The organism is Thermosulfuriphilus sp. (genome assembly GCF_054026695.1).
Genome location: NZ_JBPMLP010000023.1, coordinates 1 through 56,909, shown reverse-complemented (window position 1 = coordinate 56,909; position 56,909 = coordinate 1). Strand labels below are relative to the sequence as shown.

At 53.4% G+C, this 56,909-nt stretch carries 52 protein-coding genes, 1 tRNA gene and 1 other RNA gene; 17 read left to right on the top strand and 37 right to left on the bottom strand.

Annotated elements, in window-relative coordinates; genetic code table 11:
* Position 1: 1 nt before the first annotated feature.
* The 23 genes from rnpB to aroF form a co-directional block, all read right to left on the bottom strand.
* An RNA gene (gene rnpB / locus ACXJJX_RS03710) (RNase P RNA component class A) lies at positions 2–361 on the bottom strand.
* Positions 359–787: a ribonuclease HI family protein gene (locus ACXJJX_RS03705; RefSeq protein ID WP_456432236.1), complete on the bottom strand. Its 429-nt coding sequence runs from the start codon at positions 785–787 to the stop codon at positions 359–361. Before ACXJJX_RS03705 ends, rnpB begins: the two co-directional genes overlap by 3 nt.
* Positions 777–1,505, bottom strand: a complete 729-nt coding sequence (locus ACXJJX_RS03700) for a zinc ribbon domain-containing protein (RefSeq protein WP_456432234.1) — start codon at positions 1,503–1,505, stop codon at positions 777–779. The genes ACXJJX_RS03705 and ACXJJX_RS03700 overlap by 11 nt, the downstream gene beginning before the upstream one ends.
* A gap of 9 nt (positions 1,506–1,514) precedes the next feature.
* Complete coding sequence (locus tag ACXJJX_RS03695; protein WP_456432232.1) at positions 1,515–2,642, bottom strand: Nif3-like dinuclear metal center hexameric protein; 1,128 nt, start codon at positions 2,640–2,642, stop codon at positions 1,515–1,517.
* Positions 2,643–2,710: 68 nt separating this feature from the next.
* A tRNA-Met gene (locus ACXJJX_RS03690) sits at positions 2,711–2,787 on the bottom strand.
* 50 nt (positions 2,788–2,837) lie between these two features.
* Positions 2,838–4,547 (bottom strand): RNA polymerase sigma factor RpoD, encoded by a 1,710-nt coding sequence (gene rpoD / locus ACXJJX_RS03685; protein WP_456432230.1) that lies wholly within the window; start codon positions 4,545–4,547, stop codon positions 2,838–2,840.
* A 12-nt stretch (positions 4,548–4,559) separates the two neighbouring features.
* Positions 4,560–6,290, bottom strand: a complete 1,731-nt coding sequence (gene dnaG, locus ACXJJX_RS03680; protein WP_456432228.1) for a DNA primase — start codon at positions 6,288–6,290, stop codon at positions 4,560–4,562.
* Positions 6,290–8,665 carry an endonuclease MutS2 gene (locus ACXJJX_RS03675; protein WP_456432226.1) on the bottom strand — a complete coding sequence of 792 codons (2,376 nt, stop codon included), beginning with the start codon at positions 8,663–8,665 and terminating at the stop codon, positions 6,290–6,292. The genes dnaG and ACXJJX_RS03675 overlap by 1 nt, the downstream gene beginning before the upstream one ends.
* 91 nt (positions 8,666–8,756) lie before the next feature.
* Positions 8,757–8,957 carry a 30S ribosomal protein S21 gene (gene rpsU / locus ACXJJX_RS03670; protein ID WP_166032209.1) on the bottom strand — a complete coding sequence of 67 codons (201 nt, stop codon included), beginning with the start codon at positions 8,955–8,957 and terminating at the stop codon, positions 8,757–8,759.
* Between the two features lie 91 nt (positions 8,958–9,048).
* Positions 9,049–9,483 carry an acyl-CoA thioesterase gene (locus tag ACXJJX_RS03665; protein WP_456432223.1) on the bottom strand — a complete coding sequence of 145 codons (435 nt, stop codon included), beginning with the start codon at positions 9,481–9,483 and terminating at the stop codon, positions 9,049–9,051.
* A complete protein-coding gene (locus ACXJJX_RS03660; RefSeq protein ID WP_456432221.1) occupies positions 9,473–10,708 on the bottom strand; it encodes a cofactor-independent phosphoglycerate mutase in 1,236 nt (411 codons plus the stop codon). Before ACXJJX_RS03660 ends, ACXJJX_RS03665 begins: the two co-directional genes overlap by 11 nt.
* A gap of 114 nt (positions 10,709–10,822) precedes the next feature.
* Positions 10,823–12,118: a homoserine dehydrogenase gene (locus ACXJJX_RS03655; RefSeq protein WP_456432219.1), complete on the bottom strand. Its 1,296-nt coding sequence runs from the start codon at positions 12,116–12,118 to the stop codon at positions 10,823–10,825.
* A gap of 20 nt (positions 12,119–12,138) precedes the next feature.
* Positions 12,139–14,586 carry an ATP-dependent DNA helicase RecG gene (recG, locus tag ACXJJX_RS03650; RefSeq protein WP_456432217.1) on the bottom strand — a complete coding sequence of 816 codons (2,448 nt, stop codon included), beginning with the start codon at positions 14,584–14,586 and terminating at the stop codon, positions 12,139–12,141.
* Between the two features lie 94 nt (positions 14,587–14,680).
* Positions 14,681–15,982, bottom strand: coding sequence for an alginate export family protein (locus tag ACXJJX_RS03645; protein ID WP_456432215.1), 1,302 nt, complete (start codon positions 15,980–15,982; stop codon positions 14,681–14,683).
* Positions 15,983–16,422: 440 nt separating this feature from the next.
* Entirely contained in the window at positions 16,423–16,743 is a 321-nt protein-coding gene (locus ACXJJX_RS03640) for a TusE/DsrC/DsvC family sulfur relay protein (RefSeq protein WP_456432213.1), read from the bottom strand.
* Between the two features lie 80 nt (positions 16,744–16,823).
* The gene (locus ACXJJX_RS03635) at positions 16,824–17,786 is read right to left on the bottom strand and encodes a radical SAM protein (RefSeq protein WP_456432211.1); all 963 of its coding nucleotides are present in this window, start codon (positions 17,784–17,786) and stop codon (positions 16,824–16,826) included.
* Positions 17,779–19,524, bottom strand: coding sequence for a YcaO-like family protein (locus ACXJJX_RS03630; RefSeq protein WP_456432209.1), 1,746 nt, complete (start codon positions 19,522–19,524; stop codon positions 17,779–17,781). Before ACXJJX_RS03630 ends, ACXJJX_RS03635 begins: the two co-directional genes overlap by 8 nt.
* 139 nt (positions 19,525–19,663) lie before the next feature.
* Positions 19,664–20,497 (bottom strand): 16S rRNA (adenine(1518)-N(6)/adenine(1519)-N(6))-dimethyltransferase RsmA, encoded by an 834-nt coding sequence (gene rsmA, locus ACXJJX_RS03625; RefSeq protein ID WP_456432207.1) that lies wholly within the window; start codon positions 20,495–20,497, stop codon positions 19,664–19,666.
* Positions 20,494–21,006: a DUF2062 domain-containing protein gene (locus ACXJJX_RS03620; RefSeq protein ID WP_456432205.1), complete on the bottom strand. Its 513-nt coding sequence runs from the start codon at positions 21,004–21,006 to the stop codon at positions 20,494–20,496. Before ACXJJX_RS03620 ends, rsmA begins: the two co-directional genes overlap by 4 nt.
* Positions 21,007–21,025: 19 nt before the next feature.
* On the bottom strand, positions 21,026–22,042 hold the full coding sequence (tsaD, locus tag ACXJJX_RS03615; RefSeq protein ID WP_456432203.1) for a tRNA (adenosine(37)-N6)-threonylcarbamoyltransferase complex transferase subunit TsaD: 1,017 nt from the start codon (positions 22,040–22,042) through the stop codon (positions 21,026–21,028).
* Positions 22,043–22,045: 3 nt separating this feature from the next.
* Complete coding sequence (locus ACXJJX_RS03610; RefSeq protein ID WP_456432201.1) at positions 22,046–23,251, bottom strand: argininosuccinate synthase; 1,206 nt, start codon at positions 23,249–23,251, stop codon at positions 22,046–22,048.
* Between the two features lie 24 nt (positions 23,252–23,275).
* Entirely contained in the window at positions 23,276–24,199 is a 924-nt protein-coding gene (gene argF / locus ACXJJX_RS03605; protein WP_456432199.1) for an ornithine carbamoyltransferase, read from the bottom strand.
* 23 nt (positions 24,200–24,222) lie between these two features.
* Positions 24,223–25,224: a 3-deoxy-7-phosphoheptulonate synthase gene (aroF, locus tag ACXJJX_RS03600; RefSeq protein ID WP_456432197.1), complete on the bottom strand. Its 1,002-nt coding sequence runs from the start codon at positions 25,222–25,224 to the stop codon at positions 24,223–24,225.
* A 197-nt stretch (positions 25,225–25,421) separates the two neighbouring features.
* Here aroF and ACXJJX_RS03595 point away from each other — a divergent pair, with 197 nt between their 5' ends.
* Together ACXJJX_RS03595 and ACXJJX_RS03590 are read left to right on the top strand one after the other, a co-directional pair.
* Entirely contained in the window at positions 25,422–26,507 is a 1,086-nt protein-coding gene (locus ACXJJX_RS03595) for an ABC transporter substrate-binding protein (protein WP_456432195.1), read from the top strand.
* Positions 26,504–29,083 carry a hybrid sensor histidine kinase/response regulator gene (locus ACXJJX_RS03590; protein WP_456432193.1) on the top strand — a complete coding sequence of 860 codons (2,580 nt, stop codon included), beginning with the start codon at positions 26,504–26,506 and terminating at the stop codon, positions 29,081–29,083. Before ACXJJX_RS03595 ends, ACXJJX_RS03590 begins: the two co-directional genes overlap by 4 nt.
* Here the strand turns inward: ACXJJX_RS03590 and ACXJJX_RS03585 are convergent.
* The 6 genes from ACXJJX_RS03585 to bioA are packed head-to-tail and all read right to left on the bottom strand — an operon-like array spanning position 29,080 to position 34,308.
* Positions 29,080–29,673 (bottom strand): HAD-IA family hydrolase, encoded by a 594-nt coding sequence (locus ACXJJX_RS03585; protein WP_456432191.1) that lies wholly within the window; start codon positions 29,671–29,673, stop codon positions 29,080–29,082. The two genes, ACXJJX_RS03590 and ACXJJX_RS03585, sit on opposite strands and share 4 nt — an antisense overlap.
* A gap of 41 nt (positions 29,674–29,714) precedes the next feature.
* On the bottom strand, positions 29,715–30,389 hold the full coding sequence (bioD, locus tag ACXJJX_RS03580; RefSeq protein WP_456432189.1) for a dethiobiotin synthase: 675 nt from the start codon (positions 30,387–30,389) through the stop codon (positions 29,715–29,717).
* A complete protein-coding gene (locus ACXJJX_RS03575; protein ID WP_456432187.1) occupies positions 30,386–31,135 on the bottom strand; it encodes a methyltransferase domain-containing protein in 750 nt (249 codons plus the stop codon). Before ACXJJX_RS03575 ends, bioD begins: the two co-directional genes overlap by 4 nt.
* A gap of 5 nt (positions 31,136–31,140) precedes the next feature.
* Positions 31,141–31,788 carry an alpha/beta fold hydrolase gene (locus ACXJJX_RS03570; RefSeq protein ID WP_456432185.1) on the bottom strand — a complete coding sequence of 216 codons (648 nt, stop codon included), beginning with the start codon at positions 31,786–31,788 and terminating at the stop codon, positions 31,141–31,143.
* Entirely contained in the window at positions 31,785–32,930 is a 1,146-nt protein-coding gene (locus tag ACXJJX_RS03565) for an aminotransferase class I/II-fold pyridoxal phosphate-dependent enzyme (protein WP_456432183.1), read from the bottom strand. Before ACXJJX_RS03565 ends, ACXJJX_RS03570 begins: the two co-directional genes overlap by 4 nt.
* A complete protein-coding gene (gene bioA, locus ACXJJX_RS03560) occupies positions 32,911–34,308 on the bottom strand; it encodes an adenosylmethionine--8-amino-7-oxononanoate transaminase (RefSeq protein ID WP_456432181.1) in 1,398 nt (465 codons plus the stop codon). The genes ACXJJX_RS03565 and bioA overlap by 20 nt, the downstream gene beginning before the upstream one ends.
* A 135-nt stretch (positions 34,309–34,443) precedes the next feature.
* On the opposite strand from bioA, the gene bioB reads away from it, so the two are divergent.
* Positions 34,444–35,376, top strand: coding sequence for a biotin synthase BioB (bioB, locus tag ACXJJX_RS03555; protein WP_456432179.1), 933 nt, complete (start codon positions 34,444–34,446; stop codon positions 35,374–35,376).
* Here the strand turns inward: bioB and rsmB are convergent.
* Together rsmB and fmt are read right to left on the bottom strand one after the other, a co-directional pair.
* Entirely contained in the window at positions 35,362–36,702 is a 1,341-nt protein-coding gene (rsmB, locus tag ACXJJX_RS03550; protein WP_456432177.1) for a 16S rRNA (cytosine(967)-C(5))-methyltransferase RsmB, read from the bottom strand. The genes bioB and rsmB overlap by 15 nt on opposite strands.
* Complete coding sequence (gene fmt, locus ACXJJX_RS03545; RefSeq protein WP_456432175.1) at positions 36,702–37,640, bottom strand: methionyl-tRNA formyltransferase; 939 nt, start codon at positions 37,638–37,640, stop codon at positions 36,702–36,704. The genes rsmB and fmt overlap by 1 nt, the downstream gene beginning before the upstream one ends.
* Before the next feature lie 88 nt (positions 37,641–37,728).
* On the opposite strand from fmt, the gene ACXJJX_RS03540 reads away from it, so the two are divergent.
* Positions 37,729–39,375, top strand: a complete 1,647-nt coding sequence (locus ACXJJX_RS03540) for a radical SAM protein (RefSeq protein ID WP_456432173.1) — start codon at positions 37,729–37,731, stop codon at positions 39,373–39,375.
* On the opposite strand, the gene ACXJJX_RS03535 is transcribed toward ACXJJX_RS03540, so the two are convergent.
* Genes ACXJJX_RS03535 through pomA form a run of 3 tightly spaced genes read right to left on the bottom strand, consistent with a single transcriptional unit; the run spans position 39,372 to position 41,496 of the window.
* Positions 39,372–39,944: a PilZ domain-containing protein gene (locus ACXJJX_RS03535; RefSeq protein ID WP_456432171.1), complete on the bottom strand. Its 573-nt coding sequence runs from the start codon at positions 39,942–39,944 to the stop codon at positions 39,372–39,374. The genes ACXJJX_RS03540 and ACXJJX_RS03535 overlap by 4 nt on opposite strands.
* A gap of 9 nt (positions 39,945–39,953) precedes the next feature.
* Positions 39,954–40,730 carry a flagellar motor protein MotB gene (locus tag ACXJJX_RS03530; protein WP_456432169.1) on the bottom strand — a complete coding sequence of 259 codons (777 nt, stop codon included), beginning with the start codon at positions 40,728–40,730 and terminating at the stop codon, positions 39,954–39,956.
* Positions 40,731–40,740: 10 nt separating this feature from the next.
* Positions 40,741–41,496 carry a flagellar motor protein PomA gene (pomA, locus tag ACXJJX_RS03525; protein ID WP_456432167.1) on the bottom strand — a complete coding sequence of 252 codons (756 nt, stop codon included), beginning with the start codon at positions 41,494–41,496 and terminating at the stop codon, positions 40,741–40,743.
* A gap of 201 nt (positions 41,497–41,697) precedes the next feature.
* Between pomA and rpsF the strand changes: the two genes are divergently transcribed.
* The 4 genes from rpsF to dnaB are packed head-to-tail and all read left to right on the top strand — an operon-like array spanning position 41,698 to position 44,127.
* Positions 41,698–42,024: a 30S ribosomal protein S6 gene (gene rpsF / locus ACXJJX_RS03520; protein ID WP_456432165.1), complete on the top strand. Its 327-nt coding sequence runs from the start codon at positions 41,698–41,700 to the stop codon at positions 42,022–42,024.
* Positions 42,025–42,040: 16 nt separating this feature from the next.
* Positions 42,041–42,286, top strand: a complete 246-nt coding sequence (gene rpsR / locus ACXJJX_RS03515; protein ID WP_456432163.1) for a 30S ribosomal protein S18 — start codon at positions 42,041–42,043, stop codon at positions 42,284–42,286.
* A gap of 9 nt (positions 42,287–42,295) precedes the next feature.
* Complete coding sequence (gene rplI / locus ACXJJX_RS03510; protein ID WP_456432161.1) at positions 42,296–42,742, top strand: 50S ribosomal protein L9; 447 nt, start codon at positions 42,296–42,298, stop codon at positions 42,740–42,742.
* Positions 42,743–42,744: 2 nt separating this feature from the next.
* Entirely contained in the window at positions 42,745–44,127 is a 1,383-nt protein-coding gene (gene dnaB / locus ACXJJX_RS03505) for a replicative DNA helicase (RefSeq protein ID WP_456432159.1), read from the top strand.
* Here dnaB and rlmN read toward each other — a convergent pair.
* Positions 44,124–45,185, bottom strand: a complete 1,062-nt coding sequence (gene rlmN / locus ACXJJX_RS03500; RefSeq protein WP_456432157.1) for a dual-specificity RNA methyltransferase RlmN — start codon at positions 45,183–45,185, stop codon at positions 44,124–44,126. The two genes, dnaB and rlmN, sit on opposite strands and share 4 nt — an antisense overlap.
* 4 nt (positions 45,186–45,189) lie before the next feature.
* Positions 45,190–47,466 (bottom strand): tetratricopeptide repeat protein, encoded by a 2,277-nt coding sequence (locus ACXJJX_RS03495; RefSeq protein ID WP_456432155.1) that lies wholly within the window; start codon positions 47,464–47,466, stop codon positions 45,190–45,192.
* Positions 47,467–47,589: 123 nt separating this feature from the next.
* Between ACXJJX_RS03495 and ACXJJX_RS03490 the strand changes: the two genes are divergently transcribed.
* The 9 genes from ACXJJX_RS03490 to ACXJJX_RS03450 all read left to right on the top strand — a co-directional run bounded on the left by ACXJJX_RS03490 (position 47,590) and on the right by ACXJJX_RS03450 (position 56,636).
* Positions 47,590–48,462, top strand: a complete 873-nt coding sequence (locus ACXJJX_RS03490) for a KaiC domain-containing protein (RefSeq protein ID WP_456432153.1) — start codon at positions 47,590–47,592, stop codon at positions 48,460–48,462.
* A 59-nt stretch (positions 48,463–48,521) separates the two neighbouring features.
* Positions 48,522–49,319 (top strand): LbetaH domain-containing protein, encoded by a 798-nt coding sequence (locus ACXJJX_RS03485; protein WP_456432151.1) that lies wholly within the window; start codon positions 48,522–48,524, stop codon positions 49,317–49,319.
* Between the two features lie 77 nt (positions 49,320–49,396).
* A complete protein-coding gene (locus ACXJJX_RS03480) occupies positions 49,397–50,266 on the top strand; it encodes a peptidylprolyl isomerase (protein WP_456432149.1) in 870 nt (289 codons plus the stop codon).
* Positions 50,267–50,284: 18 nt separating this feature from the next.
* Positions 50,285–50,689, top strand: a complete 405-nt coding sequence (locus ACXJJX_RS03475) for an EamA family transporter (RefSeq protein ID WP_456432147.1) — start codon at positions 50,285–50,287, stop codon at positions 50,687–50,689.
* 2 nt (positions 50,690–50,691) lie between these two features.
* Positions 50,692–51,447, top strand: coding sequence for a ribonuclease H-like domain-containing protein (locus ACXJJX_RS03470; protein ID WP_456432145.1), 756 nt, complete (start codon positions 50,692–50,694; stop codon positions 51,445–51,447).
* 75 nt (positions 51,448–51,522) lie between these two features.
* The gene (locus tag ACXJJX_RS03465; protein ID WP_456432143.1) at positions 51,523–52,551 is read left to right on the top strand and encodes a sigma-70 family RNA polymerase sigma factor; all 1,029 of its coding nucleotides are present in this window, start codon (positions 51,523–51,525) and stop codon (positions 52,549–52,551) included.
* On the top strand, positions 52,551–54,029 hold the full coding sequence (locus ACXJJX_RS03460) for a DegQ family serine endoprotease (RefSeq protein ID WP_456432141.1): 1,479 nt from the start codon (positions 52,551–52,553) through the stop codon (positions 54,027–54,029). Before ACXJJX_RS03465 ends, ACXJJX_RS03460 begins: the two co-directional genes overlap by 1 nt.
* A gap of 94 nt (positions 54,030–54,123) precedes the next feature.
* Complete coding sequence (ftsH, locus tag ACXJJX_RS03455; protein ID WP_456432116.1) at positions 54,124–55,971, top strand: ATP-dependent zinc metalloprotease FtsH; 1,848 nt, start codon at positions 54,124–54,126, stop codon at positions 55,969–55,971.
* Positions 55,968–56,636, top strand: coding sequence for a DUF1614 domain-containing protein (locus ACXJJX_RS03450; protein WP_456432069.1), 669 nt, complete (start codon positions 55,968–55,970; stop codon positions 56,634–56,636). Before ftsH ends, ACXJJX_RS03450 begins: the two co-directional genes overlap by 4 nt.
* Here ACXJJX_RS03450 and ACXJJX_RS03445 read toward each other — a convergent pair.
* Positions 56,633–56,909: HD-GYP domain-containing protein (locus tag ACXJJX_RS03445; RefSeq protein ID WP_456432068.1), on the bottom strand; the 277-nt coding region annotated here is incomplete at its 5' end. The genes ACXJJX_RS03450 and ACXJJX_RS03445 overlap by 4 nt on opposite strands.

Sequence of the window (56,909 nt, the reverse complement as noted above, 5' to 3'; positions counted from 1 at the left end):
GGGGGTAAGGTGGGCCATAAGCCGAGTTCTGTCCTCCTTTTGTTTAAGGAGTTGCGGTCATTCATCTGGGCGACCGGTTACCCGGCCGCTCTAGCGACCGACCCGGAAGCATCGGGCGGGCCACCCTCAAGCGCTTCCCTACTTGGTCTTGCTCCGGGTGGGGTTTGCCGTGCCTGTCGTGTTACCACGACAGCGGTGGGCTCTTACCCCACCTTTTCACCCTTGCCAGCCGGAGCCGGCGGTCTATTTTCTGTGGCACTTTCCAGGGGTTACCCCCTCCGGGCGTTACCCGGCACCCTGCCCTGTGGAGCTCGGACTTTCCTCTGGGGCCTTAAGCCCCAGCGACCGCAGACCCACCTTACCCCGAAGAATTCTTTTCTTTTATGGCCAAATTAGCCAGCCGATCAGCCACGGCATTTAATTCTCGGGACACATGCATTATATCTACAGCCTTAAAATGACGCAAATAGGAGAGGACCCTCTGATAAAGGGGCTTGAGATTCGGAGCCTTGACCCGATAGTCTCCTTTTAGCTGTCGAACCAAGAGTTCGGAGTCAAGCTTGATGGTCACCTTGGGGGCCGAAATCCTGGCTGCCTCCTCCAAGGCCAGAATGAGAGCCAGATATTCGGCTTCATTGTTGGTCTTGTGCCCCAGATAGGCTTTGATCTCCCGAAGGACTGCTCCGGTTGCCGCATCAAGGATTATCGCTCCTGCCCCCGCCTCCCCTGGATTGCCCTTTGCAGCCCCGTCGCTGAAGATAATCAGCTCTTGGGGCTTAGGCCTCACCGCAGATGTCCTTATAGGTGTCTTTATGATAGATGATTCGCTGACAGAGCGGACACTCCATCAGCCGGTTATCCCTCATAAGCTCATTATAGAGTTGGGGAGGGATGTTCATGTGACAGCCCTCGCAGACGGCATCGTTGACCGCACAAACAGCCAGCCCTCCCCGGCGGGAGCGAATAAAATCGTAGCGCTTCAAAATGGGCTGGGGGACGTCTTTGGCAATTTCCTCCCGCCGCTTCCAGATCTCTGCCCTGCGAACCTCAAGCTCCTGGATCATGGTGTCAAAACGGGCCTGTTCCTCATCAAGCCTCTTTTGGGCAACTTGGAGGTCTTCTTCCTTTTTAGCCACTTCCTTCTCCAGACGCTCACTTTCCTCCATGAGCTTAAGGATTTCTTCTTCTCGAAGTTTATTGGCCTTTTTGATTTCTTCTATCTCTTTAAGCAGGGCCTGATACTCTCGTTGGGTCTTTACCTGCATCAGCCGGGACTGACTCTTCTTAAGGTGCAACAGCTCCTGTTCTAGTTCCTCATCTAGGGCCTTTTTGCGCCGCTGGGTCTCTTCGAGAAGGGCCTTGAGATCTTCCAGCTCCTTGGTCTTTTCTTCAACTTCCTGACGGGCTTCCTCCAGTTGTTCGGGGTTTTGGGCCTTCTGGCGATCAATCTGGAGTATCTCCAGGTCGACCATCTGTAAACGGATCAGGTTTTTGAGTTCTTCCAACAAGCCTGACTAGCCTCCTTCGTTTTTATAGTATTGAAAAGGGCTCTCCTCCCCTAGCTTCTCCACCTCCACGGCCTCTCCTGAAGAGGAAAAGCGCTGGCGGAGATAAGCCACCATAGGGGAGATGATCACCCTTTCGGTCTCAAAATGACCGGCATCAATCAAGGATAGCCCAATCTCCTGGGCGATGAGAGCCTCGGAGTGTTTTATCTCTCCGCTGACCAAGCAATCAGCCCCTTTTTGAGCCGCCAGCCTGATGAGAGAGGATCCAGCCCCCCCACAGACTGCTATTCTTCTCACAGGTTCCTTGGCCTTTAGGGCCTTGAGCCCCGGAGCCGAGAGGGCCTTGATTACCCGGAGACAAAAATCCTCAAAGGAAATGGGCTTTTCCAGCTCCCCCAGACATCCGTAACCCAGCAGAGGGCTCTTGCCCTTCAGCGGATAGACGTCGTAGGCGATCTCTTCATAGGGATGGACTTTTCTAAACCTTTTGAGGACTCTGGTTATCTCTGACTCAGGGAGCAAAACTTCCAGACGCCATTCGGCTATCCGACTAAGGACCCCAGGTTCTCCCCGAAAAGGACGGGCCTTAAGGGGGCTGGTAAAAGTGGCCTCACCCAGGGCCCCAAAGGAGCAGTGATAGTAGTGACCAATGCGGCCAGAGATTTCGGTCCAGAGGCTCTTCCTTACGGCCTCCTCATAGCCTTTGGGGACAAAGACCACCAATTTACAAAGATCGGCCTTGCTGCCCGGAGCCAGGACCTCTAAATCCTTGAGCCCCAACTTTCTGCCCAGGGCAAAGCTGACCCCTTCAGGGATTTGATCCAGATTGGTATGCAGACTAATTATGGCCAACCCCGCTCGAGCCGCCTCCAGTATCCGACGGGCTTCGGGATCCGTAGCCTCAAGTTTTTTTAGGGGAGAGAAGATTAAGGGATGGTGGGTAATCAGAAGGTCTGATCCAGTCTGGATAGCTGACTTGATATTGGCTAAGGAGGGGTCAAGGGCCACGGTGATCTTTTTTACCGGTTTGTTAGGGTCACCCAGCTGGAGTCCGACGTTGTCCCAATCCTCTGCTAAGGGGAAGGGGGCCAGATCCTTAACCAGCTCTACAATATCTCCAACCGTAAGTGCCATTGTCCCTCAGAAAAGCTGGACACAACAAAAAAGGTGCAGCCACACGGTTGCACCTTTAAAAACGCCTCTGGTGGGCCCAGGAGGATTCGAACCTCCGACCTTCCGGTTATGAGCCGGTGGCTCTAACCAACTGCGCTATGGGCCCAGGCAAAAAATTATAATTAAGACGATAGTTTTTTTCTGTCAAGTAAAGGGTTATTCAACAAAGCTGCGCAACTGACGACTCCGGCTCGGGTGCCGCAGTTTGCGCAGGGCCTTGGCTTCGATCTGTCGAATTCTTTCCCTGGTGACCTTAAAATCCCGGCCGACCTCTTCGAGGGTGTGTTCGCAACGCTCTCCAATACCAAAGCGCATCCTCAGGACTTTTTCCTCCCGCGGGGTAAGGGTGGCCAAGACCTTACGAGTCTGTTCAATAAGATTGAGACTGATGGCTACTTGATCTGGCGAAGGAACCCTTTTGTCCTCGATGAAGTCCCCAAGATGGCTGTCTTCATCGTCTCCAATGGGAGTCTCCAGGGAGATGGGCTCTTTGGCTATTTTTAAGACTTTGCGGACCTTTTCTACTGGTAGCTCCATAAGTTCGGCCAGTTCCTCTGGGCTGGCTTCCCGACCAGTCTCCTGAAGGAACTGCCGGGAGATCCGAACAAGTTTATTGATGGTTTCAATCATGTGGACGGGAATACGGATGGTCCGGGCCTGGTCGGCGATGGCCCTGGTGATAGCTTGTCTGATCCACCAGGTGGCGTAGGTGCTAAACTTATAACCCCGCCGATAATCAAACTTCTCCACTGCCCTCATCAGGCCGATATTGCCTTCCTGGATAAGATCCAGAAACTGAAGCCCCCGGCTGGTGTATTTCTTTGCAATAGAGACTACTAGGCGGAGATTGGCCTTAATCAGCTGATCTTTACCCCATTTGGCCTTGTTCAGGCCAGCTCGGATTCGAGCCGCCAGCTGAAGGAGGGCCTCCGGAGACAGGGCCGTTCGCTCTTGGATGGCCTGAAGATCCTTACGGGCCAATAAAAACCTGGCCCTCAGGTTCAAGAACTCATCGGCTGTCAGCCGGAGTTTACCGGCAACTTCTTCTATTTTGCGGAAATCGCCATTGGTGTGGGTGAAGACCTCTTCTAGACGTTTGAGTGATTGACCAGTCTTCTGCTTACACTGAGCAATATGATCCAGGGCCTTTCGGACTCTTCCCTCTAGGTCTAGCACCGGCTTGGTGAGCCGATCTATACATCGTTTGTCTAGGCGTACCTCCTGGAGTTCCTTAAGGATGGCTTCTCTGGCCCGCCGTAGTCGATAACGCAGACGCCGGCGTTCGTTTCGATCTTTGGCCTTAAGTAGTCCTTCCCAGGCCTGACGACAGGTTGGCTCATGCCGGGCCACGGCATCAAGGACCATTAAGACCTTCTCCTCCTTAGCCGCCCCCTGTTCGTTACTGTCGTCTTCGTCTTCAGTGTCTCGAACGACCTCCCGGAGTTTTAAACGACGCTGGCGAAGCTCATCTCGGATACGGACCAGCTCAGCCATGGTCAGAGGAGATTCCAGGGCCGCAGCCAGGGCTTCCTGCTCGCCTTCTTCGATCATCTTGGCGATCCGGATTTCATCTTCTCGGGAAAGGAGCGAGATGACCCCCATCTCGCGGAGATAGATCCTCACTGGATCAGAGAGCCCAGCTGTTCCGTCGAGAAGAAGCTCATCTGGCTCCTCTTCCACCTTTTCCAGGCCAGAGATCGGCTCTACCGGAAGATCAAAGCCTTCAAACAGGTCGGCTACCTCCTCCAGGTTGCTACTGCCACTGGCGATTTCATTGGGGATCTTTACTTTGATCTTAGAGGCATTTTCCGGAGAAAGGAGTCCTTCGATCTCTTCAAGATTTAGGCCTTTGGTGAGATCTGCCATAGTTCCTCCTTTTTATCCGGCCTGCTGAAGACAGAGGCCTTGATATTGTTTAAGGAGCTGGACGGCCAGCTCCTGATGACCTTCCTTTTGGGCCCGTCGAATCTCTTCTAGAAGTTCCCTCTGGCGCTGTTTATTCCTGAGGCGACGAAGACAATCCTTAAGCTCTTGGGCCATCTTCCGAGGGTCAACTTGATCATCTAGCTCTTCGGCCAGGATTAAATCAGCCCAGAGCCGGGAGAGATTTTCGTCCTCAAAGAGTACGTCTTCAGAAGAAAGAGACCCCTGGGCTGAGAGGGCCTTTAAAGCCTTATAGAGCTCCAGATAATCTCCTTTGAGAAACTCCTCCGGGGCTAGGTCCAGAAAATCATGGATATATCGAGGATGGTGGACCAAAAAAGCCATCAAACTCCGGCTGAAAGGATCGCCTTCTAAAGGCCTCTGTGAGGGTTCTGATTTAAGTGGACCTCCATTTTCAAGACTACGATAGATAAGGGCCGGCCTTAAAGAGAGACGCTCTGCCAGCTCTTCAATATAGGAGGCCTGTTTTATGGGATCGATAAGGGCCTGGAGAACAGGGCGAAGTTCCTCAACTACAGCAGCCCGGGCTTCAGCCCGCCCTCGATCTCGGTGGGCTTTAAGGGCCATATCTACCAAAAAGGGGAAAATTTCTTGGGCCTGGCTAGCTAGCTCCAGAAAGCCTTCCTGCCCCTGTCTGAGGACAAAAGAATCTGGGTCCTCGCCTTCCGGAAGGACGACTACCCTGGGGAAAAGGTTCTCGTTGAGGAAAATAGGAGCGGCCCGCAAAACGGCTTTTAGGCCAGCCGAATCACCATCGAAGACCAAATACCAGTCTTTGGCGTATCCTTTAAGGAGCCGGACGTGATCTCGGGTAAGGGCCGTACCCAGAGTGGCTACCACATTAGCCACTCCGGCCTTGGAGAGAGAGAGAAGATCAAAATAGCCCTCGACGATAAAGCCGAGACCCTCTTCGCGGATTCGAAGCCTGGCTTCATAAAGACCGTAGAGCAATCGGCCCTTGTGATAGACTAGAGTCTCGGGTGTGTTGAGGTATTTTGGATCGCCTTGGCCCAGGATTCGACCGCCAAAGCCGACCACTCGGCCAGAGAGGTCACGAATAGGAAAGATGATCCGTTGTCGGAAACGGTCGTACCAGCGGCCGGAACGCTGAGCCACAAGGCCAGCTTGACCAGCAAGCTCTAGATCTACCCCAGCGGCCCTGAGGACCTGAACCAAAGCATCCCAGCCTTGAGGGGCAAAACCCAGACGAAAGCGCTCTATGGTCTCCTCATCAAGGCCTCGGTCGGCCAGATAGGTCCTGCCTGGAGCTCCTTCAGGGGAGTTCTTAAGAATTTGGTGATAGTAGGCAGCGGTGCGCTCGTTGAGGGAGAGAATTTTATCCCGTAAGGCCGCCTTTTTGGGGGATTCTTTATCTGGCAGGCGAATACCATAACGCCTGGCAAGTTCTTGGGCCGCCTCCGCAAAACTCAGGTTCAAGAATTTCATCAGAAAAGTGAAGACGTCGCCACCGACTCCGCAACCAAAGCAATGAAAGGCCTGCCTTTCCTCACTTACCGTAAAGGAAGGGGTCTTTTCAGCATGAAAGGGGCAGAGGCCAACGTAGTTACGGCCTCGCTTCCTCAAAGAGACGTGCTCGGAGATTACATCCACGATGTTAGCCGTGGCCTTAATCTCCCGGATGGCCTCAGAGAAACCACTGTTCATTAGTTGCCTCCCAGGGCCAACTCCACCACAGTTACCCCGGCACCGCCTTCATGGCGCTCTCCCGAACGGAATCCAGCTACTTGGCGGTGTCTTTTGAGATGTTCTTTGATAGCCTTGGCCAGGCGACCAGTGCCTATCCCGTGGACGATAGTCAACTGAGGCCTACCGGAGACAAAGGCCCTGTCCAGGACCTGATCAATGAGGGGAAGGGCCTCGTCGACAGTAAGGCCGATGACATTGAGTCGAGAAGGTACCTCACTTGGTTCCTGAGATCTTACCCGCCAACCCTCGCCTTCTAGGGGGAGTGGACCAGGCCCCATGTCTTCCTGAGGAGGGGCCAGATCCCCTATAGGCACCTCGGTCTTAAAAAGACCCACCTGGACTAAGGCCTTGTCCCCCTCAATCTTAAGACAGATCCCTCCCCGACCAAGGCTGGTTATATAGACCGGATCACCCTGTCCGGGGGAGAAGCTGGTCTCTTTTTTGAGGCCGAGGACGGCCATCTGCCCCCGGGCCTCTTGTTGCCACTCTCTGGCCAGGGTTTGGTAGGAAGCTCTAATCTTCTCAGGGGAGACCCGCCGCCGTTCAAGAGTCCTCAGCCAGGCCTTGAATTCTTGACTGGTCTTCTCCAGAAAGTGCCTAAGACGTCTTTCAAAGGCCTCTTGGAGATGACGTCTTTCTTCTTCGAGCTGGTGTTTTTGGGCCTGAAGACGGAGCCGGTCCCTCTCAAGGCCTACTTTCAACTCCTCTAGCTCCTTTTGCTTTTGGGCCAGAGCCGTCCTTTCTTGCTCAAGAGCAGAGAGCAGGGAGTCGATCTCTTCTCCGTTGTTTGAGAGATAGTTGGCAGCTTGCTCAAGTATCTCCAGAGGCAGGCCAAGAGCCACGGCCAGATCAAAGGCCCGGGAACGTCCAGAGAGACCGTAAATAAGCCTATAGGTTGGACACCCGGTCTGTTCATTGAAGCCCACCGAGACCGGAAGGACTGCCGGATTTTGGAGCCCGTAGGCCTTAAGAGCCTCATAGTGGCTAGTGGCAATGGTCCAGGCTCCCTGATGGCGGAACTGGTCAAGAACAGCCATCCCCAAGGCTGCACCCTCGGCAGGATCAGTTCCCCGGCCAATCTCATCAATAAGGATCAAGATCCCCTTTCGAGCTAAGGAGAGGAATTCCTTGAGACGGAGGAGATGGGCCGAAAAAGTGCTTTGATCCTCAGAGAGGTCCTGTTCATCGCCGATGTCAACCAGAAGGTTGGAGAAAAAAGGCAATTCACTGTCCTGGGCGGCGGGGATGGGAATACCGGCCTGGGCCATGAGAACAAGGAGGCCCACGGTCTTTAGGGCCACAGTTTTGCCTCCCATGTTAGGGCCGGTGATGAGGACGGTAGCCTGATCTTGGGGGAAAAGGAAGTCGTTACGCACCGCCCTCTGACCATCCCTAATGAGGAGTAAGGGATGGACGGCCCCCTTCAGGCAGATATCCCCTTGCTCGTAGAGTTTGGGGACAGAGCCCTTAATCTTCTGGCCCCACCTAGCCTTAGCAAAGATGAGATCAAATTCTCCCAAAATCGAGAGATCGGTCCTGATATCTGGGAGATGGGGCCGGATCCTTTCTCCAGCCTGGGTGAGAAGCCTTTCGATCTCCCGTTCTTCTTCATGCCCCAGCCGGTGAAGCTCATTGGTCAGCTCAACGACCTCTAACGGTTCGATGTAGACCGTGGCTCCACTCTGAGATACATCCTGTAGGATTCCCCGCAAGGCTCCTCGGGCCTCGGCCCGAATGGGGAGAACATAGCGACCATTGCGGACGGTGATGAGCTCTTCCTGCAACAGACCACGTTGGGCGGCCTTTTTCAAACAGGCCCTCATGGCTTCGCGAATCCGTATCTCCAGGCCGGTCTTCTCCTGGCGAATCCGTTTGAGAAGCTGACTGGCGCTATCCCTTAGATTGTCGCCTTTTTCGTTGAGGAGGGCATCAAGGTAAGAGGAGAGATCCTTAAGAGGGGCCAAAGCGCGGCTGAGGTGGTAGAGGCCTGGGGCCTTGCGTTTCAGGGGGCCAAACTGCTTTCTTACTCCTAGAGCCCGCCGCAAGGCCAGACGTAGAAAGTGAAGTTCTCGCGGGTGGGGAATCCCGCCCGGACGAGAAATCTTAGCCAAAAAGTCATCAAGAGGGACAAGACCCTCGACCTCAGGGCTGATCCCCTCCTCAAGAAGCTTTATGGCCTCTTGGGTATAGATTAAAGCCTGTCTGGCAGCCGGAAATGTAGTCTCCGGTTGAAGGCTAAAAGCAACCTTTTGGCCTAAGGGAGAAGAGGTGAGGGCTGCGATCAACCTGCAGACCTCACCGAACTCCAACTTGGCCAAGGTCTCTTGCTTCATGAACGCGGCCTTCCGAAAGGGTCTCCCCTTCTGGCCAGCTCCTTTTGGGATTGGGCCGAACCTTCGGCCTTTAAGATTTTAGAAATAAAAATTAGCCACGCTGATAACGCTTCATGCGTTTGAGCATCCGCTTTCGAGCCGCCAAGATCTTCTTCTTTCTCTTAATGCTGGGCTTCTCGTAGAACTCCCGCTTCTTGACCTCTGAGAGAATCCCGGCCTTTTCACACTGCTTCTTGAAGCGCTTCAGGGCCTGCTCGAAGGGTTCATCTTCCCTAACAATAACACCCGGCACTCAAAACCCTCCCTCCATTAGAGATTCTAAAACGGCCTCATATTAACATCCCTCAGGGAGCTGTCAACAATGCCTGCGAATGAATCCTCATTCAGAAATGATTTCTATCAAGGAGTTGCTGCAAGGCTTTAATCAGAAAATGGGGGAGCCTTCTGAGGCGTCCTTTCTGATCTACCGGAGCGTGGACGGTGTAGCCAAAACACAGGAGCTGAGAGTCTCTTTCGATATGATAATGAAAGCGAATGCTTGCAGCTGAGATCCGTTCTAGGGCCGTTTTGATCAGGACCTCATCGTCATAGCGGGCCGGGGCCCGATAGCGGCAGAAGGTCTCGACTACCGGAAGTATGAGTCCCTCTTCTTCTTCAATCTTCCGATAGGTGAGGCCAGCGGCTCGGAGATATTCAGTGCGACCAATCTCAAAAAGGCGAAGATAGTTACCGTAGTAAACCACGCCCCCACAATCGGTGTCTGCATAGATAATGCGATAGCTGGTCTGCCAGACAGGCGGCCTGAGATCAAGCTTCACTGCTCTGGGGGACCTCCTGGGTGGTTTTCTCAATGAACTGGGCCATTAAGGCCTCTCCTGTCTGATAGAAAACTCCGGCTTCTTTGGCCGATTTTTCACCGAAACCGTGGATTCTCTTGATCCCTGGCTCTCGGCTGTCGTAGATGGCAAAAGGCACCGGGACTGAGGCGTGGGTCCGGAGGGAGATGGGGGTGAAGTGATCGGTGGCCACCATAATCTTGTAGGCTTCAAAATCGGCCATACCCTCAAGAATGGTTTTTACCACCTCTCGATCGAAGGATTCGATGGCCCTGATCTTCTCTTCCAAGAGGCCCTCGTGACTGGCTTCATCCGGAGCCTCTACATGAAGGAAGACAAAATCAAAATCACCACCTAAGGCCTTGAGGGCCGCCTCGGCCTTGCCTCGATAGTTGGTATCAAGGTAGCCAGTGGCTCCAGGAACCTCAATAATTTCAAGCCCGGCACAGATACCCAGCCCCTTGATGAGGTCAACAGCGGCTACCACCGCTCCCTTAAGCCCGTAGCGTTCCAAAAACGGCTCAAGCCTGGGGGCTCTTCCTTGCCCCCAAGGCCAAAGAGAATTGGCAATGGGTTTGCCTTCTTGTCGACGGCGGTGGTTTATCGGATGCCTTTCCAAAAAGGCCATGGCCTTCAAGAGGAAATCCCTTAAGACCGGCTCTTCTTCATAGACCTGCCAGGCCTCGCTAACATCTCGACCGATGAAGTCATGGGGAGGGTAGGTCTTGATACCCTCTGGGCCTCCTCGCCAGACAAGAAGGTGCCGGTAACCAATGCCCGGATAGAGTTTAATCTTTTCGCTGGGAAGGGCCTCGGCCAAGTCCTGGATAAGGGCTCGACCCTCCTCACTGGAGATGTGTCCAGCGCTGTAGTCCAGCATAAAAAGGCGGTCTCCCTGACGCTCCAGGGTGACCAGATTACAACGGAAGGCAACGTCTTCTGGATTCAGTTTTACTCTCAAGCTGGCGGCTTCAATGGGACCCCGACCAGTATAGTGCTCCGTGGGGACATAACCCAGAAGGGAGAGATTGGCCACATCGCTTCCAGGTTCCATACCCTTGGGAATGGTCCTCACCAGCCCCAGCTCTCCGTGCTGGGCAATATAATCCATGGCCGGGGTATGAGCAGCCTCAAGGGGGGTGCGGTTGCGAAGCTCGGCAAGAGGATAATCCCCCATGCCGTCACCCACAAGGAGCAGATATTTCATGGCCTTCCTCCTGCATCCATTTCTCCGGTAGTGGTTACCTGAAAGACAAGAAAACGTACCAAATTTAACATAAACTATCGACCCCCATGATCAAGACAACAATATCCACGGCCCTCAGCTCCCTAAGATCCTGATTAATCTGGTCGCCTCTGTGACTACATCCAGTCGGTCTATCTCTGTTAGGGCTAGGCGGACGTCAGCCTCTTTGGCCTCGTGGGTGATCATGACAATAGGGACTGAGCCCCCTTGGTCCCGACCCTTCTGGATGACAGAGGCAATGGAGATCTGGTGTTTACCTAGGATGCCGGCAATCTTGGATAAGACCCCCGGCCTATCTACCACCGAGAATCGGAAGTAATACCGACTGAGGACCGATTCCATGGGTAGGATGGGGAGAGAAGGGCCACTGAAGGAGGGGGGGCCGAGTCTGGTCTTCTTTTTCCGGCGGAGGCTTCTGGCTAGATCAATGATATCCGCGCAGACGGCACTGCCGGTAGGGTGGGCCCCGGCCCCAAGCCCGTAGAGGAGAATATCTTCTACGGCGTCTCCGGTGATATAAAAGGCGTTGTGGGCCTCTCGGACGCTGGCCAGCATGTGTCCCTCCGGAACCAGGGTCGGATGGACCCTAACCTCGATGCCTTCTTTTATCTGACGCGAAATGGCCAGAAGTTTTACCAGAAAACCGAGCTCTCTGGCAAAACGGATATCAAGCGGTTCGATGGTTTGGATCCCCTCTATGTAGATATCTTCGAGGCGGACCCTGGTGTCGTAGGCCAGGGTGGCCAAGATGGCCAGTTTATGGGCTGAATCGATCCCTTCAACATCAAGGCTGGGATCGGCCTCGGCAAAACCAGCTTCCTGGGCCTCGGAGAGGGCTTGGGCAAAGGAGAGATTGGCCTCAGTCATACGGGTGAGGATGTAATTGCAAGTACCGTTTACGATGCCCAAAATGGAGAGTATGCGGTTTCCTGCCAGGGCCTCACGCAGGGTCTTGATAATGGGTATTCCCCCGCCTACACTGGCTTCAAAGCCGATTTCTACTCCGGCCTTCAGTGCCGTCTGGTAAATTTCTTCACCGTGTTCGGCCAAAAGGGCCTTGTTGGCCGTAACCACACATTTGCCTGCCTTGAGGGCGGCTAGTACGTATTGCCGGGCCGGCTCAAGGCCACCGATCAACTCGACGATAATCTGGATCTCGGGATCCTCAAGGAGTTCCCCGACCGAGTCGGTCAATATCTCTGGAGAAATCTCCAGCGGACGGGGGCGGTTGATGTTCCTTACGGCGATCTTTTTGATCTCTATCGAGGCTCCCAGTCGCTTCCTAATGAGGCTCCTGTTGCGCCGGAGGATCTCTACCGTGCCGTTTCCTACCGTTCCCAGGCCAATGATACCGATCTTTATTGTCTCCATGATCTCCTTCCGTGTCCGATTCAGGCCACCTCGGCCAGGGCCAATCTCTCGGCCCATCTCTCATGAAGGATCTTTTTTAACATCTGATGCTCGGGAAGGGAAAGCTCTGGATCCTTCTCAATGATGCCAAAGGCCTCCTCTCGGGCCTCAAGGAGGATTTTGTAATCCCGGACAAGGTCAGCCCTTTCAAACTCAGGGAATCCACTCTGTCTGGTGCCCAGAAACTCCCCTGGGCCGCGGATCTTTAAGTCTTCTTCGGCGATCCGGAAACCGTCGGTGGTCTGACACATCACCTGGAGCCTGCGGGCTGCCTCTGACCCTCGGGCTACTTTATAGGCGATAAGAAGACAATAAGAAGGGCGGTCGCTTCGTCCAACTCGTCCCCGGAGCTGGTGAAGCTGGGAAAGACCGAAGCGTTCGGCGTGTTCAATGACCATTACCGTGGCCGTAGGCACATCAATCCCCACTTCGATAACCGTAGTGGCTACCAGGACTTGTATATCTCCAGCCTTAAAGGCGGCCATTACGGCTTCCTTCTCAGCAGGACGCATCTTTCCATGAAGGAGCCCTACCTGATACTGGGGAAAAACCTCCTCCTGGAGGTAACGGGCACTCTCAGTGGCGGCCAAAAGGTCTATCTTTTCGGATTCCTCTACTAAGGGGTAAACCACATAGGCTTGGTGGCCCTTTTTTAGTTCTTCGGCTACCAGACGATAGGCTGAGAGCCGCTCTCGCCCTCGAAAAAGCTTGGTGGTCACGGGGCGTCTGCCAGCAGGCATCTCGTCAATAATAGATACGTCGAGATCCCCATAGATGGTCAGGGATAAGGTCCGAGGGATAGGAGTGGCTGTCATGACCAAGGTGTCAGGCTGTAGCCCCCGGGCCTTCTCCCTAAGGGCGGCCCGCTGCAGAACGCCAAATCGGTGCTGTTCATCAATTATAACCAGACCGAGCTTCTTAAACCTGACCTCCTTTTGGATTAAGGCATGGGTCCCTACAGCCACCTGAACGTATCCCTTTGCCAGCCCGTCGTAGACGGCCTCCTTTTCTTTGGGGGAGCGGCCGCTGGTCAAAAGTTCAATGTTTATCCCGGCCAGACCAGCCATCTGGCGAAAGTTAAGATAGTGCTGTTCGGCCAGAATCTCGGTGGGGGCCATGATGGCCACTTGATAACCATTGTCAACGGCCAAGAGGGCTGCCAAAAAGGCGACTACTGTCTTCCCGCAGCCGACGTCTCCCTGAATAAGACGATTCATGGGAACAGGGCGGGCCATGTCCCGGCAGATTTCTGAAAAGACTCGCCACTGAGCCCCAGTCAGGCGGAAGGGAAGGCCGGCCAGGAAACGCTTCACTAAAGGACTCTCTGTTTTAAAGGCAATGCCTGGTTCAAGGCCGTAGCTCCTCTTACGCAGGGCTAGTCCCAGTTCCAAGAAGAAGAATTCATCAAAGGCCAAGGCCCGGTGGTAAGGACTGCGCCCGGCATTAAGGGACTCCAGGTCGTCTTCTTCCCTGGGAAAATGGAGACCGGCTATGGCGGAAGAAAGGCTGAGCAGACGACGGCGGCGGCGGATGGGCAAGGGAATGAAATTTTGGATTAAAGGGGCATATTTTTCTACCGCCTCCTTGACAATACGGCGGACTACCTTGGCTGAAACCCCTTCGATTTGGGGATAAATCGGGACCAGGCGACGAACGTGGAGATCAACATCTGTCGCCTCCGGGAATTCTACTTCCGGATGGATCATCTCTTTGCGTCCAGAAAACGTCCTTATCTCCCCGGAGAAGATAACCTTTCGGCCCGGGGGAAAAGAGCGACGGAGGTCTGGCTCCCGAAAATGGAACCATTTGGCCGAGAGCATCCCGGTCCCATCAGAGACAACTACCTCATAGACCCGGCGCCGACGGAACTGAACTGGGCCTGAAAGGATCACTTCCGCCTGGACGGTAGCCCTCTCTCCCACCTTGAGGGCTCCAATGGGCCTGAAAGACCGACGGTCTTCATAGGACTTTGGAAAAAAGAAAAGAAGATCAGCTATGGTTTCAATCCCTCGAGAAGCAAATTTGGCTGCTAGCCTAGGGCCGACACCCTTTAGAGAAGTAAGGGGTTTATTTAGCTCGCCCTGCATCCGGAGCCATTCTTCTTTGCTAGGGGAAAGAGGCTCTTCCTCAAGGAAGGCTGGTCCGGCCTTAAGGTCCGAGATGATTGAGAGGGCCTCGTCCAGGCGTTCCTGTTTTTCGGCCAGCGTTAGGTCTTCAAAGTTGGAGAAGAGTTCTTCTAAGCGCTTAAGGTGGGCGGTGGCCCAGGGGGGGATAAGCCCTTCTGGAAGGCCCTTTAAAAGATGCCGGATGGCCTCTTCTAGGCCCTTTATTCGGGAAAGCCTGGCAAAATTGTCTTTGGCTGCATAGTGGAGAGGCTTCTCAAGCTTTTTAAGGAAGGGACCAAGGCCCATAGAGGCAAAGTTTAGCAAGCCCCTCAAGGTTTGGCTACGGCCTTATAAAAAACAAGAAAGAAAAAAAGGGGGGCCTTAGGCCCCCTTTTTAATAGCCCTTTTAAGAAGGCCTTTAGAATTCGAACTCTACTCCGGCGCTTACCCGATACATATCATCGGCATCGGCCGGATTGGTCCCGTAGACATCAAGGGCATCGTCGGCAAAGAGATAGCCTGCAGTCAGGTTGAACTTAAGGCCTTTGTAGAGTTCATAGTCGGCGTAGAAATCGACTTCCCAGCCGATAGTGTCTTCGCCATTGCTGGCATCCTCGGCATACTGCATATAATTGATAGCCGCACAGAGGGCCAGCTTGGGAGTGGCCTGATAGTCGGCCCGAAGCCGATACATCTTGAATCCCAGGTCGTTAATATAGGGATTGCTGGTCAGGAAGCTGCCATCATCAAAGGTGGCATCCTCAAAGAGGACAACACTTCCCTGAGTATGGACCTCGATGGCCTGATAGTTCTCGATATCGCCATCATTGGGATTGTCATCCCCAGAGGCATACCAGAATTCAAAAGCAACCTTCATCTGGTCAGTCACCTTGTAGCCCAGGCTACCCTCAAAAAACCAAGCGTCGATATCCTTATTGTTGGCGTCGTTATCACCGGTCTGGTAGATGAGGTTGAGGCCAACATCGAGCCCGGCAACATCAAAACCACCATCGATACCCAGAGACCAGACATTCTTATCAGTGGTGGCATCCATGTTATAGACGGCAAAAAGGCCGACATTTAGGTTGGCAAGGGGGGTACCCTTAGGGGCAAAATCGACCCGGGCAAACCAGTAGTCACTATCGTTGTTGTTACCACTAGCAGAAGCGGTGTTTCCGCTCATATTTGCCTCGGTATTGTCGTCGTCCCTCATCCAGCCGAGCTGATAAGCAAAGGCCGTGCCTCCGAGATCAAAAGAGCCATAATTGCGGATACCGGCGGCCGTCTCATTCCACAGCCAGGGGTTTACCTCTACCCACTGGAGACCAACAGCCAAACGATTGCTGGAGGCAAACCAGGGGAGCTGGAAGTCAACATACATCATCCGGTTTTCGATCTCCGTGGCGTTGGTGGCAAAGGAAAGGGTGCTTCCGCCGTAGGTGGCGGTGCCGACCTCCATGGCCCAGACCCCTTTGATGTTGCCATCATCAGAGCTGGCCACTGTCCACAGACGGAACTGAAGCTCACCCCAGGTGTCATCGAGGTCCTTGTTGTTAAGCTGATCAGCTGCGGTCACTCCAGTGATAAGACCGGTGCTGTTGGTGGTCTGGATCTTGTTGCCGAACTGGCCGTGAACCTCAAGATTTACGGCCTGAGCACTAAAGGCCCCGAAAACGATCAGGGCCAAGGCCAAAACAAAAATCTTAAAACCCTTCCTCATGGCTGACTCTCCTCCTTTTGCCATAAAAATTTAGGCGCAAATTCTTAACTTAAAGTTTTTGAACAAAAGCTTTTCCTACTTCTCTGAATCCTTTGCTTCCCTCACCTCCTTTCTTTCGAAATTACCCCTCCTCATTATCTTGCGCCGTAAATTGTTCTAATCAGACAGATATCCCTATCGCACAATTTGACTTTAAAGTAAAGTTTTAATTTCCAGACCGGCGAGAAGATAATCCCTCTTTTCCTTTTATTCAAGAGCCTTCAGGGGATTACTGACTGAAGCATCAATCAGGATTCTTATTCCAAAAGAGGATTTGTGGCCATATAGGCACAAAAAGAACCGACACGGAGGTTTGGGGGAACAATTCAAGAAAAAACTTACAAAAATAAAAGGAGCAGGGGATTCCCTGCTCCTTTTGTGGGCAAAATGAGAGTGAAAGTTTAAACACAACCAGTAGGCTTGGGAAGTCCGGCCATCTTACAGGCTCCCTTACCTGGGCCAGAGGGGAAGAGCTCATAGATCTTCTTCAACGGATAACCGGTAACCTTAGAGAGCACCCGAACCATAGGAGCGATACCGTTTTTCTTGAAGTAGTCCTGGAGAACGTTGATTACCTTCCAGTGATCCTCAGTAAGCTCCTCAATACCCTCAAGCTCTTTCACATACTCTACCCACTCCTGACACCATTCTTCCATACCTTTAACCAAAAACCCATCTTCATCGACCTCAAAAGTCTTTCCTTTGTACTCAACAGTCGGCATAATTCCCTCCTTTTATATTGTTATGAGTTAAATTTTCCTGACTTTGTTACAAAAAAGGACTTAAAGGTAAAATCCTCATACTATAGCCCCCCTTGAATGTCAAGCGAGACCTGTCCGGCCTGCCAGAGGACTTCCAGGAGAGGAAGATGGGTCTTATCCAGTCGGAGACCAAGATTTTGAGCGTACGCCCAGACTTCTTTAAACTCCTCTTTCGTAATCGGGCGGTCGAGGGGAGGTGTCCGGGTAGCCTGCCACTGTGGATGATAGTGTCCCATCAGATTGAGATAGGTGTGAGGAGAGACCTCTTCGGCCAAAAAGCGCAGGATTTCAAAGGAGCCGGCCAAACCTCCAGGCAGAATCAGGTGGCGGACCAAGAGTCCCCTTCGGGCTAGACCATCCGGACCTATTGCCAACTCGCCTACTTGACGGTGCATCTCCAGGATGGCCCTTCGGGCTACATAGGGATAGTCGGCCGCTTTGAGGAGTCTTTTAGCAATCTCTTCGTCCCAGATCTTGAAGTCCGGAAGATAGATGTCCACGATGCCTTCAAGCTGCTTAAGAGTCTCTGGAGAATCATAACCTCCGGTATTGTAGACTACGGGGAGATCGAGCCCTTGTTCTGTCGCCTCAGCCAGGGCCTCAACGATCACTGGAACCTGATGGCTTGGAGTGACCAGGTTGATGTTGTGACACCCGCTTTCCTTAAGTTCAAGCATAATCTCCGCAAGCCTTCCGACTTCGATCTCCTCCCCCTGTCGGAGCTGGCTTATTTCATAAGTCTGGCAGAAGATGCAAGCCAGGTTGCAGCCACTGAAGAAGATCGCCCCTGACCCCTTTTCTCCTACCAGACAGGCCTCCTCACCAAAATGGGGCATATAGCCGGAGACAACAGGCCTGGCTCCCAGGCCACAGAAGCCTTGTTCTGCTTGGTGACGATTGACCCGACAGCCTCGAGGACAAAGCTCACAGCAGGCTAGGGCCTCCTTGAGCCTTTGGGCCCTAACCTTAAGGGCTACCGGGTCTTTGGGATGTTTCCTAACCATGGGTTGCCTTATTGGCTACCAGGGGTTTGAGTTTTTCCAAGTTTTCTCGGGCAAAGTCGATGTTTGGATCCAACGACAAAGCCGTTTCGTACCAGCGGACGGCCTCTGAGTAAAGACCCAGCTCCCGGAAGTTGGAGCCAATATTGGCATAGTCAATGGCAGAGGTTGGATCTATCTCTATAGCCTTAACAAAACAGGCGATGGCAGCCTCGTGTTCTTTGAGCCGGAAGTGACAGAACCCCTTAAGATTGAAGATCTCTTTGAGGCTATTGTTGTAGGTGGCAGCCTTCTCCAGGGCAGCGATAGCCTGGGACCAATCCTCCATTTCTTTATAGCAGAGGCCAATGTGGCAATAGATGTTGGCAATCTCTTCAGGTTTGGGATCAAGCTCAAGGGAGCGTTTGAAGGAAGAGAGAGCTTGATCATAGGCCCCCAGGCCCTCGTAGGCCACTCCCTGATAAAAGGCTATGTCAAACCGATTGGGGCATACCTCATCAAGGGCGCCAAGCCACTTGAGGGCCTCGGCCGCAGGGCGTCGTTCGGCCAACAGACGGGCCAGATGGAAGGGGACATCTATACCGATGGTCCGGTCACGGAAGTGGCTGCCTGGAATGACGGCATAGACCGCCGGGATCCCGATGTCGGGGTGGGTGATGTCCACCAGATAAAGATTGAGCCCGCTTTCTGAAAGGGCCTGGGTGAGCCCCTCAACCTCTTCTCGGAAATTATCGCTAGAGACATCCGGCAGATCGGAGAGATTGACCAAAGAGGGGGTGTCCAACACGTATTGGGCCTCATCCAGAGTGGCAAACTTGGGCAGGCCGCTTTCGGCGTACTTGCCATCGGTATCAAAATCCCCGGCCAGCTGGGCTACTTCTGTAAGGGCCCGAATAAGGGCTCGCTCCGGGCTAGTAGCCGTGCCGGCAGTATAGACAATCTCGCTTCGGTGGGGATAGGTGCTCGGGTCAATGGCCAGAGCACCTACCGAAGGGATCCCTAGACCAAGGCTGAAATCTTTCAGCCAGACCTTTATCCCTAGACGGGTGAAACGCTCTAACAACTCGGCACACTCTCCGGAGAGGCTTGCCGGATGGATGGTTGGGGTCCGTAGGGATTCATAGGTAATAAGTGATGAGACGTGGCGCTCAACTACCTCGCAGGTGGCCTGAACGGCGGCCTCGGCCATGGAGTTCCCGGCAGCCGAGCCATTGTATTCGTTGATCAGCCAAAACCAGAAGAAGGGGATGGCTACCATCTGCTGGCCCTTGGCATCATAAGCCTTGGTGAAATGGAAGGGAATCCTTGCCAAAAGATCCCGTAGGCGATCGTTAGAGAGATTCTTCTGGTCGTGGACAGCATGAAACAACTCCTCTATGGGCATGGCCTGAGGCCCTAAGCTGGCAAAGGTGGTGGCCTCAAAGGAGTCAGCCCGCTTGACAAAGGAAAAAAGGCTGAATCGCTCAACCAGTTCCATCAAGGCGCTGGCCTCGGCCTGAACCGGCTCAGCCCCTTTGCCCATCTGTTTGTGAAAGCCGGTCAGAGAGGCGGCCTCGGCTGAATAAAGGCTGATATAGACCGGAATTCCCAAGCGTCCTTTATCTATACGAACGATGTCCCGACAGATACGATACCCCTTTTCTTCCAGAATCCGGCGTACCCGATCAATAGTCTCGGCTGGCAGATAGACCTTATCGTACTTGCGCCCACTCTGTTTGAAAGAATCCTTTAAAAAATCCATAAACTAACCTCCAAATTTTGGTTATAGCTATAATTCTCCATTTTACCAAGATGAATCCTGATTCAGCCAAGCAAATCAAGATTAACTCCAAAAAACATAATAAGCAAGTTCTTTATCTTCAGGCTTATCATAGGCATCCTTAGGGGTCAAAGCTCCGGGGAGGAATCTTCTGAGAGAGGGCTACAAACTCGGCTGGTCCCAGAGCCTCGGCCCGAATGTCGGGGGCGAGACCGAGTCCTTTTAGGGCGGATTCGGTTTCTTGTCGGGGGATCCCGAGCCCTTTTAGGGCGTTGGCTAGGGTCTTGCGGCGCTTAGAGAAGGCCGCCTTAACTAAGGCTATAAACCAAGCCTCATCCGGTGGGGGGAAAGCCGGAGGTCTGAAGGTGATCTTGAGGACGGTGCTGGCCACCTTTGGTGGTGGCCAGAAGTTGGTTGGTGCCAGGGTCATCAAGGGTTTGACCTCAGCCCAAAGGCTCAGGAAAACGCTCAAGATTCCGTATTTTCGCCCTCCCGGAGGGGCGAAAAGGCGTTCAGCGACCTCCTTTTGGACCATGAAGGTACACCAGTTTAGTTGTTGGCGGGCCTTGATGAGAGAAAAAAGCAGGGGGCTGGTAAGGTAATAGGGTAGGTTGCCAAAGAGGATCAATCTTTCCTTTAGTTCCGTGGCCAACTCCTTCCAGCAGAGCTTGAGGATATCCCCTTGACGGAGGCTAACATTTGCTGGAAGTCCTTCTTTCCTGAGGGCCTCAATGAGGCCTTTGTCGATCTCGAAGGCAATTACCTCTCTGGCTACTTCGGCCAAGGCTATCGTGAGGGCCCCCAGACCGGCTCCCAGTTCAACCACCGTTGCCCCTGGTTTGAGCCCCGAAAGGACGACAATTCTCCGGGCCAAGTTTATATCTACTAGAAAGTTTTGCCCGAGGGGCTTTCGGGGCGAAAGGCCGTGTTTTTTGAGAATCTGTCGAGGGTTCATCTTGGAGAGAGTTTTTTTCGGACTGTTCGGCTAATCAGGACATAGGCGACTAACGCCGGCAGGCTGGCCAGTATTAGCCCCCCTGTCTGGAGGATGAGAAGAGTTTTGCCTCCCAGATGGAAGAAACCCCAGGCCGCTTTCAGAAATCCTTCTTCTTTGATGGTCTTGACCCAGCCCCCGATCTCCTCACTGCTGACCTCAATGGGGAGAAACAGGCGTCCCAGCCACCAGGCTAATCCATATTGGATGGGGATGGTTAAGGGATTGCTTACCCAGAGGGCTGCTGCCAAGGCAGCAATAATATTGGCCCGTATAATCGGGGAAAAAAGGAGGATAAGGGCGGTGTGGAAGGGGATGGTCGGGGTAAGACCGATGAAGATTCCCAGGGCTACCCCTCGGCAGAGAGTCTCTCTTTCGGCTCGAAGTCTTAGGAGACGAAGATAATGATAGCGGAAAAACCTTATGATTCCCCTGGTCAGGGAGTGAGAGTGACGGTTTAAAGAGGCCATTTTTGAGGGCCGAGGCCGCCTAACTAAAGACATATCTGGGAACCTGAGAACGGGCATAAACGTCGGCCTCAAAATCCAGGAGATGGCCAGCCTTTAGGAGATAGTAGCCGGCCACTCCGACCATGGCCGCATTGTCGGTGCAAAGATGTGGGCCGGGGATGAAGACGGCCAGGGCTTCTCTCTGGCCGGCCTCCTTTAGACTGGTCCGCAGTCGAGGATTGGCGGCTACCCCTCCTGCGAGCACAATGGTTTTAACACCGGTTTTCTTGGCGGCCAGAATAGCCCGTTCGACCAAGACGTCCACCACCGCTGCTTCAAAGCTGGCGCAGATGTCGTCTATGGCCAGAGGCTGGCCGCTGGTTTGCTTCTCTCTTACATACTGGACTACTGCTGTCTTAAGACCAGAAAAACTAAAGTCAAAAGGGGCTCCGTTTACCCGGGCCCTGGGAAAGGGGATGGCCTCTGGATTCCCCCCTTGGGCCCGAGAGCTGATGACCGGCCCTCCGGGGTACCCCAGCCCTAGGAGTTTAGCGACCTTATCAAAAGCCTCTCCGGCAGCGTCGTCCCTCGTCTGGCCTATGAGGCGGTAGATGAGGAAGTTCTCCACAAAGTAAAGGCTGGTATGGCCTCCAGAGACCACCAAAGCTACAAAGGGAAAGGTCGGGGAACCCTCCAGAAAGATGGCCAGGAGATGGGCGTGGAGATGATCAACTCCGACCAGGGGAAGATTGGCAGCCATGGCCGCAGCTTTGGCAAAAGAAAGTCCCACCACCAAGGCGCCCACCAACCCGGGCCCCTGGGTGACGGCCAGGGCATCTAGGTCCGAGATGGAAACCGAGGCCTCCTTAAGGGCCTCAGTGACCACAGGGACAATCATCTCCAGGTGCCGGCGGCTGGCCAGCTCCGGAACCACCCCTCCGAAGGGGCCGTGAAGATCCGTCTGGCTGGCGACAACCGAAGACAAAGCCCTCCGACCGTCTTCAACTACTGCAGCGGCTGTTTCGTCGCAGGAGCTCTCTATTGCCAGGATAAGCATTGTTTAAGAGGCCCTCCCGCGAACTAGGCTCTGAACCTTAAGCCTTAGCCCCTGAAGTCTGATAAAACCTTCGGCGTCTTTCTGGTTATAGAGTCTGTCGGCCTCAAAGGTGGCCAATTCTGGAAGATAAAGGGATTTAGGGGCCCTTCGGCCGACTACCCAAGCCCCACCCTTGTAAAGTTTAAGTCTTATGCGTCCGGTGACCCCTTTCTGGGTCTCTTCGATGAAGGCCTTAAGGGCCTCCATTTCCGGCGAGTACCAAAAGCCGTAATAGATGAGTTCGGCCATTCGGGGAATAAGGCTATCTCTTAGATGCATGACTTCGCGGTCCATAGTTAGGTGTTCGAGGGCTCGGTGGGCCAAGTGAAGGACCGTGCCCCCTGGAGTCTCATAGACTCCCCGACTTTTGATACCCACGAAGCGGTTCTCGACCATGTCTACCCGGCCTACTCCATGGCGGCCGGCGATCTCGTTGAGTCGGGCAAGAAGGGCTGCTGGAGCCAGAGGTTCTCCGTTTACGGCTACCGGAACCCCGTCTTCAAAGTCAATCTCCAGATATTCGGGGGCCTCGGGGGCCTTCTCTGGAGAGACGGTCAACTGGAACATATCTTCGGGGGGTTCGGCCCAAGGATCCTCAAGAATGCCTCCTTCGTAGCTTATGTGGAAGAGGTTGGCATCCATACTGTATGGTTTTTCTTTGGTTACCGGGACCGGTATTCCATGTTGCCTAGCATAGTCAATGAGGTCTTCCCGACCGCGGAATTGCCACTGGCGCCAAGGGGCAATAATCTTGATCTCCGGGGCCAGGGCCATATAGGTGAGTTCAAAACGGACCTGATCGTTTCCTTTACCTGTGGCCCCATGGGCTACAGCATCGGCTTTCACCTCTCGGGCAACAGCGATCTGTTCGCGGGCGATAAGGGGTCTGGCCAGAGAAGTCCCCAGGAGATAGCCACCTTCATAGATGATATTGGCTTTCAAGGCGGTGAAGACAAAATCGGCAACAAATTCCTCTTTTAGATCCCGGATGATGACCTCTTCGGCCCCGGTAGAAAGGCCCTTTTGCCTTACCGCCTCCCAGTCTTCATCCTGGCCGATATCGGCACAATAGGCCACCACTGGGCATTGGTAGGTCTCCTTGAGCCATTTAAGGATGACTGAAGTATCAAGACCTCCAGAGTAGGCGAGAACGATCTTCTTGGGTTTCATAGGATTAGTCTCCTTAATCGTTCGTTAGGTTTTGTCTTGGTCCAACAGCCATTCAAGCAGGGCCATGTGGAGCCACATCTTGTTTTCAGCCTGTTTCCAAACCACCGACTGAGGTCCTTCCAGGACCTCTTCGGTGACCTCTTCCCCCCGGTGGGCGGGAAGACAGTGGAGAAAGATGGCCTCAGGCTTGGCCTTAGACATCAAAGAGGCATTGACCTGATATGGGGCAAAGACTCTTTTCCTCTCCTCGGCCTCCCTCTCTTGCCCCATGCTGGCCCAGACGTCAGTATTGACCACATCGGCCTCGGCTATGGCCTCCTCAGGCCTGCGGACCAGCCGGATTTTCTCCCCGGCTTCGGTCTGGGCCGTCGAGAGGATGGAGGAATCCGGCTCAAAGCCTTCCGGACAGGCCAAAATCAGTTCAAAGCCCAGCCGGGCTGCGGCCTCGATCCAGGAATGAGCCACATTGTTGCCATCTCCCACCCAGGCTATCCTGAGCCGGCTGGGGTCTCCCTTTGTTTCCATTATAGTAAGGATGTCGGATAAGACCTGGCAGGGATGATGCTGGTCACTGAGGCCGTTGATTACCGGTATCTTTGACCATTGGGCCAGTTCTTCGATCACTTCCTGTCCGAAAGTCCTCACGACTAAAGCGTGGAGATAGCCAGAAAGCACCCGAGCAGTATCCTTAAGGGGCTCTCCCCGGTGGAGCTGGAGATCCCGGGTAGAGAGAAAGGTCGTCTGGCCTCCAAGGCGGTACATGGCGGCTTCAAAGGAGACTCTGGTTCGAGTGGATGGTTTCTCGAAGATAAGTCCTAGGATCTTACCGATCAGGGGCCGGTGGGGAAGGCCCTGTTTGAGGCGCTTTTTGAGATTAAGGGCCCGCTTAAGTAGATATAAAATTTCTTCTTTTTGGAGATCTAAGACCCGAAGGAAATGTCTGGCCATGGTCTGCTCCTTTCCCTGAAAATCTAGGCCAAAAGGTTCATGGCCTTAAGCTCGGCTATGAGCTCCTGGAACTGCTGGGGATAGAGGGACTGGGGACCATCAGAGAGGGCCTTGGCCGGCTGGTGGTGAACTTCGATAAGGAGTCCATCTGCACCTACGGCAGCAGCAGCCTTGGCCAAGGGGATGACCAGATCCCTTCTGCCAGCGGCATGGCTGGGGTCAACTACTATGGGCAGATGGGTCTCGCAACGGAGATAGGGGATAAGGCTTAGATCTAAGGTGTTTCGAGAATGGTTGGCAAAGGTGCGGATTCCCCTTTCACAGAGGATAATTTCCTCGTTGCCCTCAGCCATGATGTACTCAGCGGCCATAAGAAACTCCTCCACACTGGCGCACATCCCTCGTTTGAGTAAAACAGGTTTTCGGGCCTGACCTGCCCGGCGCAGAAGCCGATAGTTCTGCATGTTTCGGGCTCCAATCTGGATGATATCGGCGTATTCTTCTACTAGGTCGAGGACGTCGTGATCAGTGGCCTCGGTGACAATCAAAAGCCCGGTTTCTTCTCTAACCCGGGCCAGGATGCGGAGCCCTTCTTCACCCAGGCCCTGGAATGAGTAAGGAGAGGTTCGGGGCTTGAAAGCTCCGGCCCGGAAAACCCTGGCCCCGGCCTCCTTTACGGCCCGGGCGATGGTCAGGGCCTGTTGCTCGCTCTCTACAGCACAAGGGCCGGCCATAAGTACTAGCCCTTCCCCGATGGTTACCCCGTTTGGGAGAGCAATCCGGGTAGTCTCGGGCTTCATCTCTCGGGAGACCAGTTTATAGGGCTTAGAGACCGGGATGGCCTCTTTTACCCCCGGAAGGTCCCGAAAAAGTCCCGGATCTATCGGACCTTTATTCCGCAGGACACCAATGGCCGTTCGCTCTCCGCCAGGGATGACTTTGGGCTCCCAGCCATGGGCCCTGATGACCTCAACAACCCGTCTGATCTCTTCCTCCGTGGCCCCTTTGGCCATGACCACCAGCATGACTTGCCTCCCCTTCTCTTTTAGAGCCTTTCAAAATACCCGAAAAATATTCCAAAGATAAGCATCTCTGAAGGGGAAAAATTTCTTCCTTACAAAGATAATGGTTTATGAAAAAGGGAACTCTCTATATGATTGACTTCTTTAAGGTTTCAATCCACCGTAGAAAGGGCAGTCTCTTCGTGAAGAGGTGGGTCTGGTTGACGGTTTTCCTGATTATCCTTTGGGGGTGCGAGGAGTTTCGGGATCAATCCATAAAAGTTGGTCTAGCAGTAGATCTAAGCGGTCCCGGGGGGATAACTGGTGAGTATATCCGCAATGGTGTTATGCTGGCAATAAGAGAGATCAACGACTCTGGGGGCATAAACGGTCGTCGTCTTAAACTGATCATCAAAGACGACGGAGGAACCCCACAGGGGGCCTTGGCTGCCGATGAGCAACTGGTGGCCCAAGGAGTGGTGGCTGTCCTCGGCCATTCTACCTCTACCCCTACAGTGGCCGCCCACGCCTTTCTTTCTTCCAAGGGTATTCTCCAGCTTACGGCCTATGCGAGCACCTCGGAGCTTTCAGGAAGAGATGATCTTTTCTTCCGCACCTGTGTGGATACTCGTCTTTATGCCCGGGGCATTTCCCGCTACTTGGAAGAACGCAACTATAAGCAGGTGGTGGCCCTCCTTGATCTCCGAAATACGGCCTATTCTATGGATCTTTTTCGCCATTTAGTCATGCTTTTTTCGGGCAAGCTGGATTATGTCAGCTACCGGGGGAATGTGGTCCGTTCGGAGGAGGTTGTCAAACGGATTCTTTCTTATCGGCCTCAGGTGGTCCTCCTGCTCACAGATACTTACACCACGGCCCTTTTTGTCCAGAAGTTGCGAGCCCGAGGCTTCAGGGGAGACTTTGTGGCCACCATCTGGGCCCAAAGCCCGGAGCTTAAAGAGTTTGGCGGTCAGGCCGCCGAAGGCCTTAGGTTGATCACCTACGTTGCTTGCCAGCAACAGACCGAGGCCTATCTTGAGCTCAAGAAGAGGGTAAGCGAGCACTTGCACCATCCCCTTACCGCCTGGACGGCCACCGGATACGAGCTGGTAGAGATTTTGGCCCAGGCCTTAAGGACCTGCCCGGAACCAGAGGCCAGCTGTCTTAAAGAGGCCCTTCTCAAACAGACCTTTAGGACCGTCTTGGGGGAGGTCCACTTTGACCCTTATGGGGATGTCATTCGGCCCCTTTACCTTGTAGAGCTTAAAGACGGACACTTTGTCGATTTAGGGGTTATTAAACCATGAAACCCCTGACCACTTCCCTCCGGAATACCATCATTGTTATTGGCATCTTCTGGTTTGTGTTGGCCTTCATCCTCGTTTTTCTTGCCCAAAAGAGGGAAAGAGAGGCCTTCTATGCCACCTTGATTATCTCTCGGGTAGGGCTTTTCTGTGAGACCCTGGGGGAGTCCATCTCAGAGAAGATCTCAGCCATTGAACAGCTGATCAATCATTCTGGTGATAAACCGGAGGTTCTTTTTCAGGGTTTGGATTTTCTGCCTCCAGAAGACCTCTACTATATTCTTGATACCAATGGCCGCATTATGGCCATAAGGAAGGGCTATGAGGCCTATATGGGGCTTGATCTTTCCCGGGCCAGCTATGTCCGAGAAGAGTCTCGAGGGACGGAGGTCAGACAGTCGTTCTTCAGTCGTCATCCAGTGGTCATCTGGGTTTGGCGCTTGAGTCAAGGGGAGACCCTGGTGGTGGAGATGGATCTTAACTTTATTGCCCAGGTGGCCAATTCCTTTGAAAGGGCCCTTCTCGGTCGGGAAGGTACCCTTTTTGTCCTCTCCCAGACAGGCTCTGTGGTCTATCATCCAGAGGAAGAGATCGTCAACACCCGGCACAACCTGGGCTTTGAGATGGTTTTTGGTGGTCGGATTGAGGATCTAGGCCTCTCGCAGATAAGCTTTCACGGCCGGAGTTATTTTGCCTACAGTCGCAGGATCCCCTATGTGGCTGGTTGGCAGGCCTATTACGTCGTTCCGGTGGCCGATGTCTGGCGGGCAGTCTTCAAAGATACCTTTCTGGCCGGGGTGGCTATGGGAGGAATTCTGGTCCTGATCCTCTTCTCCATTCATCATCTTCTCTCCCGTCGTTTTTCCCATCCGGTAACCCGGCTAGTCGAGGCTATTGCCGAACTTGAGAAAAGGCCGACTGATGCCCTGGTGCCGGAGCATGTCGCCGGCCAGACCAGGGAGATCCAGACCATTGTCCGGGCCATAAATGATTTGGTAACCGATCTGCGGCGGGCCAATGAGGAGCTTCTGGCTTCAAAGGAAGGGGCCGAGGAGGTCAAAAACTTTTTAGAGACGATTATTGGCAATCTCAGTATAGGGTTGGCTGTTCTTGATCCTGATGGTCGCATACGGCTAGCCAATCCTGCCCTCTGCACCATGGTGGAAAAGGATGAGGAGGATATGGTCAATCGTCCCTGTTATCAGGCGATAAGGGGGCGGGAGACCCCTTGTCCGGAATGCGCCCTAGAAGAAGTGGCCTTGGGGAAGAAGAACGCCTCCCGAGCGATTATCTCCGGGACTCGAGGGGAGGAGACCTTCTACTATGAGGTAATCCTTTCTCCGGTCAGGGATTATTCTGGCGAAGTCCGTCAGATCATCGAACTTGTCCGCGACATCACCGAGATGAAGCGGGCCGAAGAGGAAAAAGAGGCCCTTCAAGCCCAGCTCATTCACGCCCAGAAGATGGAGGCCATCGGGCGTCTTACCGCCGGGATTTGTCATGATTTCAATAACATTCTCATGGCCGTAATGGGCAACGTTGAACTTCTTCTTTACAGTGTTGAAGAGGATGATCCGGCCTACAGGAGGCTCATGGTTATTAAGGAAGCGGTAGAGAGGGCCAATCGCCTCACCCGGGATCTTTTGGCCTTCTCCCGACGCCAAATCTTCTCCCCCCAGGTTCTGGATGTAAACGAGCTTATTGCCAAACTGGAAAATCTCCTTAAGCGAACCCTAGGGGAGGACATCCGTCTTAGGCTCAACCTGGCCGAAAGAATCTGGCCAATCAAGGCCGATCCTTCCCATCTGGAGCAAATCATCCTCAACCTGGCCGTAAACGCCAGGGAGGCCATGGTGGAAGGGGGAGAGCTTCTCCTTAAAACGGAAAACATTGAGGTTGATGAAGCCTGGGCCGAGCGTTACCAGATGCCTCCTGGGGCCTATGTGCGCCTCACTGTGACCGATACCGGCTGTGGAATTCCTGAAGAGATCTTGGACAAGATCTTTGAACCCTTCTTTACCACCAAGAAAGAAGGTACAGGGCTGGGGTTAGCGACGGTCTATGGAATCGTCAAACAAAACATGGGTCATATCAGTGTCTTTAGCCGTCCCGGAGAGGGGACAACCTTTTATATCTATCTTCCTCGGGCCGATGAGGCCATGGTTGTCGGTGAGGAAAGGCTGGCCGAGAAGCCCGTCCTCGGAGGACAGGAGACCATCTTGGTGGTGGAGGATGAGGAATGGGTGCGAAACCTTATCGTTGAGGTCCTCACTGCCCAGGGATACCAAGTCCTTTCGGCCGAAGATGGTCACCAGGCCCTTATGCTGGCTGAAAACCATTCCGGACCTATTCATTTGATTGTCTCCGATATTGTCATGCCTGGTCTAAAAGGTCCGGAGCTGGTCAAAAAACTTCGTCAGACAAGGCCGGATATGGCTGCTCTCCTTATCTCTGGTTATCCCAAAGACTCCTTTAATCTTGAGGCCATGGGACTTTCGCGTATCTCTTTTCTCCCCAAGCCTTTTGTCACCAAGGATTTCCTTCTAAGAATCAGGGAGATCCTTGATGCTTGTTCTTAAAAGAACTTTTTGATGGCCTTCAAGAGATCTTGATCCTTTAGATAAAGGACGGCCTTCATGCCCACGCCCTGGGCGGCCTTTAAGTCTTCCTCTGGATCATCGCCGATGAAAAGGGCCTCCTGAGGATGGATCCCAAGGCGGCGACAGGCCAGCTTCAGGATCCGGGGGTCAGGTTTGGCCACCCTGGCCTCACAGGCGGTAATAACCAGGGAGAAGTAGTCTTTTAGACCCCAGTGGTTGATCAGATCTTGGAGACGTCTGTCCCAGTTAGAGACGATGGCCAAGGAGATACTTCTGGCTCGAAGATAATCAAGAACCCCGTGGATTCCTGGGGCCAGACGAAATGATTCCCGGCGTCCAAAGGCCTGGTAGCCTTCTTTGAAGGCCTCTTCTAGGGTTTCATCTGAAGCCAGACCAGCCACCGTCTCCAGAAAAATCTGTTTCCAGATCAGATAGCAATTTCGGGGGGAAGGGATCCGGCGGAGATGGGGGCGCCACTTTTGCCAGGCCTGCCGGAAGCGTTCATTAAGGATCTCGGGCTCGGCCTTGATGCCTCTTCGGTCAAGGATCCGGGCATAGATGTGTCCCACGGATGGAGAGACGTGAAAGATGGTCCCCTCGGCGTCAAAGATTACGGCCTTAAGAGAAATCTCCGAACCTCCTCAAGGAGATTGTCTTCAGGGGGTAGGCCCTTCAGTCTTGGGAGAATAAGGATGTTTTTGACTTTTCCTAGCCTGGAGATGGCTCGAAGGCTTTCTTCGGCCAGAAGGTCATCTTCGGAGAAGAAGAGATTATAAACGAGTCCGAGGACGGCAATCCCCCGGTGGTGCAAGGCCTCAAGGGTGAGAAGGGTGTGGTTTATGGTCCCCAGCTTGGCCGCTGAAACCACTACCACCGGGGCTTTGAGTTCGCTTATGAGATCGGCGATGGTAGCCTCAGGTGTGAGGGGGACAAGGAGCCCCCCGGCCCCCTCGATCAGAAGGAAGTCATACTTCCGGGTCAGTTCTCCGGCTGTCTGTCTGAGGTGTCCGAGATCAACCTTTTCTCCAACCAGGCGGGCAGCCATCTCCGGGGCGGCTGGATAGGGGAAGATATAGGGGCAGGTGAGTCGAGCCAAGGATGGGGGGTCTGGAGGAATCCCCATTAGCTTTCGATGGGCGAGGATGTCTTCCGGAGTGTCGGCCCCGGTCTGGACAGGCTTCTGGGTGATCACCCGGAGCTTGGCTTTAAGGAGGGCTCGGGCCATAATCCCGGTGGCCATGGTCTTTCCGATGCCGGTATCTGTCCCGATAACAAAAACGATCATCTTCTCTCCCAGACAAAAAGAAGGGGTCGATAGGTCAGGGGAAGGCCTCTGGGGGTGGTCCGCTCCTGATACTTAGCCTCCCAGGCCCTAAGGGCCTTGAGGGACCACCGGGGCGGCAGATAGCCAGAGGCTCCAGTGGCCCGAATGTGTCTTAAGATTTCCCTGGGAGAGTCAAAGTAGAGCCTTTTCTCCCAGGCTTTCTCGATCAGGGGTTGAAAAAGACCTCTGGCCAGGGATCGTATCTCTTCTGCTTCGATAAAGGTCCAGGGGCTCTGCCCTCCGGCTTCAAAGACCTCGACCATAGTTCCTGGTCCAAAGGTGGTAAAGGCCAGAAGCCCTCCGGGGGCAAGCCTCTGGGCTAAGGTCTCTAAGGCCTTATCCAGCTTGAGAAACCACTGAAAAGTGGCGTTAGAGAGGATGAGATCAGGATTTTTCCTGATCCAGGAGAGGTCCTCACCGTCTCCAACGACAAAAAAGACCGGAAGTTCCTTTAGGTAGGGGGCAGCCTGGAGCACGATGTCGCTTGCCAAGTAGGTGTCGATGGAGAGCATCCTTCGGGCTTTTCGGGTCAGCAGACCGGTTCCTGAGCCAATCTCTAAGGCCAGCTTAAAAGAGATCTGAAGATCGGCCAAGGCCTGGGTGAGCTCTTCGGCCATTTCTTCTTGAACCCAGGCCTGTTGATCGTAGAAGGGAAAGGCCTTGGCAAAACGGGATTTGAGCCGTTTTTTGAGGATCTTTTTTTCCATCTAGCTCAGGCCTCCTCGATGAGGGCAGCCAGGCTTGAGAAACGATAAAAAGGGAAATGTCCCCAGTCTCTTACCTCGTAGGCAAGGCCCATCTTCTGCCAGTAGGCCTCTTGGGATCTGGGCGGAATAATGCGATCCCGGCTTCCGATTAAAATTCGAGCCTGAGAAAGCTTGGGAAAGGCCTCTTTGAGAAGGGCGGCCCTTTCCAGTTCAGCTATAAGTTCTGGAAGCCTTCTCCGAAGGTCGACCCCGGTGGATCCCACCTGCTCCCCGGAGAACATGTTTGCCCAAAAGTCATCAAGGGCTTTGGGGCCGCGGCTCTTTAGGGCGACGAGGGTCCTTTGGAAGATGCGCGGCGGAATACCCCAGGCAGAATGGACAAAGGCCCCGGTGCCATTGACAAAGGTAAGGCTTGAGGCCCGAAGAGATTCGACCAGATGAAGAACCACTGTGGCCCCCAGAGACCAGGCCAGGATGTGGATTCTAGAATAGGAAGGAAGAGGGGGCAACTTCAGGCTCCGATAGTCGTAGATCATGGCTATATCATATGGCCCTTCGGCTAGGGATAAAAAGGGGCCTTCATCTAGGGCCCAACCGCTAAAGAAAAGAAGTAACTCTGGCTGGGCCTTTCGGGTCAGAAAGACCAGTTTCATCGAGCAATGACAAGCTCTACCAGCCCGGCCAAGTCCTTCCAGGTCATCTCTGAGGAAAGGGAAAGGCGCATTCTCGCCGCTCCCCGAGGCACTGTTGGCGGGCGGATGGGGAGGACGAAGAAACCTGCCTTCCTGAGCCTCTGGGAGACCTCTACGGCTGTCTGATTTTCTCCCAGAATAATAGGAACGATCTGGCTTTCCCCCAGGACGGGGTAGGGGCCTTGGGAAAGAGCCTCTCTTAGGCCGGTGGCCAGCTCTCGGAGGCGTCTTCTTTGGTTTGAGAGCCGGGGTAGTTGCCTTACGGCCCAAAGGGCGGCGGCTACTACCGGGGCCGGAAGGGCGGTGGTAAAGACAAAGGACCGGGCCTTATTGATCAGGTATTCTTTTAGTCCTTGTTCGATAATGGCAAAGGCTCCATAGACACCTAAGGCCTTGCCAAAGGTACCCACAATGATGTCTATGTCCTGAAGGAGATCCAGCTCTTCGGCTAGCCCCAGCCCCTGCTCTCCCCGGACTCCTATGGCGTGAGCCTCATCAACCAGGAGCATGGCCCCATAGTTGTCTTTGAGCCTGACCAGGGTTTTTAAGTCAGCCAGATCGCCGTCCATGCTGAAAATAGACTCGGTGACGATCAGGGCCCGGCGGAACCGGGAGCGTCTTTCCCGAAGGAGCCTTTCTAAGGAGGCCATGTCCCCGTGGGGGTAGCGATAAAAGGTTGCCCCTGAAAGTCTAAGGCCATCAATGAGACTAGCGTGGATGAGACGGTCAGCAAAGATGACGTCCTTTCGGCCCACCAGGGCGGAGATGATCCCCAGATTGGCCATGTAACCACTGCCAAAGACCAGAGCCGGTCGACCGTAAAGCCGGGCAAGCTCGTTTTCTAGGGCTTCATAAAGATCATGATTGCCAGAAAGGAGTCGGGACGCTCCAGCCCCAAGACCAAGATTGTGGACCACCTCAGCCACCCGACCCCAGGGAACTTGACTGGCCAGGCCCAGGTAGTCGTTGCTCGAAAGGTTCAGATACCAGCGCCCCTTGACCTTGACGTATGGCCCCCGCCGGGCCTCTACCGAAAGAAGGCGTCTTTTTTCCCCCCGTAAATCAATCTCTGCCAGTTCGGCCTCATATGCCTCCCAGGCCATGGATAATCCTCCTTATAACCTCCCGGCTTTTCTCCAATATCTCCTCTGCCTCTGAGGCAGTCAGACAAAGGGGCAAAAGCCAGTAAATAACGTCTCCCAGCGGTCTGAGGACCAATCCTTCCTTAAGGGATTCCATATAGATCTGAAACCCCAGACGAAGTTCGGTGGGGAAATTTTTTTTGCTCCCTTTGTCGGCTACCAATTCGATGGCCCCCACATAGCCGAGATATCGAATGTCGCCCACATAAGGCTCCCCGGCAAAGAGTTCCAGCAGGCGACGATGGAAGTGCTCTCTGGTCTCCTTGCCCTTTTCCAGTGGACGTTCTTTAGCAAAAAGTTTGAGATTGGCAATAGCTACGGCGCAGGCAAGAGGGTTGGCCGTATAGGAATGGCCGTGGAAGAAGGTCTTGCCAGCTAGATAATCGTCGTAGAAGGCCTCAAAGATTCGGTCCGTAGCCACGGTCAGGGAAAGGGGGAGGTAGCCCCCAGTTAGTCCTTTGGCCAGACAAATAATATCCGGGACCACTCCGGCCTGCTCCATGGCGAACATGGTCCCCGTCCGTCCGAAACCAGTGGCCACTTCATCGAAGATAACCAGGATCTCATACGACCGGGCCAGTCTTACCAGCCCCTGAAGATATTCTCGAGGATAGACGATCATGCCGCCGGCAGCCAGAAGTCGGGGCTCGACGATGATGGCGCAGATCTCTGAGGCCTTTTCTCTGAGGAGGTCTTCGAGGGCTGCCAGACAGGAAAGATCGCAGGCCGGAAGGGGAGCGTCTTGGGTGAGGCCTTTGTCTTTGCGATCCGGACAACGGTAACAATAAGGGGCCCTTGTCTTATAGGAAAAGAAGGTCAGGGGTCGGTAGAGTCGATGGAAGAGATCTATCCCCCCGACGCTTACCGCCCCCAGAGTATCTCCGTGATAGGCGTTTTCCAGAAAGATAAAACGGGTCTTTTCCTTATAGCCCTGGTTTTGCCAGAACTGGAAGGCCATCTTAAGGGCTACCTCTACGGCAGTTGAGCCGTTGTCAGAATAAAAGAAACGGCTGAGCTCCTCTGGTAGAAAAGATCTCAGTCTGTCCACCACCTCTACTGCCTCGCGATGGGTGAATCCAGAAAAATTTACATGATCAAGGCGTTCGATTTGCTCTACCAGGGCCTGGTTGAGGGCTGGATGACGGTGGCCATGGGTATTGACCCACCAGGAAGAGATGGTGTCATAGAGGATCTGGCCATCGATGGTTTTAAGACGCAGCCCTTCGGCTTCGACAATGATAGGAGGCTCTCGGTCTTCGTAGTCCTTCATCTGGGTGAAGGGATGCCAAAGGTGGCGTCGGTCTAAGGCGAGGATCTTTCCCTTGGTGTATTCTGACACGGCTCCTCTCCTTTATGGCCCCAGAAGGGCGGTGCTTGGGACTTGCAGCCTGGGCAAAAGGCTTCATAATGCCCTTGCCAGCCTGGCCTGGTGAGCAGGCATTATAACTAGATCTTTCCCAAAAGGGAGTCCTGGATGAAGATTTCTCAAGAGGAGCTTCGAGCCATTCTTTCGGGCAGGGCGCCTCTTCTACCCTGTTTGGAGGAGGCCCGCAAGGTCAAAGAGGCCCATTTTGGCCGCCGGATCGAGACTTGTGCCATAGTCAACGCCAAAAGCGGCCGCTGTCCTTCGGATTGTCGTTTCTGCGCCCAATCTAGTTCCTGGCCCACAAAGATCAAGGTCTATCCCCTTCTTTCGGCCGAGGAGCTCATCGTTCGGGCCAGAGAGGCCCGGGCTCAGGGCATTGACCGTTTTAGTTTTGTCACCAGCGGGATTTCCCTGAAAGGGGATGAATTTGAACGACTTCTAGTCGTTATTGAGAAACTAAGGACCTTTGTTCCGGAACTCACCCTCTGTGCCTCTCTGGGGTCTCTTTCTTTGAGCCAGCTTGAGGAACTTAAGGCGGCCGGTCTTGATCGTTACCACCATAATCTTGAGACCTCTGAGGAGTTCTATCCTCGAATCTGTACCCGTCAGAACTGGAGGGAACGCTTTGAGACGGTTCGGCGGGCCAAAAAGGTCGGCCTTTCAACCTGTTCCGGAGGGATCTTTGGTCTGGGAGAAAACGACGAGGATGTCTTGAGCCTCATAAAGGCTCTAGAGGAGTTGGAAGTCGATTCTGTGCCGGTAAACTTTCTCCATCCCATCCCCGGCACGCCCCTTGAGAAAGCGGCTTATCTCCGCCCCCTTCGGGCTCTGAGGATTCTCATCGCCTTAAGGCTTGCCCTTGAGGCAGTGGAGATCCGGATCTGCGGGGGCCGAGAGCACAACCTTCGTGACCTTCAGGCTCTGGCCCTTTTTGCGGCTAGTGGTCTTATGGTGGGCAACTATCTTACCACCAGGGGACGGGATCTCTCCCAGGACCGGGAGATGATCGAAGATTTAGGCTATTTTTCAGGCCTTCTTTAGGACGGCGGCAAAAAAACCATCCATCCCTTGCCGATGAGGCATGGTTCGGAAGAAACCCCGTTCATCAAGGAGATCAAAAGCGGGAAATGAAGTAGGCCTTTCCAGGTGGAAATCAGGATGGTCGGCCAGAAAAGATTCGATCAGTTCCTCACCTTCCTCTGGCTCCAAGCTACAGACGGCATAAACCAGACACCCGCCAGGCTTAAGGAGAGGGGCCACGGCCTCAAGGAGGCGACGTTGTCTCTGAGGCATGATCTCCAGATCTTCTGGACTACGACGCCACTTAATGTCCGGATGGCGCCTGATGACCCCGGTACCAGTGCAGGGGGCATCGACCAGAATACGATCATAGATGGCCGCTTTGAGTTCTTTTAGGCTCTGGGTGACGTCCTGATTGATAATGGTTACATTGCTTATCCCCAGACGATGGAGATTTTCCTTAAGGAGCCGAAGACGCCTCTGGTCAATATCCACGCCCTGGATCTGGCCCATATTCTTCATGAGTTGGGCCAGGTGTGTGGTTTTCCCTCCTACCCCGGCGCAGGCATCCAGGATCTTTTCCCCGGGCCTGGGGAAAAGAAGATGGCCCACCAGCTGGCTGGCCTCGTCTTGGACCTGGAACCAGCCCTGCTTGAATCCGGTAAGGTCGGTAACCGGCCGCCGCGGCCTTCGGAGGATTAGGCCTTCTGGAGCATAGTCGCAAAGTTTTACCTCCTCGGCTTCTTTCTTAAGAAAGGTGGCCAGTTGCTGGCGGCTCAACCGGAGGGTGTTTGTCCGCAGGCTCAAGGGGGGGATCTTATTGCTGGCAGCAAGGAGGGCCTCTGTCTCTTCGGTTCCCAGAAGGTTCAACCAGCGCCGGACCAGAAAAGGTGGATAGGAGTATCTGACCGCCAGATAGATGCTCAGATCGCGGTCCTTTTTGGGCCAAGGTAGCTGATCCTTCTCCCGGCAGATCCGACGTAAAATGGCGTTTACAAAACCGCTTACGTAAGAAGGACGGTCTTTAAGGAGGTTTACCGTCTCGTTTACCGCCGCCCGATCAGGGATGCGGGTGTAGAGGACCTGATAGATGCCCAAACGAAGGGCACAGACTACGCTTGTCTCCAGCCGATGGCGAGGCTTTTGAGAATAGGTATCGATGAGCCAGTCTAGGCTGGCCCGGTAGCGGACCGTTCCATAGACAAGTTCCATGACTAGATTGCGATCTCGCCCCTCAAGACCGGGGGCTTTTTTGAGGGCGTTGGAGAGGAGGTCATCGAGGGGGACCGTGGTCTTCTCAAAGCGGACAAGAACCTTAAGGGCCAGTTGTCTGGCGATGCTAAACATCAGCCGAGTCTGATTCCGGACTCCAGGCGATGGCCCCGGAGGAAATCGGCCACCGGCATCCTTTTGCGTCCTTCAAGCTGGAGCTCTCGGATCAAAAGAAGCCCCTGACCAGTGGCGATGAGAAGCCCCTCTTTTCCTATGGAGACGATCGTCCCCGGTGGGGCCTCTGTGGGGGCCTTGATAACCTTAGGCCGGAAGAGCCTTAAACGTTGCCCTTTAAGGAAGGTGTAAACCGTGGGCCAGGGGTCAAGACCACGGATGAGTCGGGCCAATTCTTCTGCCGGCCGGCTGAAGTCAGCCAATCCGTCTTCTTTTTTGAGTAAGGGAGCATAGGAGACCCCCTCAGCAGGTTGGGGCCAGGGCTTTAGATGGCCCTGTTTTAGACCTTCAAGGGCCTCAAGAATGAGTTCGGCTCCTAGGGCCGAAAGCCTTCTGGCCAGTTCCCCGGCTGTCTCCTCGGGGCCGATGGGGATGGCCCGGGAAAGAAGGACAGGACCGGTATCCATGCCTTCGTCCATCTGCATGATGGTTATCCCTGTTTCTTTTTCTCCAGCAATGATGGCCCAGTTGATGGGGGCTGCGCCCCGGAACTTGGGAAGCAGGGAGGCGTGTACATTAATACAACCATAAGGAGGAAGTTCCAGGAGGCTTGGGGGAAGGATCTGGCCGTAGGCAGCCACGACAATGACCTCAGGGGAAAGTTCTCTTACCTGATTCAGAAAGATCTCATCTTTGATTCTTTCCGGCTGAAGGACCGGGATTTTGGCCTCAAGGGCCATCTGTTTTGTTGGCGGTGGGGCCGGCTTCTTCCCCCGGCCGCGGGGTCGGTCTGGCTGGCAGACTACGGCCAGGACCTCATCAGGCCCCTCTATCAAGGCCTTCAGGATAGGGACGGCGAATTCCGGAGTACCCATAAAGATCAGGCGCCAAGATCTCATAACCCCATTATGCCCCAAAGGCCTGGTTAAGGCAAAGTGGCAAAAAAGACCTTTCTCTGGGATAATTTCTCTAATGAGGGAACTCGGAATGATTCGTAAGCGCTGGCGGGGACGTTTCCCGGTAGCCCTGGTCTTCCCCAATACTTACTATCTGGGGATGTCCAATCTTGGATTCCAGGTGGTCTATGGATTCCTTAATAGCTTTGATGAAATAGTCTGTGAGCGAGTCTTCTTTCCAGAAGATGGCCAGGAAATCCGTTCGCTGGAGTCGAATCGTCCCCTTAAGGACTTTCCAGTAATCCTTTTCTCTGTCTCCTTTGAGCAGGATTACATCAATGTTTTGAGAATCCTGGCGGCCTCAGATATTCCGCTTTTGGCGAACCAGAGGGCTAAAAATCCCTTGGTCCTGGCTGGAGGGGTAGCTGTTTTCATGAATCCTGAGCCCTTGGCCGACTTTATCGATGGTTTTCTTATCGGTGAGATCGAGGCCTTTGGTCAGGAGCTGGTAGCCTCTTTTATCGAAGGCTATAAGGGTGATGGTGAGGAGATCTTGGTCCTTCTCAAGGAGCGTCTTGCTTGCCTTTACGATCCCTCAGACTATGAACCGGTTTATCTCCCAGACGGAAGGCTCAAAGAGATGCGCTCACTTAAAGGGGGCCCTGGGCGTATTGTCCGGGCCATGGCTCCCTACCCTCCGACAAAGGCCCCTCACTCGCTGATTATCTCCGATCGGACTGAATTCTCGGAGACCTTTCTTCTTGAGGTGGGTCGGGGCTGTGGTCGGGGGTGTCGTTTTTGTGCCGCAGGCTATCTTTATCGTCCTCCTCGTCCCTATCCCCTTGAGGCCCTGAAGCGGGCCCTTGAAGAGAGAACCAGTGGTCGGGTTGGGCTCATTGGCCTGGAATTTGCCGATCGCCAAGAGGTAGAGGAAATCTGTCGCCATCTTCTGACCCAAGGGGTATCTTTGTCCTTTTCCTCCCTTCGGGCCGATGCCTTGACCGAGGGATTTCTTGAGCTCCTAAAGGCCACTTTTGTCCGGACGGCGACTATTGCCCCTGAGGCCGGGAGTGAAAGGCTAAGGAGGGTGATCAACAAAAATCTCTCCCAAGAGATTATCCTTGAGGCTGCCGAAAGGTTAGCTGAAGCCGGGATCAGGCACCTTAAGCTCTATTTTATGATCGGGCTGCCCACCGAAGAAGAGGAAGACCTTCGATCCATAGTCGAACTTGTCCGTAAGATTCGCCACCGGCTTCTAAAGATAGGTCGGGGAAGAGGCCACCTAGTTGATCTTCGTCTAAGTATTAACTGTTTTATCCCCAAACCCTGGACTCCATTTCAGTGGGTGGGGTTTGCCGGTGAGGAGCTCCTCAAACAGCGCCTTTTATGGCTTAAGCTGGCCTTAAAGCGGGAGCCCAACCTCTCTCTCACCTCTGATCTTCCCAAGTGGGCCCGGCTTCAAGCCGTTCTTGCCCGAGGGGATCGACGAGTCTCCCAACTTCTTCTGGCCCTCATCAAGGGAGGGGATCTAAGAAGTGCTTATCGAAGGGTGAACGTGAATCCGGCCTTTTATGCAGAAAGGCAAAGAGATAAAGACGAGCTTTTCCCCTGGGAGATTATCGATCTTAAAGTAAGTCGAGATTTTCTCTGGCAGGAATATCAGCGGGCCCTTTATGGGCGGTCAGGGCCGGTGTGTCGGCTGGGGCGATGTCGGTTGTGTGGGGCCTGTTCTACTTAAGGCCTCTCACGTTGTTGTCTTTTTAGCCTTAAGGTCATCACCTGACGCTCAAAGATATGCTCGATAAGTCGTTCTCGATCTTCCTCTGTCATCCAAATAAACTTTATTCCCAGACGGCTTAGGTCTCCATCACATTCTCCCCGAACGACCTCGCCGAAACAGCGGAAGAAATACATGGCCGGAAGGAGTCCGATTTCAAGCTCCAGTATCTGGCCCGGGGGGAACTCTTCATTTAGGGCCAGGCAGAGGCCGGCGGCGCTTATGTTGACCGGATAGTTCTGGTAGTTTTTTTCGATTTCTTCCTTTTCTATCCGGGCCAGAAGGAGATCCAGCTTTTTGTTGAGAAGGGAAAAGACCTGGGCAAGATCCTTGTCTTTTTCGCGCAGGCGTCTTAAGGCCTGATCGACAGCTCTGGTCAGTTGGGGGTGGGAAAAGGCCCAGGGCCAGGGTTGCTGGAGACCCTCTTCGTATTCCTTGATCCGCTGGGTGAATTCTTCCGGGCTTATCGGGCGGTATTTTAAAAGGATGCGGTCGTTGATCCGAACATATTCTCTTCTTTCTTCACTCATGGACTCCTCCTACCGTGGAAGGGGGCCCTGATCAAGAGCTCCGGAGAATACCTCTCTGGGCTCAAGGTTCGTAGGGCTCCCTTTCTGGATAAGGATGATCTCTACCCGGCGATTGGCCGCCCGGTGTTCCGGGGTATCGTTGGGATAAAGAGGTCGTGAGTCTCCGTAGCCGATGGCGGCGGTTTGATAGGGGGCAATGGTCTGCTGGGCCAGAAGAAACTCAAGGACATTGGTGGCTCGGACAGCGGAAAGTTGCCAATTGGAGCGCCAACGACTCCCAGGCCGGGGAGGAATATTGTCGGTGTGGCCGGCTACGAGGACCTCGCCGTCAAAGCCGGCCAAGGCCTGGGCCAGTTTGATAAGTACTGGGCGGGCTTCTGGCCTGAGGCGGGCACTCCCGGGGCCAAAGAGAATCTCGTCTTTAAGACGCAGGATGACCCGATCTTCAAGGGCCTCGATCTCTATTTCTCCCTTTATGAGCTCCAGTTTTATAGCGCTCCTCACCCTCTCCAGTAGCTCGTCAACGGTAAAATGGGGGGTAAACTCCTTGGATACTATGTCTAGGCCTTTGGGAATATCGTAGATGATCTCCTGACGCTGAACTCCAAAGGCATCCTTGAGAGAGCCAGCTACCTCCTTAAATCGAGCCACATCCATCTCTGAGAAGGAAAGAAGAAGGACGAAGAAGCAGAGAAGAAGGGACATCAGGTCGGAGAAGGTGGTCATCCACATCGGGGCCCCGCTAGGGCACTTCTTCTTCTCTTCGGACTGTCCCTTCTTCCCCATAGGATGATCCTTACTCGCCAGAGGTTCTCTTTTTAGGGGGCAGGAAAGTCATCAGAAGTTCTTCAAGTACCCTGGGATTTAGCCCCTTCTGGAGGCCTAGGACTCCTTCGACGATCAGGCGTTTGATGAGTTGTTCTTCTTGAGAACGCAGGGCCAGCTTGTCGGCGATGGGCAGAAAGACCAGGTTAGCCATAACCGCTCCATAGAGGGTGGTCAGCAGGGCGACAGCCATGGCCGGTCCAATGGATTTAGGATCACTCATGTTGGAGAGCATCTGGACGAGACCAATCAGGGTTCCAATCATCCCGAAAGCCGGTGAGGCGTCACCCATGGCCTTAAATAGGTTCTGGCCTATCTCATGGCGTTGAGCCGTAAGGCTTATTTCCTGGCCCAAGACCTCTTCAATAAAATCTGCCTCGTGGCCATCTACGCAGTACATAATGGCCTTTTTGAGGAAAGGGTTTTTGATAGGCTGTTTTTCCAGTTTAAGAAGTCCCTCACGCCGAGCAATGTTTGAAAGGGTGACCAACTCTTTGATGATATCCTCCGGATTTTCAATCTTTTTGAAAAAGGCGTTCATGGCCACCTTCATGGCCCCTAGGACATCTGCCAAGGAGAAACGGATAAAAGAAGCGGCCAGCGTTCCCCCGACGACGATAAGGATTGAGGGGATATTAATGAAGACCCCCAGGGATCCCCCAGCCAGAATGGCCCCAAAGAGAAGGATGACGCCCAGTACCAGACCAACTACCGTTCCGAGATCCATCTACTGCTCCCGTAATTAGTCCTGACTCTCCTGCTTTTGTAATAATCGGCCAGAAAAGGAAAAACCTTAGGCCTATGGAGGAGGGGAAGGGCTGTTGACGGAGGCGGCAAAAGACATTAAAAGAGCCGGTAAAATTTGGCTCTTCTAGCAAGGGCCTCCTTGCCCCTGATAGGGGGCCAAAAGACCAGAAGGAGGTTTGAGATGCCCGATTTACGCCGTTACGAATCCCTCTTCATCATCCATCCTGACCGCGTAGATGAAAAGGATCAGGTCTTCTCCCGTCTGAAGGAGATTGTGGAATCTTCGGGAGGACAGGTCATCAAGATCGAGGAATGGGGTCTTAAGAAGTTGGCCTATCCTATCCAGAAGAAGCGTCAGGGCTTCTATGTGCTTACAGAATTTGGGGGTCCTCCGGAGCTGCCGCGCTCGCTGGAGGCCTTTATGCGCATAGATGAACGGGTGGTTCGTTTTGTAATCGTCAAGCTTGATGATAAATTTGCCCCCGAAGCCGGGGCAGAAGCGGCTTAAGAGGAGGTAGTTTGGAATGCAGACCAGAAAAAGAAGGTTTTATCCGCGACGGAAAGTCTGTCGTTTTTGTGCCGATAGCAATCTAAAGATAGATTATAAGGACCCAGAGACCCTCAAGATCTTCATTACTGAAAGGGGAAAGATTGTTCCCCGGCGGATTACGGGCAATTGTGCCAAACATCAACGCCAGCTGACCACAGCCATCAAAAGAGCTCGGATAATGGCTCTTTTGCCGTTTGTGGCTACTTTGGAAGAGGTTTAGGGGGTTATTATGGAAGTTATCCTGAGAGAGACCATTCCCAATCTCGGCCAGCCTGGAGATATCGTCAGGGTGGCTGACGGTTATGCCCGCAACTATCTCCTTCCCAAGGGCAAGGCAATTGTGGCCAACCGGAAGAATCTGGCGGCCCTGGAGAAGGAGCGTCAGATTATCCTGGCCAAGGCTGAAAGGGAGCGTAAAAAGTTGGCCAGTCTGGCCGAACGCCTTGAAGGCCTCACTTTGACCATTGCCCAGAGGGTGGCCGAGGAGGATCGGCTCTACGGATCTGTTTCGGCCCAAGAGATTCTCAACGCCCTCAAAGAACAAGGTATCGAAATCTCCCGGCGTCAGATACTCCTTCCAGCTCCGATCAAGCGTCTTGGGGAATATGAGGTTCCCATTAAGTTGGGTGGGGCCACCGTGGTCAATATTAAGGTTGCCGTTGTGGCTCAGGAATAGCTGTGCCTCGGGCAAAAGGGAAGGAAAGTAGCCTTTTTCATCGTCTGCCACCTCAAAATATAGAGGCTGAGCAGTGTGTTCTGGGCAGTATCCTGATCGAAAACAATGCCCTGCTTAAGGTGGTGGAGATCCTGAAGCCGGAGGATTTCTACCGTGAGGCTCATGCCAAGATCTTCGCCACCATGCTCGATCTTTTTGAACGGGGCGAGCCCATTGACTTAGTTACCGTCCACAATGCCCTCAAGGACAGGGCCCAGCTTGAGGAAATCGGTGGGCCAGCCTATCTGGCTGAGCTAGCCGCCATTGTTCCCACTGCGGCCAATATCGTCCATTATGCCCGAATTGTCCGGGAAAAGGCAGTCTTAAGGGAAATCATCCGTAAGACGACCGAGATAGCCGCTTCCTGCTATGAAGAGGCCGGAAGCGTTGACGACATCCTTGAGGCTGCTGAACAGGCCATTTTTGAGGTCTCTCAGGCCCGGATCAAACAGGCCTTTTACCCCCTTAATCGGGTCATAAATGACAGTGTTCGTCATATTGAGCGCCTCTATGAGCGCAAGGAGCTAATTACCGGAGTCCCCACGGGATTCCATGACTTTGATCGTCTGACGGCAGGTCTTCAGCCCTCTGATCTGATTATCATTGCCGGGCGCCCCAGTATGGGGAAGACTTCCTTTGCCTTAAATATTGCCCAATATGCCTCTTTGGAGGCTGAAATCCCCACGGCCATCTTCTCCCTGGAGATGTCTAAAGAGCAGTTGGCTTTAAGAATGCTCTGTGCCGAGGCCCGGGTGGATGCCCATAAGGTGCGGACAGGTTTCCTCTCCGATCGGGATTGGGACCGCCTGACCAAGGCGGCTGGGAAGCTTTCACGGGCGGCCATCTTCATTGACGACACTCCAGGGATAAGTGTCCTTGAAATGCGGGCCAAGGCCCGACGCCTTAAGTCTGAACATGGTCTGGGGCTGATAATTATTGACTATCTTCAGCTCATGCGGGGCCGGGAGCAAAAAGACCGCCGAGAGCAAGAAATCTCGGAGATTTCTCGTTCTTTAAAGGCCATGGCTAAAGAACTAAATGTTCCGGTGGTGGCCCTCTCTCAGCTAAACCGGAAGGTGGAAGAACGTCCGGATAAACGCCCCCAGCTGGCTGACCTCAGAGAATCTGGGGCCATTGAGCAGGATGCCGATGTTATCGTCTTCATCTATCGAGATGAGGTCTACAATAAAGAGAGCCCTGAGAAGGGAACTGCAGAGATTATTATCGGCAAACAGCGTAACGGTCCTACTGGGGAATTCCGCTTGGCCTTTCTTAAACAGTTTTCTTCCTTTGGAAACCTGGCTTCCCAGGCCGAAAAAGTGGTTAGCAATCCCCTTTCAGTTTAACTTGTCAGTGAAGCCTCTAGAAAGGACTTAGTCTCGGAGATGACCTTGGCGTAGAGCTGACCACAGGCGGCTGAGATCTCTTCCCCCTTACTCTTGCGGACAATGGCTGTATAGCCAGCCCTAAGGAGCTCCTCCTGGAAGGTCCGAATGATGCCTTCAGGTGGACGCCTGAAAGGCAGATCCGGAGCAGCATTGAAGGGAATAAGATTTATCTTGGCTGGGATCCCCCGCAGGATACGGGCCAACCTTCGGGCAGCTTCCGGGGAGTCATTCAGACCATCAAGAAGGATGTACTCAAAGGTGATCCGCCAGCCTCGAGGAAGGGAAAGTCTTCGGCAGGCGGAAAGCAAATCCTTTAAGGGAAAAGTCTGGTTGATAGGCATTAGACGAGAACGAGTCTCATCATCTGGGGCGTGGAGGGAGATGGCCAGCTTTATGGTTATCTCCTTCATAAGGCTCTTGAGCTGAGGGATAAGGCCTGAGGTTGAAAGAGTGACTTTCCTTTTGGAGAAGCCAAAACCCAGGGGATGAAGGATGTTTTTGATGGCCTTGATCGTGGCCTGATAGTTGGCCAGCGGTTCTCCCATACCCATGAAGACGAGATTGGTCAGCCTCCGGGCCTTAGAGCCTAAGTAGGCCCTGGCCACCAGGATTTGGCCGGTGATCTCCGAGGGAGAAAGGTTTCTCCTGAAGCCCATTCGGGCGGTGAGGCAAAAGGCACAACCCATAGCGCAGCCAACCTGGCTGGAGAGACAAAGGGTGTAGTGGTCCCTTTCGGGGATGATGACCGTTTCGATAAGGGCCCCATCGGAGAGCTTGAGAGCCAGCTTGGTGGTTCCATCGCTGGCCTCTTGGACGGAGACAGTCTTTGGCAGGTTGACCGTGGCCTCCCGAGCCAGCTTTTGCCTCAGGGGCTTGGGCAGATCCGTCATCTCCTCAAAGGAGATTACTGGCCGGGCCAGCCAACGAAACAGTTGCCGGGCCCGGTAGGCTGGCTGGGAATGCCGGGCCAGGTACTGGCCAAGTTCCTCAAGGCTTAGATCCCGTAAGTTTACCATCGGATCAGCCCCCCAGAGATTTAAGGAGCTCCTGAGCAGCGGCCCTTTCTGGAAAAGGACGCTTGGTGGCTAATGCAGCCTTTAATTCCTTGATAGCTTCTTGGGTTTTGCCTGTTTTAGCTAGGATCCAGGCCAAATGATAACGGATAGTAGGGTGATCAGGGGCCTTCTTCAAGGCCTCTTCAATGGTTGATAGAGCCAGGGTATAGGAGCCACGCTTGGCCATTATCCAGCCAAAGGTGTCCAGGATTCTAGGATCTTGGGGAGCAAGCTCCTTGGCCTTCTGGGCGTAAATGAAAGACTCTTCCAAGTCTCCCTTTTTTTCGGCCAATATCCAGGCCAAGTTGTTGATGGCCGGGACAAACTTGGGATTCTGTTCGAGAATTCTTCGATATTCCTTCTCTGCTAAAGGCCACTCTCCCTTTATCTCGTAAAGGACGGCTAAGGCCATTCGGGCTGGGTAGAACTTTTCGTTTTTTTCAAGAATTTTCTGGTATTCAGCGATGGCCTTGTCTATCTGCCCCTGGGCCTGATAAATGGAGGCCAACATGACGTAAGGCCCAAGGAGATTGGAGTTGAGTTCAAGGGCCTTTTGATAGTAGTTTTTGGCCTCTTCTATCTTCTTCTGCCCAAGCATGATCTGACCCATTATGGCATAAACAGGAGCCTTGTTCTTGACCCTTTCAAGCTGACTTTGGCAACGCTCAAAGGCCTTATCTATGGAGCCCTTAAGGCTGTAAATGGCCACAATCTGGGCTAGGGCTGAATAGGCCTCGGGGTTGGCCGAAAGGGTGGCCTCAAACTCCTTTAGGGCCAGATCATATTTTTTCTTCAGCCGATAAAGAAGCCCCAGCTGGAAGTGTAAGCGGGGATCCTGGGGCTGAACGCTGATAGCCTTTTTGAGATAGTTTTCCGCCTGGGCCGGGTCTCTTTTGAGCATGGCCACCCTGGCCAAGATAAGCATGGCCTGGGGATGATTGGGGCGGAGCCTAAGGACTGCCTGGGCCTCCTTCTGGGCTTCATCTAGATTGCGTTTGCGTAAGAGAACATCGGCGAGCATCAGGTGGGCCATGGCATAGCGGGGATTGATCTCAATGGCCTTACGAAGGGCCCCCTCGGCAGAGGAAAGTTCCCCTTTGCTAAAATGGGCTAGGGCCTTGAAATAGTAAGCCTCGGCCAGACGGGGCTGGTTTCTGATGACAAAATCCAGATCCTCTAAGGCCGAGTCGGCTTGGCCTTCTTTTAGGAGGAGCTTGGCGCGTACAAGTCTGGCCAATAAATTACCGGAGTCCTGAGAGAGGACCTCGTCGGTCAGATCCTTGGCCTCGGTGAACTTCTTGGCATCATAGTTGACGTAGGCCAGCCTGGCCTTGAGATCCAGGGAGTCTGGCTTGATCTTCAAAGCTTTCTGGAGAGCTCCGACGGCCTTTTCCTGTTGGCCGATCTTGTTATAGATGTCTGCCAGGCGGACGAGAGGCTTTGTGTCCTCGGGGTGGGCCTTGGCGTAAGAATGAAGGAGATCAAGGGCCCTTTTGAGTTGACCACGCATGAGATAAAAGGTGGCTAGATCATTGGTAAAGGCAAAACGATCATTATGGGTTTGAGCCAAATCGCGGAGGACGGCTTCGGCCTCATCAAGACGGCGTTCCGAAAGATAATAGGCCACCAGGGCCTGGCGGGCTCGGATATTTTCTGGGTCTACTTCTATTGCCTTCTTGAAGAAGGCCTCGGCCTTCTGGCTGTCTCCCTTTAGTTTATAGGCTGAGGCCAAAAGGATGAAATAGCCGGCCTTGTCTGGTTCTTGCTGGAGACTTTTGAGGACCATTAGGGCCTCATTTGGCTCCCTTAGTCCTAGATGTGCTCCGGCGGCAACCATCACCGCCTCAAGCCTCTGGGGGTCCTTTCGGAGGATGGTCTTGGCCTCTATCAAGGCTTCTTTGTACTTTCTGGCGGCCAAAAGGAGTTCAGCCAGCCTGATACGGGCCTCGAGGTTCTCTGGATCCACATCTACCGTTTTGCGAAATTCAGACAAAGCCTTGGCCGGTTCCCCGACCTGGAGATAGATCTTGGCTAGTTCAAAATGGGCCTGAGGATGCTTGGGATTTATCTGAAGGACGTTGCGGAACTCAATGGCCGCTTCCCTCAGACGCCCTTCCTTGGCATAGGCAACTCCTTTCTGGTAGTGCTTGTTGAGCTTTTCCTCAGGGGAGGAGCAGCCAACCATAAAGGCAATAAGGAAAACTATGGCTAGAGGCCATTTGGTCTTTAATCTCGGGACCATTTTGTTACATCCTCTCTTGGATTAAGAATTTTTCCGACAATTTAGCATTAAGTCTCGGAAATTGGAAAGGTCTTCCAAAGAAGTTTATTTTTTCTTCAAAAAGACTCCTCACCGGAGGGACCTATGGAGGCCAGGGAACCGCAGGTGGTCGGAGAGGCGGTCTTAAGTTTAGGAGAGGCCAGGCAGAGGGCCCCTCGTCTCGAAGGAGTGGCCACAGGGGTCGAGGGCTTAGATGAACTCTTCTTCACCGTGGAGTTCCAATCCGGAAGGCCTAGGCAGCGCCCTTTAGGGGGGATTCCCCTGGGAGCGGTAGTCAATATTACCGGTGTCCCTGATACCGGAAAGAGTCTCATGGCCGAACAGTTTGTTCTCCGCCAGGCCGCTGAAGGCCAACGGAGTTGTTTGGTGACAGTAGAGACTCCAGCTCCATTTGTCTCTGTTGGTCTTGAGACTCGGGCTCGGGCCATGGGGCTTGATTTCTCTGAACTTGAAGGGCGCATTATTCTTCTTGATGTTGCCAGCCACAGCCGATTAAGGGAGGATCTTCCCAGCCTCCTTGACACCCTGGCTTATATCTATCGAAGCTATAAGGTAAAAAGGACGGTTATTGACTCGGTGACCGGTCTCTATGAGGCCCGAGAGATGCTGGCTCGGTCCATTGTGCGGTCCCTTTATACCTTTTGCAAAAAGTGGTACCAGACGGCGATCTTTGTTTCTCAGAAAAGAAGCGGTCATGAGGAGTTCTCGGCAGAGGCCGCCGGGGGGTACGCTGTGGGACATATTGTGGATTGTACTATGGTCCTTTCAAAGGAGCTTCTTCTCTCAGAAAGGGCGGCTCAGGCCTGGGGACGGGATCTGGGGGATATCATCCGACTTTTTCGGATTGATGGCTGTCGGCTGTGTGGTCATGACACCAAGGTCCATCTCTTGGAGATCTCTACCGAAGGCCTGGTAAGGGTCGGCCCACCTGTGGTTGCTTCCAGACAGAAGCGCTAAAGGTTGATATCTGGGGTTGCTTTTGCTAACGGTGAAAAAACTTACTAATGGGGGTCCCTTTGCTTAAACCTAAAGCCTATTTTGACCTTGATGCCCTGGGTCGCTATCTTCCCCTCTTTGAGGGGATAGATTACGTCTGGGAGGTTCTTTCTCGGCTTAAGGCTTTTATCCGGGAGGCTATACGTCCGAATATCCCTCCAGGTTTCCCTTTAGGGGAGCCTCTCGGGAAGCCTTTTATCATCTATGAAGGAGAGCTTCGACCCTTGGAGACAGATTTTGAAGTCAGGGCCTCGGGTGCCGGGCTCAAAATATTTAAAGGCGGGGAGCCACTTCCTCAGGCTGGTTTGATAATGGCCGGAGCTGTCTTCTGGAATGATCAAGTGGAACTTGGCCCTGGCGTTATTGTGGAGCCTGGGGCCCTCATTAAAGGTCCGACCATTATCGGGGCCCGTAGTGAGGTTCGGCAGGGGGCCTATATTCGGGGGGACTGCCTCGTCGGAGAAGAATGCGTTGTCGGCCATACCACCGAGATCAAACATTCGGTAATGCTCTCTGGGGCCAAAGCTGGCCATTTTGCCTATATTGGTGACAGTATCCTGGGGCTGGGTGTCAACCTGGGGGCTGGAACAAAGCTGGCCAACCTGAAGATGCGCCCCAGTACGGTCAAAGTTGTCTATCAGGGAGAGCCCTTCGACACCGGTTGCCGAAAGCTGGGGGCCATCCTGGGAGATGCCTCTCAAACAGGTTGCAATTCAGTAACCAATCCAGGCGTCTTCCTGGGTCCAGGTTCCCTGGTGCTGCCCGGTGTTGTCGTAAAAAGCGGTCTTTATCCTCCGAAGTCTTTCCTCCGACTTTGATAAAAATCTTACCGAGGAAGACGGAGCCAGCCTTTCATGTTAAAAACTTGAAGAGAGAAAGAAGGAGGTCGTTTTTTATGTGTAAAAGAGCTTTTTTTATCCTCCCCCTTTTGACCCTTTTATTATTGGGCTCAGTTCAGGCAAAGGAGAAAGAAGGAGATAAGGTCCTGGCTAAAGTGGGGCCTTATGAACTTACGGAATCCGCTCTTGAGGCCCAGGTGGCCGAAATGCCCGCTCAGGTCCAGGTTCTTTTGGCCCATCAGCCGGAGCTTAAAAAAGAGCTTGTCAATCGTTGGGTAGAGATCTCGCTTCTTTCCCTTGAGGCCCAGAAGACAGGCCTGGAGAGAGATCCCTTGATCAGGGCCCGTATTGAGCAGGCCCGTTCAGCCATCTTGGCCCAGGAACTTATCAGGCGAGAAGTCCTGGATAAGGTCAAGCTGGATGAGGCGGAGGCCAAAAGATACTATCAGGAGAACAAAACGGCCTTTGGCCAGCCAGAAATGGTCCGGGCCCGCCATATCCTTATCGCTATTAAGGATCCCAATGACCAATCTTTGAAGGATCAGGCTCGGAGGGAGGCCGAGGAGATCCTGGCTCGAGTTAAGGCCGGAGAGGATTTTGCCGCTTTGGCCAAGCAATATTCCGATGATCCTGGAAGTCGAGCCAAGGGTGGTGATTTGGGATTCTTCAGTCGGGGAGAGATGATCGAACCTTTTGAGAAGGCAGCCTTTGCTCTTAAGGTCGGCCAAGTCTCCGGGGTGGTGGAAAGCCCCTTTGGTTACCATATTATTAAGGTTGAAGAACGCCGACCGGCAGAGATTCCCTCTTACGAAAAGGTCAAGAAGCAGGTGAGGGATAGGGCCCTTGAGGCCAAGAGGGAGAGAGTCCTGGAGAAGTATCTGGATAATCTCAAGAAGAAGTATCCGGTGAGCCTTAATATTCAGTAAGTTTAAATTGATACTCTTATGGACTGGCTCCTTTATTGCCTCCTAACCCTTTTTCTCTGGGGTGTGTGGGGATTTTTCTACAAGTTGGCGGTAGGGAACCTTCATCATGGGGCGGTTCTTTTCCTGAGTAGCCTGGGGGGGCTTTTAGTGGCTGGGGTCCTCTTTGTTTCGGCCGGCCTCAAGATCTCTTCCTGGGGGGCGATGCCCCTGGCCTTTGGGGCCGGGGTGCTGGGAAACCTAGGGACTTTTTTCTTCATCAAGGCTCTTCAGGGGAATAAGGCCTCTTTAGTCGTTCCCCTTTCGGCCCTCTATCCCCTGGTGACGGTCGTCTTGGCCGTCATTTTTTTGGGTGAGGAACTTCGTCTTCGACATTGGCTGGGCATCTTTCTGGCAGTTTTAGCCGGGGCCCTTTTAGGCTTTTAGGAATGCTTTTCCGCACCTTTGTCCACCTGCCCGGAATAGGAGAGGCCCGGGAGAAGGCTATCTGGGCCCAGGGAGTGCAGTCTTGGGCCGATTTTCTGGCAGAAGGAAAGCTTGTCGGCTTCTCTCGAGCGGAGATGGCCCTCTACAGGGCCTTTATTTATCGTAGCCTTGATCGGGCCCGGGATCCGGTCTTCTGGGCCCAGAGTCTTCCTCGCCCTCATCTCTGGCGTCTTATTCCTCATTTCGGGACCTCTACGGTCTATCTCGATATAGAGACCACGGGCCTTTCTCCCCATCGGAATATTATTACCGTAATTGGCCTCTATGATGGCCGTAGTTATCGGGCCCTGATCCAAGGCCAAGATCTGGAAGAAATCCTTGATATTCTTCCTAGCTATGCCCAGGTGGTTACCTTTGGAGGGAGCCGCTTTGATCTCCCCTTTTTAAAGGCCCATTTCCCTAGTCTTTGTCTTCCTCCCCTCCATCATGATCTCAGTTTTCTCTTCAGGCGCTTAGGCCTTAAGGGAGGTCTGAAAAGGATTGAACGTGAGCTTGGTATTTGCCGGCCTGCGGATATTTCCGATCTCTCTGGCCTTGAGGCCATCAGACTCTGGTATCAGGCCCAGAGGGGAAAGGAGGGGGCCCTTGAGACCCTCATCGAATATAATCGGGCCGATGTGGTCAATTTGGCCTATTTGACCCACCTGGCCTGGGAGGGACTTTGTCAGAAGCTTGACACCTTGGGGGGCCAGCCTTAGGGTTGGCTCGGGTTCCTGCTTTGTAAATCAAGTAATCCCTTCTGGTGGTTCAAAATTTCAAGAGGAGGTCCAGCGATGTTAAAGGTCCAGGAGGTCTATCGGGAGATAAGTCCAGCGGACAGAGAGTCTGCTCGTAGATATCTTGAAAAGATCTGGGAACGCTTTGAGAGACTTACTAGACACATTAATCCTGATCTCAAACTCCTTCGGGTGGTAGTTGAAGGCCTGGAGAAAAAAAAGACCTATTATGTTCACTTGACCCTTTCGTTGCCCTGGGGGGTTCTTAGTGCTCGAGGCGAACACAAAAGACTTAAAAGCGCCTTTAAGGTGGCCCGGGAGCGTCTGGAGAGAGAATATGCTGAGGCTGCGGCCCGGATAAGGGGGGAGGCCGTCTATAAGCGTAAGAACCGTTATTACCAAGAGTTATCTGCTGCCTTTGCTGACTTGGCTGCTGATCGTCAGGCTGGCCTCAAGGAGCGCTTTGATGACAGGCTAAAGCCCATCTTACGTAATCTTTATCGAATTGCTCGCCGGGAGATCATCTTTTATCAGCTCACTGGTGATCTTCCTCCAGGAGCTATTGATCCGGCGGACATTGTCGACGAAGTTATCCTCTGGGCCTATGAACATTACGATGATTTGGTGGCCACTTCCTCCCTTCCGTTAGTTCTTCATCAAAAGATGATAGAGATTCTCCGTCAAGAAGTGGCCAAATATCGAGGCGAACGGATATCTATTGAAGAGGAACTCCCCCTTGATGACGTTCGCTTCCGGCTCCAGGAAGACCTCGACAGCCCCTATTATGAACCCGAGCTTCTGCGTTGGGAAGATGTCTTGCCCTCAGATGTGGCGGTGGAGCCAGAGGAGGTCTTAAGTGCCGAGGAATTGACCAATCTAATCATGCGGGAGCTCTCTCATCTTCCAGAGGAGAAAAGACAGGCTTTTGTCTGGCACGTAATCGATGGTTACGATATCATGGAAGTGGCTAAGATAATTGGGGTCAGCAAAGAAGAGATCGCTCGTTGGATAGAAGAGGTCAGAGGTCATCTTAAAACCCGCTGGCTAGCTGGAAGGCCCCAAGCAGAAGAGGAAGGAGGAGATTGATGAATGTACGGGCCGCAAAAAGAATTTTTTCTCTGATTTTGATCCTGGGGTTGATGCTCTCTTTTGAGCCTCCATCGGTCCAGGCCCTTAACTTAGCCGTTACCCCACCAAAGATTGAGGCCCAATCTCGGGATATTCAAGTCCTGCAACAGATCTCTCGGGCCTTTGCTGCGGTAGTTCATAAGGCAGCACCGGCGGTGGTTTTTGTGCAGGTGGAGAGGATAGTCGAACAGAGGGGGCCGGCTTTTGGCCCGGAGCCTTTTCCCTTTGAGGACCCCTTTCACTTTTTTGGCCCAGACTTCTTTGAGAGATTCTTTGGGCAGCGTTTTCCGCGTAAATTTCGCCAGATGGGGGCCGGATCTGGTTTTATCGTCAGCCCCGATGGCTATATCCTCACTAATAATCACGTAGTGGGAAAGGCCGATAAAATCACGGTGAAATTGGCTGACGGCCGTCAGTTCAGGGCCAAGGTCGTTGGTACTGACCCTCAGTCAGACATTGCAGTCATAAAAATAGATGCCGACAACCTTCCCATCTTACCCTTAGGGGATTCGGACAAGATCGAGGTCGGAGAGTGGGTTCTGGCTATAGGCAATCCCTTTGGTCTAACCCAGACGGTCACTGTGGGTATTGTCAGCGCTAAGGGACGAAGCGGAATCGGCATTACGGACTATGAGGATTTTATCCAGACCGATGCAGCCATTAATCCCGGGAACTCTGGTGGACCTTTAGTCAACCTCAAGGGCGAGGCTATTGGGATCAATACGGCCATTTTTTCACGCAGTGGTGGTTATATGGGGATTGGATTTGCTATTCCGGCCAACATGGCCCGGATCATCATGGATCAGTTGATTAAGACTGGTAAGGTCACCAGAGGCTGGTTGGGAATCGTCATCCAGGATCTCAATGAGGATCTGGCCAGATCATTTGGCCTTAAGGAGCCGGAAGGGGCCCTGGTAACAGAGGTGGCCAAGGAATCACCGGCGGCCAAGGCTGGCCTTAAATCCGGGGATGTCATCGTTTCTTTTAACGGCCGGAAGGTAAAAAATGTCGCTGAGTTGCGCAACCAAGTAGCCCTGACTTCACCAGGAACCAAAGCTACTATTACGGTGATCCGAGACGGTCGCCTTCGTAAACTCCGGGTGGTCATCGGGGAGCAGCCTAAAAGGTTTGGTTTCCCTACTCGGAACGAACTCTTGGAGAAGTTGGGCTTTTCGGTCCGCAACCTTACTCCAGATCTGGCCAAAGAGCTGGGCTACAAACCTGGCCAGGGTGTGGTTGTTGATGAGGTGCTCCCCGGCTCTCCGGCGGCCTTGGCCGGGATCAGGCCCGGTCACCTTATCGAGGAGGTCAATCGTAAGAAGGTCCACAACCTCAAGGAGTTTTTGGAAGCCCTTTCGGCGGGCCGTTCCAATCAAATTCTCCTTCTGGTGCGGGATCACGGCTACAGTCGCTATGTACTCCTGCGGCTTGAATAAAAAAGGTTTTTGAGGCCCTAAATCGGCTTGCATTCGGCGCCAGTTTCTATTTTAGAATGAAAAAGGCCTTTTAAGGGCCTGCAGGGAGTCTTTAATGGACTTTAAAAAGGACTGGCGCCGTTATTTCCCCTGGCTTTGGTTAGGTCTTATCTTCTTGGCCCTGACGATCTTTTATCTTCTGCCTTACAGCCAACGGGAAATACTGGCCTATAGTGAATTCAAGGAACTTCTCCGCCGGGGTCTGGTAAACGATTTGGTTCTTTCCCAACAATTCATTGAGGGACGCCTTGACAAAGATGCCCCTAAGGTCCTCTCTGAGCTCCGGGGAGTTCCAGTTAATGGTCGCCTGAGTTCCTTCCGGACGGTCAGGGTGAATGATCCCACGTTGGTTCCTCTGCTTGACGAAAAGGGGATTCGCTATCAGGCCCGGCCGCAGACGACTTGGTTGACCAATCTTCTCTCCTGGGTCATTCCTCTGGGGTTGTTTTTTGTTATCTGGGTCTATCTCCTGAAAAGGCTGGGAGGTGGTGCTCCAGGAGGACTAACCGCTATCGGGAAAAGCAAGGCCAAGATCTATATCGAAGATGAGATCAATGTCACCTTCTCTGATGTGGCTGGGGTAGATGAGGCAGTCGAAGAGCTGCGAGAGGTTATCGATTTTCTTAAGAATCCCCAGAAGTTTACTGCTCTCGGGGGCAAGATCCCTAAAGGGGTTCTTCTGGTCGGACCCCCTGGGACCGGTAAGACGCTTCTGGCCAAGGCCGTGGCTGGAGAGGCCAAGGTACCCTTTCTCTCCCTTTCGGGCTCTTCTTTTGTGGAGATGTTTGTGGGGGTTGGAGCGGCCCGGGTACGGGATCTTTTTGCCACTGCTGAGGCCAAGGCCCCCTGCATCATTTTTATCGATGAAATCGATGCCCTGGGTAAGGCCCGAGGGGTTTCTCCTTTGGCCGGCGTTGACGAAAGAGAACAGACTCTCACCCAACTGCTCACAGAGATGGATGGCTTTGATACCAAAAAAGGGGTTATTATTCTGGCAGCTACCAATCGTCCGGAGATTTTGGATCCAGCCCTCTTGCGCCCAGGCCGTTTTGACCGGCACATTGTCGTGGATCGTCCTGATCTTAAGGGACGAGAGGCCATTCTTAAGGTCCATACCAAACGGGTCAAACTGGCTCCGGATGTAGACCTTAAGGTTATTGCCGCCCGGACTCCGGGAATGGTCGGGGCCGATCTGGCCAATATTGTCAATGAAGCCGCGCTCCTGGCCGCCAGACGAGGAAAGTCTGCGGTGACTATGGAGGAGTTTGAAGAGGCCATAGATAGGGTTATCGCCGGCCTAGAAAAGAAAAACCGTTACATTACCCGAAAGGAAAAGGAAATCATTGCCTATCATGAATCAGGACATGCCCTAGTGGCGGCCTCGGTGCCCTATGCCGATCCGGTCCATCGGGTCTCCATCATTCCCAGAGGGATTGCCGCTTTGGGCTATACTCTCCAACTTCCTACTGAAGATCGTTACCTGATGACCCGGTCAGAGCTTCTAGATCGTCTGACGGTCCTCCTCGGGGGCCGGGCAGCCGAGGAGCTTATCTTCCAGGAGGCCTCAACCGGGGCTCAAAACGATCTGGAGAGGGCTACAGCTATTGCCCGCTCTATGGTTATGGAATATGGGATGAGCGACCGGTTAGGCCCCCAGAGCTTTCGTGAAAGACAGGCCCTTTTTTTGTCCGTAATTACCGGAGAGACTAAACATTACAGTGAGGCTACAGCCCGGGAGATCGATACCGAAGTCCAGAACATAATCCTTCACTGCTACCAACGGGCCCAGGAGATTCTTAAGAAGAAGAAAAAAAACCTTGAAGCCATGGCTGAACGTCTTCTGGAGAGGGAAATCCTTGAAGGGGAGGAACTCAAGGCCTTCCTGGAAGGAGATTCCCCATGATCTTTAGCCCGCTGGCCCTTGTCTTTTTGCTCCTTTTCTTTTTTCTGCTTCTTTTTCTTTTTGCCGTCATCCACGTGGGGATTATCACCGTTGCCTTTGAGAAGTTGGGGCTCTCTCCTGGACAGGTCTGGGGCTATCTTTTTCTCTCTCTCATCGGATCAAACATAAATGTTCCGGTCAAAAAAATTCAAACTATGAGCTTTCAACCTCCAGGAGAGATTTCCTTTTTTGGGATTCGTTATCGTATCCCTTCCCGTCTTGAAGAGCGGACAACGATCATTGCAGTGAATGTAGGGGGGTGTCTTATCCCGGTCTTTCTCTCCCTCTATGTGACCTTCAGGCTTGATATCTTTGGGCCGGTTGTCTTAGGAGGAGCCTTTGTGGCCGGAGTCGTCTATTTCTTGGCACGCCCCATCCCTGGCCTAGGCATTGGTATTCCAGTCTTTATCCCTCCGCTTCTGGCAGCCTTAGTGGGGCTCGTCCTTTCGCCGGAACACTCAGCAGCTGTGGCCTATGCTGCGGGATCCCTGGGGACCCTTATTGGGGCCGATATCCTTCACCTCAAAGACATTCCCCGTCTGGGAGCTCCTGTGGCCTCGATTGGAGGGGCGGGCACCTTTGACGGAATCTTCCTTACAGGGATAATCGCCGTTTTGATTGCCTAGGCCGAGGTTTGGTGGAGGCTCTGGGAAGCAAGGACGATCTGTTGGGTAAAGGCTTTTAGAAGCTTGCGATTAAGCTGGTCTTTCATGTGAATAAACATGCACTCAAGGGCCTTACGGGCCCGGCGGGGCCCCTTATAAGGACGCCAAGAGGTAATGGCGTCAAAGATATCGGCCAAAGTTACCAGATGGACATATACCGGTATTTCTTCTCCCTTAAGGCCTTGAGGATAGCCGCTTCCGTCTATCTTTTCGTGGTGGTAAAGGATTATTTCT

Coding starts and splice junctions, on each gene's coding strand:
- rsmA (WP_456432207.1), bottom strand. CDS start 20,497: ATGAACCCTCGACAGATTCTCAAAAAACACGGCCTTTCGCCCCGAAAG.
- ACXJJX_RS03465 (WP_456432143.1), top strand. CDS start 51,523: ATGTTAAAGGTCCAGGAGGTCTATCGGGAGATAAGTCCAGCGGACAGA.
- ACXJJX_RS03535 (WP_456432171.1), bottom strand. CDS start 39,944: ATGAGTGAAGAAAGAAGAGAATATGTTCGGATCAACGACCGCATCCTT.
- ACXJJX_RS03450 (WP_456432069.1), top strand. CDS start 55,968: ATGATCTTTAGCCCGCTGGCCCTTGTCTTTTTGCTCCTTTTCTTTTTT.
- ACXJJX_RS03655 (WP_456432219.1), bottom strand. CDS start 12,118: ATGGAGACAATAAAGATCGGTATCATTGGCCTGGGAACGGTAGGAAAC.
- ACXJJX_RS03540 (WP_456432173.1), top strand. CDS start 37,729: ATGATTCGTAAGCGCTGGCGGGGACGTTTCCCGGTAGCCCTGGTCTTC.
- ACXJJX_RS03575 (WP_456432187.1), bottom strand. CDS start 31,135: ATGGAAAAAAAGATCCTCAAAAAACGGCTCAAATCCCGTTTTGCCAAG.
- fmt (WP_456432175.1), bottom strand. CDS start 37,640: ATGAGATCTTGGCGCCTGATCTTTATGGGTACTCCGGAATTCGCCGTC.
- ACXJJX_RS03660 (WP_456432221.1), bottom strand. CDS start 10,708: ATGAAATATCTGCTCCTTGTGGGTGACGGCATGGGGGATTATCCTCTT.
- ACXJJX_RS03620 (WP_456432205.1), bottom strand. CDS start 21,006: ATGGCCTCTTTAAACCGTCACTCTCACTCCCTGACCAGGGGAATCATA.
- ACXJJX_RS03470 (WP_456432145.1), top strand. CDS start 50,692: ATGCTTTTCCGCACCTTTGTCCACCTGCCCGGAATAGGAGAGGCCCGG.
- ACXJJX_RS03645 (WP_456432215.1), bottom strand. CDS start 15,982: ATGAGGAAGGGTTTTAAGATTTTTGTTTTGGCCTTGGCCCTGATCGTT.
- ACXJJX_RS03675 (WP_456432226.1), bottom strand. CDS start 8,665: ATGAAGCAAGAGACCTTGGCCAAGTTGGAGTTCGGTGAGGTCTGCAGG.
- ACXJJX_RS03635 (WP_456432211.1), bottom strand. CDS start 17,786: ATGGTTAGGAAACATCCCAAAGACCCGGTAGCCCTTAAGGTTAGGGCC.
- ACXJJX_RS03695 (WP_456432232.1), bottom strand. CDS start 2,642: ATGGCACTTACGGTTGGAGATATTGTAGAGCTGGTTAAGGATCTGGCC.
- ACXJJX_RS03590 (WP_456432193.1), top strand. CDS start 26,504: ATGAAACCCCTGACCACTTCCCTCCGGAATACCATCATTGTTATTGGC.
- dnaG (WP_456432228.1), bottom strand. CDS start 6,290: ATGAACAGTGGTTTCTCTGAGGCCATCCGGGAGATTAAGGCCACGGCT.
- ACXJJX_RS03640 (WP_456432213.1), bottom strand. CDS start 16,743: ATGCCGACTGTTGAGTACAAAGGAAAGACTTTTGAGGTCGATGAAGAT.
- bioD (WP_456432189.1), bottom strand. CDS start 30,389: ATGATCGTTTTTGTTATCGGGACAGATACCGGCATCGGAAAGACCATG.
- rlmN (WP_456432157.1), bottom strand. CDS start 45,185: ATGGTAAACTTACGGGATCTAAGCCTTGAGGAACTTGGCCAGTACCTG.
- ACXJJX_RS03475 (WP_456432147.1), top strand. CDS start 50,285: ATGGACTGGCTCCTTTATTGCCTCCTAACCCTTTTTCTCTGGGGTGTG.
- ACXJJX_RS03610 (WP_456432201.1), bottom strand. CDS start 23,251: ATGAAACCCAAGAAGATCGTTCTCGCCTACTCTGGAGGTCTTGATACT.
- bioB (WP_456432179.1), top strand. CDS start 34,444: ATGAAGATTTCTCAAGAGGAGCTTCGAGCCATTCTTTCGGGCAGGGCG.
- ACXJJX_RS03480 (WP_456432149.1), top strand. CDS start 49,397: ATGTGTAAAAGAGCTTTTTTTATCCTCCCCCTTTTGACCCTTTTATTA.
- ACXJJX_RS03630 (WP_456432209.1), bottom strand. CDS start 19,524: ATGGATTTTTTAAAGGATTCTTTCAAACAGAGTGGGCGCAAGTACGAT.
- tsaD (WP_456432203.1), bottom strand. CDS start 22,042: ATGCTTATCCTGGCAATAGAGAGCTCCTGCGACGAAACAGCCGCTGCA.
- rpoD (WP_456432230.1), bottom strand. CDS start 4,547: ATGGCAGATCTCACCAAAGGCCTAAATCTTGAAGAGATCGAAGGACTC.
- ACXJJX_RS03530 (WP_456432169.1), bottom strand. CDS start 40,730: ATGGGGAAGAAGGGACAGTCCGAAGAGAAGAAGAAGTGCCCTAGCGGG.
- ACXJJX_RS03495 (WP_456432155.1), bottom strand. CDS start 47,466: ATGGTCCCGAGATTAAAGACCAAATGGCCTCTAGCCATAGTTTTCCTT.
- ACXJJX_RS03490 (WP_456432153.1), top strand. CDS start 47,590: ATGGAGGCCAGGGAACCGCAGGTGGTCGGAGAGGCGGTCTTAAGTTTA.
- rpsR (WP_456432163.1), top strand. CDS start 42,041: ATGCAGACCAGAAAAAGAAGGTTTTATCCGCGACGGAAAGTCTGTCGT.
- pomA (WP_456432167.1), bottom strand. CDS start 41,496: ATGGATCTCGGAACGGTAGTTGGTCTGGTACTGGGCGTCATCCTTCTC.
- ACXJJX_RS03460 (WP_456432141.1), top strand. CDS start 52,551: ATGAATGTACGGGCCGCAAAAAGAATTTTTTCTCTGATTTTGATCCTG.
- rplI (WP_456432161.1), top strand. CDS start 42,296: ATGGAAGTTATCCTGAGAGAGACCATTCCCAATCTCGGCCAGCCTGGA.
- ftsH (WP_456432116.1), top strand. CDS start 54,124: ATGGACTTTAAAAAGGACTGGCGCCGTTATTTCCCCTGGCTTTGGTTA.
- rsmB (WP_456432177.1), bottom strand. CDS start 36,702: ATGTTTAGCATCGCCAGACAACTGGCCCTTAAGGTTCTTGTCCGCTTT.
- rpsF (WP_456432165.1), top strand. CDS start 41,698: ATGCCCGATTTACGCCGTTACGAATCCCTCTTCATCATCCATCCTGAC.
- ACXJJX_RS03570 (WP_456432185.1), bottom strand. CDS start 31,788: ATGAAACTGGTCTTTCTGACCCGAAAGGCCCAGCCAGAGTTACTTCTT.
- ACXJJX_RS03565 (WP_456432183.1), bottom strand. CDS start 32,930: ATGGCCTGGGAGGCATATGAGGCCGAACTGGCAGAGATTGATTTACGG.
- aroF (WP_456432197.1), bottom strand. CDS start 25,224: ATGCTGGTGGTCATGGCCAAAGGGGCCACGGAGGAAGAGATCAGACGG.
- argF (WP_456432199.1), bottom strand. CDS start 24,199: ATGGCCAGACATTTCCTTCGGGTCTTAGATCTCCAAAAAGAAGAAATT.